General features: G+C 48.8%; 50 protein-coding genes (2 of these 50 only partly in view). 24 read left to right on the forward strand and 26 right to left on the reverse strand.

Features of this window, described 5'->3' with window-relative positions:
* Positions 1-54 carry the beginning of a LysR family transcriptional regulator gene (locus tag J3369_RS16765; RefSeq protein WP_349588984.1) on the reverse strand. The gene continues 852 nt to the left of window position 1, outside the view, so only the first 54 of its 906 coding nucleotides appear in the window; the start codon lies at positions 52-54; its stop codon lies off the left edge, out of view.
* A 145-nt stretch (positions 55-199) separates the two neighbouring features.
* Between J3369_RS16765 and J3369_RS16770 the strand changes: the two genes are divergently transcribed.
* Together J3369_RS16770 and J3369_RS16775 are read left to right on the forward strand one after the other, a co-directional pair.
* Positions 200-2086 (forward strand): bifunctional sugar phosphate isomerase/epimerase/4-hydroxyphenylpyruvate dioxygenase family protein, encoded by a 1887-nt coding sequence (locus J3369_RS16770; RefSeq protein WP_349588986.1) that lies wholly within the window; start codon positions 200-202, stop codon positions 2084-2086.
* A gap of 141 nt (positions 2087-2227) precedes the next feature.
* Entirely contained in the window at positions 2228-3100 is an 873-nt protein-coding gene (locus J3369_RS16775) for a 5'-methylthioadenosine/S-adenosylhomocysteine nucleosidase (protein ID WP_349588988.1), read from the forward strand.
* A gap of 52 nt (positions 3101-3152) precedes the next feature.
* Here J3369_RS16775 and J3369_RS16780 read toward each other — a convergent pair whose 3' ends face one another.
* The 3 genes from J3369_RS16780 to J3369_RS16790 all read right to left on the reverse strand — a co-directional run bounded on the left by J3369_RS16780 (position 3153) and on the right by J3369_RS16790 (position 6835).
* Positions 3153-4118, reverse strand: coding sequence for a carbohydrate kinase family protein (locus tag J3369_RS16780; protein ID WP_349588990.1), 966 nt, complete (start codon positions 4116-4118; stop codon positions 3153-3155).
* A gap of 40 nt (positions 4119-4158) precedes the next feature.
* Positions 4159-5499 (reverse strand): carbohydrate porin, encoded by a 1341-nt coding sequence (locus J3369_RS16785; RefSeq protein WP_349588992.1) that lies wholly within the window; start codon positions 5497-5499, stop codon positions 4159-4161.
* Positions 5500-5635: 136 nt separating this feature from the next.
* The gene (locus J3369_RS16790; protein ID WP_349588994.1) at positions 5636-6835 is read right to left on the reverse strand and encodes an ROK family transcriptional regulator; all 1200 of its coding nucleotides are present in this window, start codon (positions 6833-6835) and stop codon (positions 5636-5638) included.
* 199 nt (positions 6836-7034) lie between these two features.
* On the opposite strand from J3369_RS16790, the gene fucP reads away from it, so the two are divergent.
* From fucP to J3369_RS16805, 3 genes are all read left to right on the forward strand, one after another.
* Positions 7035-8366 carry an L-fucose:H+ symporter permease gene (fucP, locus tag J3369_RS16795; protein ID WP_119502441.1) on the forward strand — a complete coding sequence of 444 codons (1332 nt, stop codon included), beginning with the start codon at positions 7035-7037 and terminating at the stop codon, positions 8364-8366.
* A 144-nt stretch (positions 8367-8510) separates the two neighbouring features.
* Positions 8511-8777: a CopG family ribbon-helix-helix protein gene (locus J3369_RS16800; protein WP_349588996.1), complete on the forward strand. Its 267-nt coding sequence runs from the start codon at positions 8511-8513 to the stop codon at positions 8775-8777.
* Complete coding sequence (locus tag J3369_RS16805; protein WP_349588998.1) at positions 8774-9064, forward strand: type II toxin-antitoxin system RelE/ParE family toxin; 291 nt, start codon at positions 8774-8776, stop codon at positions 9062-9064. The genes J3369_RS16800 and J3369_RS16805 overlap by 4 nt, the downstream gene beginning before the upstream one ends.
* Positions 9065-9129: 65 nt before the next feature.
* Here J3369_RS16805 and leuA read toward each other — a convergent pair whose 3' ends face one another.
* Complete coding sequence (leuA, locus tag J3369_RS16810) at positions 9130-10785, reverse strand: 2-isopropylmalate synthase (RefSeq protein ID WP_349589001.1); 1656 nt, start codon at positions 10783-10785, stop codon at positions 9130-9132.
* A 155-nt stretch (positions 10786-10940) separates the two neighbouring features.
* Between leuA and J3369_RS16815 the strand changes: the two genes are divergently transcribed.
* Entirely contained in the window at positions 10941-11408 is a 468-nt protein-coding gene (locus J3369_RS16815; protein WP_349589003.1) for an Lrp/AsnC family transcriptional regulator, read from the forward strand.
* 27 nt (positions 11409-11435) lie between these two features.
* Here J3369_RS16815 and J3369_RS16820 read toward each other — a convergent pair whose 3' ends face one another.
* From J3369_RS16820 to J3369_RS16830, 3 genes are all read right to left on the reverse strand, one after another.
* Positions 11436-12143 (reverse strand): carboxymuconolactone decarboxylase family protein, encoded by a 708-nt coding sequence (locus tag J3369_RS16820; RefSeq protein ID WP_349589006.1) that lies wholly within the window; start codon positions 12141-12143, stop codon positions 11436-11438.
* An 85-nt stretch (positions 12144-12228) separates the two neighbouring features.
* Positions 12229-13134: a helix-turn-helix domain-containing protein gene (locus J3369_RS16825; RefSeq protein ID WP_349589009.1), complete on the reverse strand. Its 906-nt coding sequence runs from the start codon at positions 13132-13134 to the stop codon at positions 12229-12231.
* Between the two features lie 4 nt (positions 13135-13138).
* Positions 13139-14059: an MBL fold metallo-hydrolase gene (locus J3369_RS16830; RefSeq protein ID WP_349589012.1), complete on the reverse strand. Its 921-nt coding sequence runs from the start codon at positions 14057-14059 to the stop codon at positions 13139-13141.
* Positions 14060-14332: 273 nt separating this feature from the next.
* Here J3369_RS16830 and J3369_RS16835 point away from each other — a divergent pair, with 273 nt between their 5' ends.
* Genes J3369_RS16835 through J3369_RS16845 form a run of 3 tightly spaced genes read left to right on the forward strand, consistent with a single transcriptional unit; the run spans position 14333 to position 18139 of the window.
* On the forward strand, positions 14333-14998 hold the full coding sequence (locus tag J3369_RS16835) for a 2Fe-2S iron-sulfur cluster-binding protein (protein ID WP_349589014.1): 666 nt from the start codon (positions 14333-14335) through the stop codon (positions 14996-14998).
* Entirely contained in the window at positions 14985-15941 is a 957-nt protein-coding gene (locus J3369_RS16840; RefSeq protein WP_349589017.1) for an FAD binding domain-containing protein, read from the forward strand. The genes J3369_RS16835 and J3369_RS16840 overlap by 14 nt, the downstream gene beginning before the upstream one ends.
* Positions 15938-18139, forward strand: coding sequence for a molybdopterin cofactor-binding domain-containing protein (locus J3369_RS16845; protein WP_349589019.1), 2202 nt, complete (start codon positions 15938-15940; stop codon positions 18137-18139). The genes J3369_RS16840 and J3369_RS16845 overlap by 4 nt, the downstream gene beginning before the upstream one ends.
* 27 nt (positions 18140-18166) lie before the next feature.
* On the opposite strand, the gene J3369_RS16850 is transcribed toward J3369_RS16845, so the two are convergent.
* Positions 18167-18433 carry a LysR family transcriptional regulator gene (locus J3369_RS16850; protein WP_349589021.1) on the reverse strand — a complete coding sequence of 89 codons (267 nt, stop codon included), beginning with the start codon at positions 18431-18433 and terminating at the stop codon, positions 18167-18169.
* A 1-nt stretch (position 18434) separates the two neighbouring features.
* The gene (locus J3369_RS16855; protein WP_349589023.1) at positions 18435-19337 is read right to left on the reverse strand and encodes a LysR family transcriptional regulator; all 903 of its coding nucleotides are present in this window, start codon (positions 19335-19337) and stop codon (positions 18435-18437) included.
* Between the two features lie 216 nt (positions 19338-19553).
* Here J3369_RS16855 and J3369_RS16860 point away from each other — a divergent pair, with 216 nt between their 5' ends.
* The 3 genes from J3369_RS16860 to J3369_RS16870 are packed head-to-tail and all read left to right on the forward strand — an operon-like array spanning position 19554 to position 23362.
* A complete protein-coding gene (locus tag J3369_RS16860; protein WP_349589026.1) occupies positions 19554-20318 on the forward strand; it encodes an SDR family NAD(P)-dependent oxidoreductase in 765 nt (254 codons plus the stop codon).
* 43 nt (positions 20319-20361) lie between these two features.
* Positions 20362-20964, forward strand: a complete 603-nt coding sequence (locus J3369_RS16865) for an NAD(P)H-dependent oxidoreductase (protein ID WP_349589029.1) — start codon at positions 20362-20364, stop codon at positions 20962-20964.
* A 16-nt stretch (positions 20965-20980) separates the two neighbouring features.
* On the forward strand, positions 20981-23362 hold the full coding sequence (locus J3369_RS16870) for a membrane-bound PQQ-dependent dehydrogenase, glucose/quinate/shikimate family (protein ID WP_349589032.1): 2382 nt from the start codon (positions 20981-20983) through the stop codon (positions 23360-23362).
* Positions 23363-23448: 86 nt separating this feature from the next.
* Here the strand turns inward: J3369_RS16870 and J3369_RS16875 are convergent, their stop codons facing one another.
* Positions 23449-25710: a TonB-dependent receptor gene (locus tag J3369_RS16875; protein ID WP_349589033.1), complete on the reverse strand. Its 2262-nt coding sequence runs from the start codon at positions 25708-25710 to the stop codon at positions 23449-23451.
* A gap of 246 nt (positions 25711-25956) precedes the next feature.
* On the opposite strand from J3369_RS16875, the gene J3369_RS16880 reads away from it, so the two are divergent.
* The 6 genes from J3369_RS16880 (at position 25957) to J3369_RS16905 (ending at position 35139) form a co-directional block, all read left to right on the forward strand.
* On the forward strand, positions 25957-26973 hold the full coding sequence (locus J3369_RS16880) for a LacI family DNA-binding transcriptional regulator (protein WP_349589036.1): 1017 nt from the start codon (positions 25957-25959) through the stop codon (positions 26971-26973).
* Positions 26974-27126: 153 nt separating this feature from the next.
* Positions 27127-28371, forward strand: a complete 1245-nt coding sequence (locus J3369_RS16885; protein WP_349589038.1) for an MFS transporter — start codon at positions 27127-27129, stop codon at positions 28369-28371.
* 9 nt (positions 28372-28380) lie between these two features.
* Entirely contained in the window at positions 28381-29931 is a 1551-nt protein-coding gene (gene treF / locus J3369_RS16890; RefSeq protein WP_349589040.1) for an alpha,alpha-trehalase TreF, read from the forward strand.
* Between the two features lie 179 nt (positions 29932-30110).
* The gene (locus J3369_RS16895; protein ID WP_349589043.1) at positions 30111-30680 is read left to right on the forward strand and encodes a DUF2780 domain-containing protein; all 570 of its coding nucleotides are present in this window, start codon (positions 30111-30113) and stop codon (positions 30678-30680) included.
* 84 nt (positions 30681-30764) lie between these two features.
* On the forward strand, positions 30765-33950 hold the full coding sequence (locus J3369_RS16900) for a DUF748 domain-containing protein (protein WP_349589046.1): 3186 nt from the start codon (positions 30765-30767) through the stop codon (positions 33948-33950).
* Positions 33951-34077: 127 nt separating this feature from the next.
* Entirely contained in the window at positions 34078-35139 is a 1062-nt protein-coding gene (locus J3369_RS16905) for an NAD(P)H-dependent flavin oxidoreductase (RefSeq protein ID WP_349589049.1), read from the forward strand.
* A gap of 87 nt (positions 35140-35226) precedes the next feature.
* Here the strand turns inward: J3369_RS16905 and J3369_RS16910 are convergent, their stop codons facing one another.
* Both J3369_RS16910 and J3369_RS16915 read right to left on the reverse strand, forming a co-directional pair.
* Complete coding sequence (locus J3369_RS16910) at positions 35227-35628, reverse strand: type II toxin-antitoxin system death-on-curing family toxin (RefSeq protein ID WP_349589052.1); 402 nt, start codon at positions 35626-35628, stop codon at positions 35227-35229.
* Positions 35628-35798: an acetyltransferase gene (locus tag J3369_RS16915; RefSeq protein ID WP_105934978.1), complete on the reverse strand. Its 171-nt coding sequence runs from the start codon at positions 35796-35798 to the stop codon at positions 35628-35630. Before J3369_RS16915 ends, J3369_RS16910 begins: the two co-directional genes overlap by 1 nt.
* 179 nt (positions 35799-35977) lie before the next feature.
* Between J3369_RS16915 and J3369_RS16920 the strand changes: the two genes are divergently transcribed.
* Positions 35978-36586, forward strand: a complete 609-nt coding sequence (locus J3369_RS16920; RefSeq protein ID WP_349589055.1) for a tyrosine-type recombinase/integrase — start codon at positions 35978-35980, stop codon at positions 36584-36586.
* Positions 36587-36745: 159 nt separating this feature from the next.
* Positions 36746-37858 (forward strand): hypothetical protein, encoded by a 1113-nt coding sequence (locus J3369_RS16925; protein ID WP_349589057.1) that lies wholly within the window; start codon positions 36746-36748, stop codon positions 37856-37858.
* A gap of 298 nt (positions 37859-38156) precedes the next feature.
* Here J3369_RS16925 and J3369_RS16930 read toward each other — a convergent pair whose 3' ends face one another.
* The 5 genes from J3369_RS16930 to J3369_RS16950 are packed head-to-tail and all read right to left on the reverse strand — an operon-like array spanning position 38157 to position 44640.
* Positions 38157-39605, reverse strand: a complete 1449-nt coding sequence (locus J3369_RS16930; RefSeq protein ID WP_349589059.1) for an efflux transporter outer membrane subunit — start codon at positions 39603-39605, stop codon at positions 38157-38159.
* 13 nt (positions 39606-39618) lie between these two features.
* Complete coding sequence (locus J3369_RS16935; protein ID WP_349589061.1) at positions 39619-40737, reverse strand: ABC transporter permease; 1119 nt, start codon at positions 40735-40737, stop codon at positions 39619-39621.
* Positions 40738-40740: 3 nt separating this feature from the next.
* On the reverse strand, positions 40741-41886 hold the full coding sequence (locus tag J3369_RS16940) for an ABC transporter permease (RefSeq protein ID WP_349589064.1): 1146 nt from the start codon (positions 41884-41886) through the stop codon (positions 40741-40743).
* On the reverse strand, positions 41876-43648 hold the full coding sequence (locus J3369_RS16945; RefSeq protein ID WP_349589066.1) for an ATP-binding cassette domain-containing protein: 1773 nt from the start codon (positions 43646-43648) through the stop codon (positions 41876-41878). Before J3369_RS16945 ends, J3369_RS16940 begins: the two co-directional genes overlap by 11 nt.
* Before the next feature lie 2 nt (positions 43649-43650).
* Positions 43651-44640 (reverse strand): HlyD family secretion protein, encoded by a 990-nt coding sequence (locus tag J3369_RS16950; protein ID WP_349589069.1) that lies wholly within the window; start codon positions 44638-44640, stop codon positions 43651-43653.
* Between the two features lie 119 nt (positions 44641-44759).
* On the opposite strand from J3369_RS16950, the gene J3369_RS16955 reads away from it, so the two are divergent.
* Complete coding sequence (locus J3369_RS16955) at positions 44760-45389, forward strand: CerR family C-terminal domain-containing protein (RefSeq protein ID WP_349589072.1); 630 nt, start codon at positions 44760-44762, stop codon at positions 45387-45389.
* Positions 45390-45416: 27 nt separating this feature from the next.
* Here J3369_RS16955 and dld read toward each other — a convergent pair whose 3' ends face one another.
* The 3 genes from dld to cspE all read right to left on the reverse strand — a co-directional run bounded on the left by dld (position 45417) and on the right by cspE (position 48810).
* Positions 45417-47150 carry a D-lactate dehydrogenase gene (gene dld / locus J3369_RS16960; protein WP_349589075.1) on the reverse strand — a complete coding sequence of 578 codons (1734 nt, stop codon included), beginning with the start codon at positions 47148-47150 and terminating at the stop codon, positions 45417-45419.
* A 56-nt stretch (positions 47151-47206) separates the two neighbouring features.
* A complete protein-coding gene (locus tag J3369_RS16965) occupies positions 47207-48517 on the reverse strand; it encodes a DEAD/DEAH box helicase (RefSeq protein ID WP_349589078.1) in 1311 nt (436 codons plus the stop codon).
* 86 nt (positions 48518-48603) lie between these two features.
* Complete coding sequence (gene cspE, locus J3369_RS16970; RefSeq protein ID WP_303572635.1) at positions 48604-48810, reverse strand: transcription antiterminator/RNA stability regulator CspE; 207 nt, start codon at positions 48808-48810, stop codon at positions 48604-48606.
* A 390-nt stretch (positions 48811-49200) separates the two neighbouring features.
* On the opposite strand from cspE, the gene J3369_RS16975 reads away from it, so the two are divergent.
* Positions 49201-51288 carry a putative bifunctional diguanylate cyclase/phosphodiesterase gene (locus tag J3369_RS16975; RefSeq protein ID WP_349589081.1) on the forward strand — a complete coding sequence of 696 codons (2088 nt, stop codon included), beginning with the start codon at positions 49201-49203 and terminating at the stop codon, positions 51286-51288.
* Between the two features lie 12 nt (positions 51289-51300).
* On the opposite strand, the gene J3369_RS16980 is transcribed toward J3369_RS16975, so the two are convergent.
* The 3 genes from J3369_RS16980 to J3369_RS16990 form a co-directional block, all read right to left on the reverse strand.
* Positions 51301-51717, reverse strand: coding sequence for a hypothetical protein (locus J3369_RS16980; protein WP_349589084.1), 417 nt, complete (start codon positions 51715-51717; stop codon positions 51301-51303).
* Positions 51717-52919, reverse strand: coding sequence for a hypothetical protein (locus tag J3369_RS16985; RefSeq protein WP_349589086.1), 1203 nt, complete (start codon positions 52917-52919; stop codon positions 51717-51719). The genes J3369_RS16980 and J3369_RS16985 overlap by 1 nt, the downstream gene beginning before the upstream one ends.
* Positions 52920-52991: 72 nt before the next feature.
* Positions 52992-54032, reverse strand: a complete 1041-nt coding sequence (locus J3369_RS16990) for a PLP-dependent cysteine synthase family protein (RefSeq protein ID WP_349589089.1) — start codon at positions 54030-54032, stop codon at positions 52992-52994.
* Positions 54033-54281: 249 nt separating this feature from the next.
* Here J3369_RS16990 and J3369_RS16995 point away from each other — a divergent pair, with 249 nt between their 5' ends.
* A complete protein-coding gene (locus J3369_RS16995) occupies positions 54282-54524 on the forward strand; it encodes a TIGR03643 family protein (RefSeq protein WP_349589092.1) in 243 nt (80 codons plus the stop codon).
* A gap of 81 nt (positions 54525-54605) precedes the next feature.
* On the opposite strand, the gene J3369_RS17000 is transcribed toward J3369_RS16995, so the two are convergent.
* Positions 54606-55343: a 3-keto-disaccharide hydrolase gene (locus J3369_RS17000; protein ID WP_349589094.1), complete on the reverse strand. Its 738-nt coding sequence runs from the start codon at positions 55341-55343 to the stop codon at positions 54606-54608.
* 243 nt (positions 55344-55586) lie between these two features.
* Here J3369_RS17000 and J3369_RS17005 point away from each other — a divergent pair, with 243 nt between their 5' ends.
* Entirely contained in the window at positions 55587-56741 is a 1155-nt protein-coding gene (locus J3369_RS17005) for a DUF547 domain-containing protein (protein WP_349589097.1), read from the forward strand.
* A gap of 81 nt (positions 56742-56822) precedes the next feature.
* On the opposite strand, the gene asd is transcribed toward J3369_RS17005, so the two are convergent.
* On the reverse strand, positions 56823-57671 hold the 3' portion of the coding sequence (gene asd / locus J3369_RS17010) for an aspartate-semialdehyde dehydrogenase (RefSeq protein WP_349589100.1). The gene runs 273 nt beyond the window's last position; 849 of the gene's 1122 nt are visible here — the last part of the coding sequence; the start codon falls outside the window, past its right edge — the gene reads right to left on this strand; it ends in the stop codon at positions 56823-56825.

Genomic DNA, 57671 nt, shown 5'->3' on the forward strand with positions numbered 1-57671 from the left:
CTTGGCTATCATCACAGCTCTGAATACTTCTAACTGACGAAAATTCAAATTCACTTCGTCACTCCTTACAGGTTACTTAAGCGACACAGATTAACATGAAGTTATACGATACGGACAAGCAGATCTTTTACAAGCGCGAAAACCATTTTTAACATGAATACTGAAAAATTGTCTCTGTCTATGAAGTGCCGGATTATTTATGAAACACTCTATCGCCTCAGTATGCCTGTCAGGTAACCTGAAACAGAAAATTGAAGCTGCTGCCGCTGCCGGATTCCGCGGCATTGAAATTTTTGAAAACGATTTACTGCTGTACGATGCCTCTCCGGCCGTTGTCCGGCGAATAGCAGAAGACAACAATATCGATATTATTGCGCTGCAGCCTTTCAGGGATTTTGAGTGCATGCCCCGTCAGAGCATGAAGAAAAACTACGACCGGGCGGAAAGAAAATTCGATACCATGGCAGAGTTGAACACCGACACTTTGCTGATTTGCTCAAACGTGTCGCCGGCCTGTGTTGATAACCCTGCACTGGCCGCAGAACAGTTTAACCGTCTGGCCGACAGTGCCGCTTCCCGTGGCATCAGATTAGGCTACGAAGCGCTGGCCTGGGGCCGTTACACCGCCGATTTCACCGCGGCCTGGGATATTGTGAAACAAGCTGATCATCCTAACCTGGGCATTATTCTCGACAGTTTTCATATTTTCGCGCGGGGTCGTGACCTGTCTGCTATCGCAGAGATCCCCGGCGATAAAATCACGCTTGTGCAAATTGCCGATGCGCCCTGGCTCAAACTGGATGTACTGCAGTGGAGCCGGCACTTCCGTTGCTTCCCGGGACAAGGCCAGTTTCCGGTGGTGGAGTTTATGCAGGAAGTGGCGAAGACCGGCTACGACGGCTATGTTTCTCATGAAATTTTTAACGATGAATTCCGCTCAACTCCCACTCAGGACACAGCGCTCGACGGCAAACGTTCTTTACTCTGGCTGGAAAATGAAATGGCCGGACGGGCACCGGATATCGTAGCGCCGGAGATAGCCGAAAAAGCCATTGCACCGCCTCAGGCTTCAGTGACTGATGTGGAGTTCATTGAATTTGCCACTGCCGGCAGTGCGCGGGACACCTTTTTAGAGTTGATCAGCGCGCTGGGTTTTCAGCAAACCCACCAGCATAAAAGCAAGGATGTTGCCCTGTTCCGCTGCCAGAATGTGAACTTCATCCTGAATCAGGAGCCGGACAGTTTTGCTCAGAACCACTTTCTGGTTCACGGCACTTCTGTGTGCGCCGTGGGATACCGCACAGACAATGCGCAGAATATGGTTTCACGGGCCAGCTACTTTAAATACTCCCGTTTTGAAACCGAAGCACGCCCGCAGGAAATGCAGATCCCGGGCATCCGGGGTATGAATGGCGAGCTGGTGTATTTTGTGGAATCCCCCGACAAACACCGCCGTTTCTATGATGTAGACTTTATCCCGCTGGAAACCAGCGCCCCGGCCTGCCAGGCCCCTATGCGGGTTGACCATATCACCAGTGGTATTTCTGAGTCAGAATTTTTATCTACGTCGCTGTTTTACCGCGTGCTGTTTGGTTTGAATGTGGATCAACCGCAGGATCTTATTGACCCCTACGGCCTGATTGTCAGCCGCACAGCGACCAGCCAGAATAAGAAGATCCGCCTGCCCTTTAATATGTCGCGCAGCGGTAACTCTTCAACAGAACAATTCCGCCGCAGACACGGCGGCTCCGGCGTACAGCACATCGCTATTCATTGTGATGATATTCTCAGTTACATAGAACATGTGGACCAGAAGTACATTCTTGATATTCCGGAAAACTACTATGATGATCTTGAGGCGCGTTTCGACTTAACACCGGAACTGTCACAAAAGATGCGTCAGTACAATTTGCTGTATGACGAAAGTCCCACAGGTTACTTCCTGCATTGCTACACCATTGACGTTAACGGATTATTCTTTGAAATTGTCCAGCGTCATCAGTATGGCAACTATGGCGAAGCCAATGCCCATGTGCGTATTGCCGCCCAGACCCGTGCCAGAATGAAACAGGCCGCACCGGAATGAGTCAAGCATAACAGCGATAACGGGGCAGCCATCAGACTGCCCCTTATTCATCTAATGTAGCCATACTTCCGGACCTGAACTTGCTGACGCAATTTGCTGTAACATAGCGTTTATGACTTTCGAACCGGAAACCAGCTACCCATGAAAACTGCTTTTCTTTTTTTAATCTTTTGTTTGTTCAGCCGGATGATTTGCGCCGGCGAATTCAGCGCCGCGAATATAGAAATCACCACACCTTATCGAGCACCGGTAATGATTCAGGGGCCTATGCCCATTGAAGCTGAATATTTTGCCAGTCTTCTCACCGGCGTCACCATAGAGAAATCAGGCACCGCCACCTTCTATAAAGGTTTGCTGAATAATTACCCTGTTGTGGTCGCGCAAACCGGCAAAGGCCTTGAGAATACCGCTGCAGCCACTGCGGTGGGCATCACCCGGTATCATCCTGTAGCCATTATTAATCAGGGCACTTCAGGCGGTCACGATCCGGCTTTGCTGGTCGGTGATATTGTGCTCGGAAAACGTGCACTGAACGCAGGAAATTTTAAAACCCCATTCAGGGAAAAGGGTGAAGGCTCTGCGCCATTAAGCTGGAAGCCTATGGACTTACTGGCCTCTTCAGGCAGTGCCGGTGAGGGGGAGTCGGCAAAGAAATCAGAGAGGATCCGCTATTATATGGGTGACAGTAAACTGCTGGAATCCGCCCATGCAGTAAGCGGTCAATACAAACGGGGAAAAGTAACGGAAGGCACTATCGCCAGCGCAAATTTCTGGAATAACGAGTTAGACCGGATTGCCTGGCTCCATGAACACTTCGGTACCAGTACAGAGGAAATGGAAACCGCCGCAGCGGCACAGATTGCTCACGCGTATGATGTACCGTTTCTGGGAGTGCGGGTGTTATCAAACAACCTGACTAACGGCGGACACTACGATCCTTCAACGGCTAAGGACTGTCAGCAGTTTGTCCGTGACCTCGTTACCCATTACATCGCATCATTAGAGGCGAAATAAGCAGACTGTTTTTGAGCCGCAGATTGTTGCGGCTCTTTTCAGTAAAGCCGGATTATTTAAGTTCGATATCACTGCGCGAGGGCAACGCATCAAACGCACCGTACTTTGATACCGCATGGGCGCCGCAGCGGGTAGCAAAACGCAGAGAAGACATAATGCTTTCAAAGTTGCCTGCCCAGGCCACAAAAGACGCTTTATCCTGCACTACTTCTGCTAACGTGAATAAGAACCCGCCCACAAAGGCATCACCAGCTGCCGTGGTATCTACTGCACTGACAGGTGGCGTAGGATAAATACCGTTGGTGTCGTGACTGTAAAAAGCCACCGGATTTGCGCCATCCGTAACCAATACCAGCGACACACCGCTGTCCATCCAGTTCTGAATCTGCCCGTCGATATTCGACTCGCCATACAGCTCAATGAGTTCCTCTTTACTGGCCTTTATCACATCCACCTGTTTAGCCGTTTCATCAATAAAATACGGTGCCAGGGAAGGCTCTGCCCAGAATGCCGGACGTAAATTAATATCCAGACACAGAATGCTGCCTGCCGCTTTGAATCCGTCGATAGCAGACAAGGTGACTTTACGTAAATCCGGCGTGCTCACTGAGCCCGAGCAGAAACTGACAATGCGGGGTTTCTCAAATAATGCAGGCACCAGGTCCGCTTCTGAGATATCAGTATGGGCCGCATTGTCGATATAAAAATCGAAAGATCTTTCACCGTCAGCATCCAGGCCGACAAAAGCCAGAGCGGTTTTTCCTTTTTCAGAATACGTAGTGAAAGCAGTATTCACCTCAAGGGCTTCCAGTGTACGGTGCAGATAATGACCAAACTGATCTTTCCCCAGCTTACCGAACAGATAGCTTTCGCCACCCAGTTTGGCAACTGCAACAGCCACATTCGCAGGTGCGCCTCCGGCAAATTTTCTGAAGCTTTCCGTTGCGTCTGTAATTCCGGGCTGTCCCTTGTCAGACAGCATGTCGATTAAGGCTTCTCCCATGCATAACACTTGCATTTGCATTCTCCTTACTGATTGTGCAACAGATAAAACCGGCTTACTGGAAAAGCAAACCTGCGAGATTGATATCAAAGCGCAGCCCCAGCACCACGGCATCACTTAAGTCTTCCTGTCTGGCTTTGTCGCCAAACTGATCGGGATTAACGATGTAGTGGATGTTGGGCTGAATGCGGATGTTGTCGTTCACATGAATACCGTAACTCAGTTCCATCATCGCCTGCATACTGGCGGGACGGCCTGAACCTTCGTTAAGGTTGCGCAAAATAAACTGGTCTTCAATGGCGTCATGACTGTAATGTTGCTCTGTATACACAAAGGCGACCGTATCTTTATCGCGGCCCGGGAATGTCCCCCGCTTCACAAAACCGGCCTTAAAATAAAAATCTTCAATCAATTCACCGGAGGTGCCGGTCAGCACAGCACCAAACAAGGTGACGCTGCGCTGAGAGTTCAGATCGGGTCTCAACACGGTTTGTTCAAATCTTGCAAATACACCGGAACGACCATTGCGGGTGGCGTAATCATTTCCGCTCAATGCGGCATAATCACCGTTCTCGTCTTTTGACGGGTCGGTATAATCAGCACCGTCATACCAGCCCCCCACTTCATAGCGGCGCGGATAGTCATCATTGTCCCATGTCGTCTGATACCCCAGCGTGACAGGTAACACCACCCCGGTAGAATCTTCAACTCCCCAGTCCAGGCCATGATCGTCTGACGCCTGGTGAGGAGTATTTTCTTCGTAAACACCGGCATGGAAATAGGTTTTGTCGTTCAGCCAGAATTTAGCATGACCGCCCCAGCTGGACACCGGCCACCAGGTAAAGTTACTGGTACGGAACACGAATGTGGGATTGCCGCACGCAGAATTGGTCTGAAAATACTGACACAGCTCCGAACCCAGAAAACTGATATTGGCGACAGTGCGGCCGGCTTCAACCTGAAGTTGCCCGTCAAGAAAGTGTTTTTCTACGGTAAAACGGGCCAGACGGCTGTTCTGTCCGCCATAAATTTCCTGCACCGATGTACTGTTACCAATGTATTTTGGTGCAAGGTTTTGTCCGTGACGGTTAGTCACTGCCACATGGATTGTGGTGTCTTTCCAGTCAGATGCCTTCTCCATGTCGAAATCTGCACCCACAAAAAGCTGCCCTGCATAGGCGCTGCCCCGTTGTTGGCCGCCATTCACATTCGCTGCCGCTTCGCCGGTATAGCTGGCCTGGAAATTAACGTAATCAGGCATATCCTTGGCACTTACCTGCCCGGAGGCAAGAAGCAGAGCGATGGTTGCACCACAGGTTGAACCGGCCTGAGACACCTTTGTCATCAGCGGTTTACGGGAGGAAATTTCAGATATCAATGAAGGAAAAAAACGCATGCAGCATCCCCTGGCAAAGTGTGATTTCAATCCACAACACGATCACACCGTGTTAACAGTGACTTCAAGGAGACGCAATTTAATGCAGCTGAATTATTAAATCAACTATATTTATTTAATAATTATTGACGAATTGTTAAAGACTGTACTGCGCGAGTAAGGGCAAATTGGCGCTACCAAAGGACTGGGCATCCGCCCCGACCGAGCCTCCGCGTAAGGTTAACGAAGATAATCCCCGGAAGTCAGCCGACTGTAACAGCTGCCCGCAGCGACTGAGCAATTCTGCTTTGATGTTATCGGGAAGTGCCCCCTCAATAATCATCGCATCAAGGTCCAGGAAGGCATGGGCACTCATGGCACTGTGCACAATGCCGGTAGCCACAGAGTCCAGCCATTCGCTGATCCCGGGCACATCTTCAGGCCATACTTGTTGCCTTCCATGCAGGAATGCCGTGTCCTGCCCCGCCTCTTTCAGGGTTTTCTCCAGCAAGTATATTGATGCCACATCAAGAAGCTGGCCGCCGGCAAGACTGCCCGGATAAGGCAGGGAGCCCACCGCGCCGGCATTACCGTGACGACCGGTATGTAACTGCCGGTTCAGTACCATACCGCCGCCGATGAAGGTGCCGACAAAGCAATACAGGTAATCATTGAGATCCCGGTGTTCGCCAAACCAGAGTTCGGCAGCACAGGCTGCGGTGTCATCGTTGCACAGATAAACTGGCAAATCTGTGATCTTCTGAATGGCAGCAGGAACATCAAAGTCCTGCCACTCTGACAATGCCTCTTCCGGCGCGCCGGCCTGCTCGCTCCAGCGCCAGATTTCAAATGGCATGGCGACACCCACACCGCTCACACGCAGTTTCTCCCCGTCACTTAAGGTTGATAACATCGCCCGAATCCCCTTTTCTGCGAAGCGGATCATTGCATCCACGGCCGGATAGTCCCACTGCTCCCGAAGTGACGAGCGTACTTTGCCGCAAAAATCGATAAGGGTGATCTGAATACTCCGGCGACCAATTTTGATACCGACCCCGAAAGCCCCGTCTGCCTTAAGGGAGAAGGGTACGGAGGGTTGTCCGCGCTTGCCTCTTTGGGGTTCTCCCCGCAACAAAAGCCCGTCTTCTTCCAGCTTATTGATTATGACGGTGGCGGCCTGGGCTGACAGGCCTGTTTCATTGGCTATACGGGCTTTGGGCAATTCCTGATGCTGACGGATCAGCGTCAGAATGCGGCGTTCGTTCAGTGCCCGCAGACCAGACTGGCCTTTCAGCGGGGTGCTTTTTTGCCAGAATCCATGGGGTTCAACTTGCTGGCCGGAAGAATTTGCAGGCATATGAGACATCTTATTTTCATTAAATCAACAACGTATAGTAGTCCTTCCATTCCCTGCTGCCTAGTCCCCTGGCAAAATGCCTCCTGAAAGTCATCCCGGAGAAAGAAAAACAATTAAATAAATTATGTTGATTTATTGACACATAAAATTTTTGTTGTTTAAATCGCTTAACTAATTGTTTACATGCTGAGGAATGACCGTGCAAAAACGCGCGCCACTGGTTTCTAAAGAAACGCTTGTCCCATTCATTTTGCTCACCATCTGCTTTGCAGCCTGGGGCGTTGCCGCCAACATGACGGACCCGCTGGTAAAGGTATTCAGTAAAATATTTACCATGTCGTCATTACAGTCTGCACTGGTGCAGTTCGCCTATTACGGCGCTTACTTTTGTCTGGCAATTCCCGCAGCATTCATTAACAAACGTTTTTCCTACAAAACAGGTGTGTTAACAGGCCTTGGCTGTGCTGCCACCGGTGCGTTCCTGTTCTACCCCGCCAGCCAGACCATGACTTACGGTTTCTTTCTGGCGGCTCTGTTTGTTCTTGCCGGCGGCCTGTCGATTCTGGAAACCTCTGCTAACCCTTATGTTATGGCCATGGGATGCGAAAAAAGCGCAACCCGACGCTTAAACCTGGCCCAGGCGTTTAACCCAGTGGGCACAAACTTAGGGGTTTTCCTGGCGGCAACTCTTATCTTACCCAACCTTAATCAGGCTTCAGCGGAAGAGCGGGCGGCGATGTCGGTTGCAGAATTAAAATCGGTCATTGGCGCTGAGCTCGACGCCGTTATGCTGCCTTACGTAGGCATGGCCTGCGTACTGGTGCTGGTATGGATTGCCATTGCATGTATTAAAACGCCGGTGAACGAGTCCACAGAATCCCGCAGTGAAAATGTGCAGCTGGGCGCATCACTGAAACGTTTGCTGGGTAACCGTCACTATCGTTTAGGTGTGCTGGCTCAATTCTTTAATGTCGGCGCGCAAACCTGTGTATGGACTTTCACAATCCAGTACGCCATGAAAGCCGTGGGCGGTAACGAAGTAGATGGCGGACAAATTCTGCAGTACAGCATGATTGTGTTTCTGATTTCCCGGTTTGTCATGACCTGGCTGATGCAGTTCCTTTACCCTGCCCGCCTGCTGATGATCATGTCACTAGTTGCCGCTGGACTGTGTATCATCATGACTCAGTCACCGGATTTCATTGGCGTCATTTCACTGGTATCAATCTCTGCCTGTTTGTCTTTGATGTTCCCGACGATTTACGGCATCGCACTGGACGGACTGGGCGAAGACACCAAACTGGGCGCGGCTGGTCTGGTCATGGCCATCCTGGGCGGTGCAATTCTGCCACTGTTTCAGGCCGCACTTATCGATTCATCCGGCATCGTCGTGTCATATATCGTACCGGCCATCTGCTTCCTGCTGGTTGCCGGCTATGGATTGTTCGACATTAAGTCTCACCCTACACGGGTTGCCCATTCAGATGGTTCTGAAAAGGTTGCGTCAGAGGATCAGTTGATGGCGAAGTGATGGGCTGGGTAATTGATATAAAGTATTGAAAGGCGACATTTGTCGCCTTTTTTTGTGGGCGTTTTTTGTCAATGAATAATGTATGTGTGGACTGATTTTCACATGATGTACTACACTGTAATACAGAATCTTTGGAGGTAACGTATGAGTATTACGAGTGTCCGTCTCAATGACGATATAGAGAAGCCACTGGATTCTCTTGCGAAAAAGCTGGATCGAAGTAAAAGCTACCTTATCAATCAGGCGGTGAGGGAGTTCATTGCCAGACAAGCTGTTGATGACGCCCGATGGGAAGAAACACTTGAAGCAATAGAGTCAGTCAACAGGGGAGAGCTGATTGATGATTCAGAAGTAAATACATGGCTCAATAGCTGGGGTTCAGACAAACTGAAGAAAACGCCTTCAATATGAAACTTCAGTATACGCCGCAAGCGGTGGATGATTTGAAACGTTTACACGACTTCGTAGTATTAAAAAGCCCGTTAGCTGCAAGAAAAATTGCAATTGAAATTCAGGACGCAGCGGAAAGGCTAAAGCACTTTCCGGAAATAGGCTTACCGGTTCTGGCAAGCCCTTCACCAGAATGTTTCAGAGATCTCTATATTGGCAATTACACGATTCGCTACCAAATAAAATCGGCCGGGCTCATCTACATTCTGCGGATCTGGCATAACAAAGAAACCGAAAAAGATTCATAAGTAAGAAAGCGGACAAATGTTTTTCCTGTCCGCATCCCAACTAATTATGGCTTCATGTGCCGGCATCACATCAACCGGTTAACCCCTGACAACAGCGCTTTAATAGCGGCAGTGATGATATTGCTGTCGCTGGCACAGCCGAAGGTGGAATCTGCTCCCTGCAGTTTCACTTCAATATAGCAGACAGCTTTTACGCCTGCGCCCTCACCCACCGCGTGCTCGTGATAATCTGCTACCTCCACATTTTTATTCAGGAAAGTGCTGAGCGCATTGGCCGCTGCTTCAACCGGACCGTTACCACTGCCCTGTATAGTGTAAACTTCGTTATTCAGGGCAAACTGAATACTCACCGATTGCTCCCCGCTTGCCACCGACGTAATCGTGCTGCCGGTATAGGCGAAAGGCGTTGTGGCATCGAAATATTCCTGCTCAAAGACTTCTTTCATCCGTTTTGCCGACATTTCTTTACCGGTGCTGTCGTTTTCACGCTGCACGGTGCGGCTGAATTCGATTTGCAGTTTTCGCGGCAGTTGCAGATTCGCTTCCTGTTCCAGTAAGAAGGCCACACCACCTTTACCGGATTGGCTGTTTACACGGACAACCGCTTCAAATCCGCGCCCCACATCTGCCGGATCGATGGGTAAATAAGGCACACGCCAGCGACCGTCTTTACTCTGTACCGCCATCCCTTTTTTGATAGCATCCTGATGTGAACCGGAAAAAGCGGTGTAAACCAGTTCCCCGGCATAAGGATGACGGGGATGCACAGGCAACTGATTGCACTCTTCCACCAGCTTGCGAACCTGATCGATATCAGAGAAATCCAGTTCCGGTGACACGCCCTGGGAATACATGTTCATTGCCAGAGTCACAATATCCACATTGCCGGTGCGTTCGCCATTGCCGAACAGGCAGCCTTCGATACGGTCAGCTCCCGCCATTAACGCCAGTTCAGCTGCAGCCACAGCAGTCCCCCGATCGTTATGCGGGTGCACACTCAACACAATACATTCCCGCTGATTGAGGTTGCGGTGCATCCATTCAATCTGGTCGGCATAGGTATTCGGCGTATTCATTTCCACCGTCGCCGGTAAGTTGATAATGATTTTGTTCTCAATTGTCGGCTGCCAGATGTCCACCACCTCATCCACGACCTCTTTAACAAAGTCGATTTCGGTACTGGAAAACACCTCAGGAGAATACTGATAAGTCCAGTTGACTTCCGGTGCACCGGCGGTCAGTTCCTTCACCCGGCGGGTACCGGTCAGTGCGATGTCTTTCACCCCTGCTTTATCGGTGTTGTACACAATCTCACGGAAGTCCGGCGCAAGGGGATTGTACATGTGCAAAATAGCATTGCGGGCGCCCCGTAAGCTTTCAACAGTACGCTCAATCAATTCATAGCGGGCCTGAGTCAGCACTTCTATGGTGACGTCATCAGGAATATGGTTACCTTCGATCAGTAGCCTGACAAATTGAAAGTCGATATCTGATGCCGATGGAAAACCCACTTCGATTTGTTTAAAACCAACAGACACCAGTTTTTTAAAGAAACGCAATTTGGTTTCAATCGACATCGGGTCGATAAGCGCCTGATTGCCATCGCGGAGATCCGTACTCATCCAGACAGGCGCCTGTGTAATGGCATTGTTTGGCCACTGACGTTCAGGTAAAGATACGCCAATGAATCGCTGATATTTGGTGTGAGGATGAGTAAGCATGAAACGAAGACTCCGGGATGAATAACGGTTCACGTAGTGTACGCGATATCTGTTGGCAGAGGATTGCTTTCACTTGCTTACTTTACACCCGTAAAGCAATAATATAGCTCAAAACATTACCATAATGACTTTTAATGCCAGATGGGAGAGCGAAAGTGGAATTAGACAAGACTGACAAACAAATACTGGAAACGTTGCAAAAACACGGTCGTATCTCAAATCAGGAACTGGCTGAAGCTGTTAACCTTTCTCCTTCCCCCTGCCTGAGGCGGGTAAAGCAACTGGAAGACAGCGGCTTTATTGACGGCTATGTTGCGCTGGTTAATGCGCGAAAATTGGGACTGACCCTGGTATCGTTTATTCAGATCGTCATGGACAAGCACACCCCTGAGCGATTCGGGAAGTTCGATAATGCCATTGCCACCTTTCCTGAAGTACTTGAAAGCCATTTGATCACCGGCCAGTCTGCAGATTATTTGTTAAAAGTCATCGTAAAAGACATGGATGACTTCCAGCAGTTCCTGCTTAATAAACTCACCCGCGTAGAAGGTGTCAGCGGCGTGCATTCCTCTTTCGTGCTGAAATCCCCCAGGAAAAGTACCGCTGTGCCCGTGTACAGGTAAGACTGCGCCGGGGATTCGGAAGGGAGTTTAGTCAATGTTGATATTCCTCACCTCATTAATCGCATTAAAAACGGCCGGAAACCCTAACGCAGGAAGGCAGTGAACCAGCGCCCCAATCATCTCTGGCTTAGTGTTACCCACAATCAAATTGCCTCTTGCATGGGAGGCAAGTTGCTTTTCCGCACCAAGTGTAGCTAATGTGATGAGCGCAACCAGTTCACGGGTTTGGTTGTCGATGGCACTTCTTGTATAAAAGTCACCAAATAAAAGTTCGGTGAGATAAGCAGGCAACTTCTCATCATAGGGTTCAGGTAGATCTGCAAACGCGTTTTTAATTTCGTTGCCGTAAATGGGCACCTGTATGGCTAATCCCGCCTGGTACCTGCTTTCACTGCTATTCCTGGCCTGTGATGGCAAAGGCAGCACTATTCCCTTTTCATTGAATACTTCGTTAACTGCAACGAGGGCATTCTCTATTTTAGGGAATCCGGTAAAAGGTGCTGCCACATACAGCGATTCGCGAATCGTAACCGGCGCGATTCCATCATCAATTGCCAGACGCACTTGCCTCTTAAGTTGAGGGAACGACTGCTGAACGGCAAGTGCCGTTATCAGGCTAATGTGCTTTTGCAAAGGGGTAAGCACATCCTGCGCGCCCAAGTCGTTCTCAACAAAGTTATTCTGAATCGCCATGAATTCAGGATCGGTTTGTTCTGTTGTTCTCATTGTCATCATCGTATTCTCCATTGAGTGACACCCTGCCAAAAGCACCAGCGACACTATAAAACTCTGGAATTTCATAATATGACCTTCTCGATTATTACCGGTACTGTGTTGGCGACATGCCCACGTTGCGTTTAAAGAAGCGGGTAAAGTGCTGGGGATGACTGAAACCCAACTGATACGCCACCTGAGCTATGCTCAGGGAGGGGTTGGCCATTTTCTGCTTAGCAATGCTGGTTAACCACTTTTCAATAAACGCCTTTGCAGATATCCCGGTTTCAGACTTGATGGCATCACCAAAATAGTTCGGTGACAGATGCAGTCTACTGGCGAAATATTTCACCGTAGGAAGTCCGACAGATTCCGTTTTACCCTGCTCGACATACTGTTGAAGTTCGTTTTCGAACCTGACTAATAATTCAGTCGGTGGCTTATTAACACTGTCTTCAAGACGGGAGGCAGCGCGATTACACTGAGACAGGATCAGGCGGATGTAATTGGCAATAACTTCCCGGGTTAATCGGGGATTTGAATACTCCCCTTCCGGTGCTGTTGAGACCTCAGTCTGCAGCATACTGAAGAGCCGAATTAATTGTTCTCTGACTTCAGCGGTCACAGGCACTGCCGCATTACTTTCATAATGGAAAAGCCTGTTCTTATCTAAATGTAATGCCTGCCCGGCGACAAAATCAGGATGAATGGCGATTACCCAACCTTTAGGGCGGTAGAGTTCGGTCTGATGCTGAGAGAACACCTGACCCGGCGCAATGAATAAAAGAGAATCTCTGCAAAAATCGTAGCGACCTCTGCCATACTGAATGCCCTCACATTCACTTTCTTTCAGAAAGATCAGATACAAACCGCTCAAGTATTCATGAGGAATGAACGGCGTAGAGTAAGCCTGATTCAGAACTGAAACATGCTCGTGATACGTTGCCTGCCCCCGTTCTTCGTTAAACTGGCGGATAGAGTTAAGCTGCCCGATTGTGTTTGGCTTAGTCATACGATTACTTCTTGCCTGGCCAGACAAACGGCTCTCCCGGAGCCAGAACTTTAATGCGTTCAGGATTGGTAACCCTGGTCAGCAAAGCATTGGGGTCGCCATTAAACGGGCTGAAATCAGGGGCATTTACCGAGCCCCAATGATGCAGGAGTAATATTGCTTCTGGATAAGCGTTTGCCAGCTTCACAGCGCCTTCAAAGGTAAAATGCCACTCGCTGTCGGAAAAGTCGAAAAGGATAATGTCCGGCGCAGGAGCATACGTAAGTTGTTCCGGCATCAGTCGTGAGTCGCCGGTTGCCCAAATCGTCCCTTCCTCTGTTTGGATCCAGAACCCTGCGCTGTCTTCATCTTTGAACACTCTGTCTGCCGCATCCGGATAGGCATTTTGCCAGGCATGATCGGCAGGCATGACCTTTACATCCACATTACGATTAATCTTAAAACTATTGCCAATATCGTGCCCTGCACCATTAAATTCATGCTGTTGCATCAGGCTGCCAACATATCGGGTGGAATGCATCACTGTATTGGCGTCATTCAGCTTTGATAGGGTTGGAATACTGAAATGGTCGTTATCCGCATGGGTAACCAGAATGGCGTCGAGTGCCGGTACATTGTCAGAACGAATGGGAAAATCAATCATGACCTCCATGTCAAAGCCTTCCAACAATGGATCGACCATGAATGTCGTACCATGGGAATTTATCAGAAAACCGGCGAGACCCAGCCAGTAAAAAGTGGTGGTATCGGAATCACCAAAAGCCTCACGGGTAAGCGGCAGCGTAGCTTCAGGCTTCGCCTGCCCCGCTTCGCTATAAATCACATTTTGAAAAGCCTGGGTAGTGTCTGAAGTTGCCTGTGCAGAACTGGCTATCAGGGCGGTTATGGTAAAGATGGTTTTAGTTAATGGTGACTTAGCAAACATGAAAACAGCCTTTTTGAACTTTGGACCTGTAATCACTTTAGCACCCGGAATCCAGTTTAACGCCATCCTAATTACGGTATTTCCTACCATTTTTACTGCATTATAAAAAATACTAAAAGGTGTTTTTACGTGCCAGTTACCACTATTACGGTATTGCCTATCAGAACTACGGGCGTTCGGGTCAGAGTATTGCCAATTCGCAGACGGCTGGATTAACTATCAAATGTATTAGATCGCAAAGACCAAGGTTCTTAATCTTCTGAGGAGAAACCGATGCGTTCAGACCAACCAGCGAACCCGTCCAGGCGGGACTTTGTCAAATCGACGTCTACGGCAGGAATAGCAGCAGGCGTCAGCACTCAGTTTCCATCAACGGCAATGGCGCAATTATCATTACCCGATGTTCGTGAAAAAGCGTTTACGCAACAGGTAACACTAACAATCAATAGTCGAAATCATACGTTAGAAATTGATACACGAATGACCCTGCTGGATTTGTTACGGGAAAAATTAGCGCTCACCGGCACAAAAAAAGGATGCGACCACGGCCAGTGCGGCGCATGCACCGTGCTGGTAAACGGCACCCGCATTAATGCGTGCTTATCGCTGGCCGTGATGCACGGCAACGATAAAATCACAACCGTCGAGGGCCTCGGAACGCCTGACAATCTTCACCCACTTCAGGATGGCTTTGTAGAGCATGATGGCTATCAGTGCGGGTACTGCACATCAGGACAACTCTGTTCCGCTATTGGGATGCTTTCGGAAGCCCGACAAGGTATGCCAAGCCATGTAACGCCGGATCTGATCATTCCGGTTGCGCTTAGCCGTGATGAAATTAAAGAAAGAATGAGTGGCAACCTCTGTCGTTGCGGCGCTTATCAGAACATTTGCAATGCCATCGAAGATTATGCGGAGCGTAACCGTGAGACCGTTTAATTTCATCACAGCAGAATCACCGCAACACGCCTTATCGCTTGTAGCAGAGAACAAAAATGCGAAGTTTATAGCGGGCGGAACAAACCTGCTTGATCTGATGAAGCTTGAGATAGAGGCGCCTCCTCTGCTGGTAGATATATCAAAAACAGGTCTCGATAAGATAGAGAAGCGTGAAGACGGGCGTATCGCCATCGGTACGTCAGTCACGAACAGTGCCCTGGCTGCCGATATGAATATACGACGGGACTATCCAGTGTTGTCCCGTGCATTACTGGCCGGTGCATCCGGACAGTTACGAAACAAGGCAACGACAGGCGGAAACCTGCTACAACGTACCCGCTGCCCGTATTTTTACAACACAGCTCAGGCCTGTAATAAACGACTGCCTGGCAGCGGATGTTCGGCGAAAGGCGGATTCAGTCGTCAGTTAGCAGTGATAGATGTCAGCGATGCCTGTATTGCTTCCTTCCCAAGTGACATGGCAGTGGCGCTTCGGGTGCTTGATGCTGAGATCGAGTTGTGCAGCCTGACAGGCACCAGAATAATTCCAATTCGCGACTTTTATCATGGCGCGACTACCCAGCCTCATATCGAGACGGTTATCAGGCGCGATGAACTAATCACGAGGATCATTCTGCCCCGCCCCATTGGTGGTAGCCACTTCTACGAGAAAGTCCGCGATCGGGCCTCGTATGCATTTGCTCTGGTGTCCGCTGCTATGGTTTTCCTGCCCGATGGTTCAGCCAGGGTGGCTTTAGGCGGTGTAGCGCCTAAACCCTGGCGGGTGGAGTCTGCAGAGCAACTGCTTACTACTGATATTGATGAATATGTGCGTATTGCATTTTCAGGGGCCTCATCAACCCACGAGAATCAATTCAAAATTCCGCTTGCGAAGCAAATTTTAACAACACTGATAAACGAGCACAAAGAGGCGATGGCATGATCTTCGATAAAGCAGGTGAAAATGTTTTTGACCAGCAACGGGTGGTCGGAAAGCCACAGCGCAGAATTGATGGCCCGCTGAAAGTATCCGGAAGCGCTACTTATGCCTACGAACAGCAACTTAACCGGAAGCTGGTTTATGGCTATATCGTGGGTACTCAGATAGCGTTCGGAAAAATTTCCGGGATAGATGACCGAAAAGCGCGGAGTGCCGAAGGGGTAATCGACATTATCACCTATCAGAACGTGCCTGAAGTCGGCACCGGGGCTTTTCTCTCAGCGAAGGCCCTGGGCGGACCGCAAATTCAACATTATCATCAGGCCGTTGCCATAGTGGTGGCAACTACCTTCGAACAAGCCAGAGCAGCGGCTGCCGCTTTAGTTGTGCATTATAAACGAGAAAATGGTCAATATAGTCTTGAATCACTGGCAGCCAGCGCTCCCTTGTCGAAAAGTGGTGCTTTCAGGCCCGAGCCGGTGACGTCACTGGGTGACTTTGAAAGCGCGTTTCACCGCGCTGCCTTTAAGGTGGACGAGACTTACACCACTCCTGATCAGTCGCACGCCATGATGGAACCCCATGCGACGTTGGCATACTGGGAGAACGACTTATTGCATTGCTGGACAGGCGTGCAGCAATTAAATTGGGGCGTGCGAGATTTGGCTCTTGCACTGGGTGTACCGAAAGAAAAAATAAGAATGCGGGCACCATTCATTGGGGGAAGTTTTGGCGTAAAAGGCACGGTGATGTCAGATACCGTACTAGCCGCACTTGCCGCACAAAAAACCGGTCTGGCAGTGAAGGTGACTCTCCAGCGTCCTCTTGTAGCGAATAATACTGCGCACCGCCCGGCAACCATTCAGCGGGTCCAGTTAGGCGCAAATCCCGACGGTAAATTAATCGCGATTGGTCACAAAAGTGTATCGGGGAATATTCCGGGCGGTCGCCCGGAAGCCGCAGTGCTTTCAACCCGATATCTTTATCATGCCGATAACCGGCTAACTGAATTAAAACTCGCTGAACTCAATCTTCCCGAAGGCAGCGCAATGCGAGCGCCGGGAGAAGCTCCCGGGCAGATGGCATTAGAAATAGCCATGGATGAGCTTGCAGAAAAGCTCGGTATTGACCCTGTTGAACTGCGAATTATCAATGATACACAGTTCTCACCAGAACATCCGGATAAGCCCTTTTCCAAACGCAATCTGGCGCGATGTCTTAAACGGGGCGCTGAAGCATTCGGGTGGCAACATCGTTCAGCAAAATCCCGGCAACAGAAAACGGGACGATGGTTGAAAGGAATGGGCGTATCTTCAGCCATTCGCGGTGCGCCTGTGATGCCGTCTGCAGCACGGGTAACACTGCAATCAGACGGGCGTCTGAATGTTAAAACCGACATGACCGACATTGGCACAGGCACCTACACCATCCTTGCTCAGACCGCTGCAGACATGTTCGGACTCACAACGGCAGACATAGATGTACAACTGGGAGACTCTGCGTTCCCTGAATCACCGGGAAGCGGCGGTCAGTGGGGAGCGGCATCGTCAACTGCGGGTGTCTATGCCGCATGCGTAGCGCTACAGGAAAAGCTCGCTGATAAAATGGGCGTGTCACTCAACGATCTCTCCTTTTCCAACGGGCAGATAGTCGTGAACGGTAAGTCTGTCGCTTTGCAAACACTTATCCGTGAGGGAGAGATCAGCGCAGAAGCAAAAATGGAATACGCGGAAAGCCGAAAGCAGTTTGAACATCAAACCTTCGGCGCCCATTTTGTAGAAGTCGCAGTGAATGAACTGACCTTTGAAGTGAGAGTGAAGCGCATGTTGGCCGTGTGTGACGCGGGCAGAATTATTAATCCCAAAGCAGCAGAAAACCAGGTGCTGGGCGGGATGGTTATGGGGCTGGGTGCAGCACTCATGGAAGAATTAGTGGTTGATGAACGTCTCGGCTTTTTTGTAAACCACGATCTGGCAGGCTATGAAATTCCGGTACACGCCGATATTCCCGAGCAAAAAGTCATCTTTATCGACGATGTGGACGAATACGCCGGTCCGCTAAAAGCCAAAGGTGTAGGAGAACTTGGATTAACCGGCGTCGCCCCGGCTATTGCCAACGCAATATACAACGCCACAGGGATAAGGGTGAGAGATTATCCAATTACGTTGGATAAACTTTTAGCCAGTTCCAATTCCATTTGATAACAAAATCATCCTTAGAAAGACATTTCAGTCATGAGGAAATTTTCTTAGAATCGCGTCAATATTATCGATATGACTGCCCACACTATCTCTTAAAAGTAACCCGGCTTGTGTCACCGATACGCTCCGGGTTGTTCTTGTCAGTAACCGGATACCCAAATCATCTTCCAGGCTCTGTATTGAGTGACTAAGAGCCGAAGAAGAAATCCCAAGTTGTGCCGCTGCACGTTTAAAACTCCTTTCTTCTGCGACCACCAAAAAATACCGTACTGCGGTAAAGGATATTTTTTTCATGTTACGAGGGTTCCTTGCTGTAGCGCAGCGTATCTACAACCAAATTCATGGCTCTGGAGGGATGTCGCCTGTTCGGATAATACAAGTGCAGCCCTGGCCACAAGGGACACCAGTCTTTGAGAACAGATATTAACTCACCGGATGCAATCATTGGCTGAACCATGTCCTCCGGAAGAAAAGCAAGACCATATCCGGCTTTCACCGCTTCAAAAACGTCATAGGCATTATTAAAAATAATGCTGCCATTGACCGCAATTTGAATACTTTTCCCTTTCTTTTCAAACTCCCATTCATATAGCCCGCCATAAGTTGACGTTCGAAGATTGACGCATTGATGATCTGCAAGATCGTAAGGCGAGAAAGGAATTTTTTTATTTTCAAAATATTCCTTCGAACCCACCACGACATTTTGCATATCCGGACCAATACGAACAGAAATCATATCCAACGCAACCTCTTCGCCAAAACGAACGCCAGCGTCAAAATTGCGGGATACAATATCGACACTTTCGTATTCATTACTAATTTCAATCTGAAGCTTTGGGTAATGCTTAACAACGTCCTTTAGTTTTGGCCATATTATTGTTTTTATCGCATAATCAATGGCTGTAATCCTTACGACACCACTCACTTCCTCTTGCATGTCAGTGAGTTTTCTCATCGCAGTTTCAATGGCATCGTACTCACCGCTGAGTTGCTCAAAAAGCCATGAACCTTTTTCTGTCGGTTCCACCCCCCGACTTTTTCGGATAAACAAACTGACTCCCAACTTGTCTTCCAAACGCTTTATTTTTGCACTAAGTGTCGGTTGAGAAACCCGCAATTCTGCAGCAGCCTTCGTTAAAGAACCCGCTCGCAGAACAGCGATGAAGTCGTATAAATCGTTGTGTAAGTTCTGAGACACAAACCAATCCTATATCAAGCCAGTTTTAGCGATGAATATTATCAAACCAGATTAGTGAAAAATATCTATACCAGCATAAAGATTATCCTCCTACTCAATAACTCCAGCATTTTCTATGATTCACCAATCAAATACTTTTTCTTGCTTTAAGTTCTGTTCGCCCATTGCGACTCTTACAACAAGCAAAAATAAATTTCACAACGATAAGGAATCTCTATGCAATTTAACTTTCAGGACAAAGTTGCACTCGTTACTGGCGGTGCATCAGGAATAGGCCTGGCAACGGTGCAGGCATTTTTCAAAGCCGGAGCAAAAGTAGCAATTGTCGACCGCGATTTACGCAGTGCAGAGTTGGCAGCGCGTGAGTTGAGTAGCTCCTCTGACGAAGCGCTTGCCGTTCAATGTGACGTTGCAGTTCCCGAAGAAGTCGAAGAAATGGTGTCTAACGTTATCAAAACCTTCGGGAAAATAGACATTGCTTTTAATAACGCGGGCGTTCAAAACCAACTGGCTGAAACCGCCGATGCCACGGTTGAGGACTTCGACAGAGTAAATGGTGTGAATTTACGCGGAATGTGGTCCTGCATGAAATATGAATTACGTCAGATGCGCGAACAAGGTGAAGGGGTCATTGTTAACTGCTCATCTTTAGGCGGTCTGGTAGGTGGCGCTGAGCGAGGAACCTATCATGCAGCAAAGCATGGTGTGCTCGGGCTGACAAAGAGCGCAGCGCTGGAATATGCAGACAGAAATATAAGAGTGAACGCTATCTGTCCGGGACTTATCTGGACCCCAATGGCTGAACAGATGGCGGAATCAGGGCAAAGAGAAGCATTAGAGGGAATGATTTCTCAAATCCCCATGAAAAGACATGGAGATGCCAGCGAGATAGCCGATGTGGTTTTATGGTTAAGCAGCGATGCATCAAGCTATGTAACCGGTCAGTCTATTTCTGTGGATGGCGGGTTGATCATGCGCTAACGCGCAATCAGCTAATCTGAATCTTAATAAACAGGAGCCATTCATGCTACGCAACTATTTCATCCGTTGGTTACAAATCCTGGGGGTTCTCAGCGTTTGTATAACTAGTACCAGCGCTTTCGCTACCGATGTACCAGAAGCGCAAGTGAAAACGCTGGTAATTGTTTCACACCCCTATCCTGAACGCTCTGTGTTGACTCTGGGCCTGCAAGCAGCCGCGAAGAATGTTCGGAACGTAACTGTCAGAAATCTGGAAAGTATCTACGGATTTGATACTCGCTCAATCGACGCAGACGTCGAACGTTCGCTTATGCGTAGTCATGACCGGGTTGTTTTCGTATTCCCAACCCACTGGTTCAATATTTCTCCTATGTTGAAAGCATACCTGAATGATGTTTGGGGAAGTGTAGGTCCGGGATTATGGCAAGGAAAAGAAATGATGTTAGTCACCACTGCCGGAGGAGGCAGTGCAACTTATGGTGAGAACGGTCGGATTGGTATTGAATTGAAAGATGTTTTCGCACCGATGAAAGCGTCAGCTGCTCATGCTGGTATGACTTACCTGACACCTCTGACATTCCAGGCAGCCAGGAATTCGGAGTTAGCGACTTATCAGCAAAAACTGATTGAGCGATTGGTCGAATAGTTCGCGGAGAAATATAATGTCAATTCAAAAGAAAACCACAATAAACACCCTCTATACAAAATTAGTCTCGATCATCATTATTGCACTGGGTGTCGCCTTGCTGGCAGGCGGCGCTTATTTGATAGCTCTGGGCGGTAGTCCGTATTTCGCCGTTGCTGGTGTACTGTTGTCAGTTGCGGGGATATTACTATTGAAGAACAAGCGGTCAGGCGTTTGGGTCTTCATCGCGACCGTTTTCTTAACCGTAATCTGGGCGATTGCAGATAGCGGTTTCGCATTCTGGGCGCTCTTTTCACGGCTGTACGTACTGGCGTTGCTAGCGGCGTTAGTACTGCTTCTCCCGCTAAGCCAAACAACATCAAGAGTACTCCGCATTCCTGTAAACAGGTTCGTAGCGATCACTATTCTGGCAGGCTGCCTATTCACTTTTATCGCTATGTTTCAAAAACATGGAGTTATTCGAAATGACTTTGCCATGAGTGAGACAACGCATGCTGAAAGCAATTCCGGAACAGCAAATTCACACAATTGGTCACACTGGGGGAATACGCCCGCAGGAACCCGGTTCTCATCATCGAATCAGATCACCCCGGACAATGTGCACAACTTGAAACAAGCATGGACCTATCAGACCGGAGAAGTGCCTGATCCTACCGCCGGAGAAGGGTTTGTTGTTACTCCTCTCTATGTTGATGGGCTTGTTTATGGCTGCACGCAGTCCAATACCCTGTTTGCACTGGATGGCGATTCAGGCGAAGAAATCTGGAAAGTCGAAACCCATTCGCAGGGTAACAACCGCCCTCGTTGTCGTGGCGTGGGTTATTATGAAACGGCGTCGACTGCTGTCAATAATGGGCAAGTACAAGACAATACTCCACTTCAATGTCGCCAGCGCATCATCACGACTACTGTGGATGCCCGGCTTATTGCTGTGGATGCAAAGACGGGAGCCTACTGCAACGGTTTTGGAAAAGACGGTGTTGTCTCGCTGAAAGCAGGAATGGGTGAAATCAAACCGGGCTTTTACTTTCCTACAGCAGCGCCAACGATAGCTGGCGATTTAATTATTGTTGGTGGACTGGTGTGGGATAACCACGAAACCGGCGAACCATCAGGTGTTGTCAGAGCGTTTGATGTCAATAATGGAAAGCTGATTTGGGTTTGGGATGTGGGCAACCCGGCGCTTGCACTCTCTGACGTCACCAACACAAGTTATACCAGAGGAACCCCCAATGTATGGTCAACCCCTTCCTATGATGAAGAACTGGGACTCGTGTACCTGCCAACTGGTAACGCCACACCTGATTTCTGGGGCGGTCATAGAACACCGCAGGATGAAGCGTACTCCTCTTCCATCGTGGCACTGGAGTTGGCAACAGGCAAAGAGCGCTGGCGCTATCAAACCGTACATCATGATATCTGGGATTTTGATGTTCCCTCACAACCTGCGCTTTTTGATATTCCGGACGGTGCAGGCGAAACGATACCGGCTTTAATTCAGACAACCAAAATGGGCCAGATTTTTGTACTTAACCGCGAAACTGGGGAACCCGTCACTGAGGTTGTGGAGAAAAAAGTGCCTACTGGTTCAGTGGATGACGACTGGACTTCGCCTACCCAGCCCTACTCAGTTGGCATGCCGCTTATTGGTAACGGAAAAATAGAAGAAAGCGATATGTGGGGGCTAACATTACTTGACCAGCTTTCATGTCGTATCCAGTTTAAAAAGCTTCGCTACGAAGGTGATTATACGCCACCAAGCGAAGTACCGACTTTACACCTACCGGGCTGGTTTGGCGGCATGAACTGGGGGTCGGTTTCTGTTGTGGAAAACCAGAACCTGTTAATCGTTAATGACATTCGTGTAGGCGTAACCTCGCAGCTTATTCCTCGCAAAACGTTTGAGGAAATGTACGCAGGCGTTGGCAGTGAAGGGGTAAGCGGTCAGCAACTGGGCACTCCCTGGGGTATTAAACAAGGTCAGTTTATTTCCGCCCTGGGAATCCCCTGCCAGCAACCACCCTTTGGTACCCTGACAGCTATCGATATGACGACAAAAGACATTGTCTGGCAAGTTCCATTAGGTACAGTTGAAGACACTGGTCCCCTGGGCATAGTTACACACTTACCTATCCCAATAGGCATGCCAACACGTGGGGGCCCGATTTCTACAGAAACTGGCGTGATATTTATGGCCGGAACACAGGATTTTTATTTACGAGCAATAGACGTATTAACCGGTAAAGAACTGTGGAAAGGCAGACTGCCTGTGGGTGCTGAAACAACGCCAATGACTTACACATCAAAACAAACCGGCAAACAATTTGTGCTTATTTCTGCAGGAGGTACATCGGCCAGCGGTAAGCCCGGCGATTATGTGATTGCATATTCGTTGTGATCCCTCTCTTCCGCCGGATTAAAAACAAAAACGGCGCAGGTTTTCACACCTGCGCCGTTTTCAGTTGTCGCCTTTTATCACTTTAATTAATAGCGGTAGCTCACGCTGAATGTGGCATTACGGGGTAAAATGTAACGGCCGTTAGGGGATGACGGGTTGCGGGGGTCGCCCTCTGTCAGCCCTTCTTCGTCGGTGAGATTTTGCACGTTCAGTTGCAGCTCCAGATCTTCAGACAGGAACACGTTCCAGCCTAAATCAATTTGCTCATAACCTTCCAGCACAACGGTGTTGCCGTTATCACCAAAGCGGTCATCAACAGCAAAAATCGTTGCGTATACAGTAGATTCAACATCACCCAGCATAAAGTCGTAGCTTGGGGTCAAACGCACCTGCCAGCCCGGCTGACGTTGTGCTTCGTTACCCTGATTTGTCGGGCTCGCTGTGATTTCGGTTTCCTGCACAGTCGCATTGACTGTTACAGAGAAGCCGTTGTCAGCATAGTAAGCAACGTCTAACTCAACACCGTAAGCTTCGTTGGTCAGCACTTCTGCCGGCGCGCCGGGACGTGCAACAAAGGTATCCCCTTCTACTTCGTTGAAGAAACCTGTGGCATACAAGCTGAAGCTCTGGCTGGCCATTTTGTAGCCCAGCTCATACTGAGTAACTTGCTGGATCAGATCTTCGCCTGATGTGTACGCGCCATAGTTATCACGGAAATCATCGAAGTAAGGCATTTTGAAGCCTTCACTTGCACGGAAGAATACGCCTTTGTTCTTTTCAAACTGCCAGTTTGCACCCGCAGTCCATGCGATATCACTTTTGCTGTAATCAACCGCTTTGCTGACAACGCCGGTCAGGCCTTCGTCAACGGTGTACTGCACTTCGTGTTTTTCACTGCGCACACCCACATCAACGGTTAAATCTTCTGTCAGTTTGTAATCTACTGCCGCGTAGAATGCATCGGAAGAGCCGTCACCTGTTGCATTGATATCATAGTTCCAGCTACAGCTGTCGGCATTGTCGTTACAATCGATACCGGTGAGCATTTCACCGCCGTTGCCCACTACGTAGTAAGACTGATTACCGATGGACCACCAGTCGTCAGAAGAGAATGAACTGGTGAAGTAACCGAAGGTAAATTTACCCTGGTCGAAAGCCTTACCGAACGTCAGATCGTTAGACAAACCTTCAATCTCTTTCAATACAACCCAGCTACCGAACATTTGTACATCAGTATCGCCTGCGTACTCTGTGCCGGTTACCACTCCGGTTGCCGACTCACCGTTATCAGCAACAGTAGCCAGTTTCACTGCGCCACCTTCAGGCACTAAGCCGTACGTGTTGGCATCGCCTTTGGTGTAGCCGAATTTGTCAGCCAGGGTCCAGCCGTTGCCTAAATCCAGTTGCAGATTACCGCCGGTAACCGAGCCTTTCCAGCCACGACCTTTACCGAGGTCGACATTCATGACTTCACCATCAGTACCCACCTGAATTTGAGACTGACGGTTCAGCGTACCTAATTGTACGTAAGAGTTATCCACGCCCTGCGCATTCAAAGCACCTGGCAGATACCAGATACCGTGATCATCGGTCACGCGGGTAAACACTGAAAACTTACCGTTATCCAGTTCTTTCGTGATGTTCAGGGTGAATTGCTTGCCGTCTTCAGTGTCGAAACCCGTGTCACGGATCCCCGGCGAGGTATACACATAGCCGCCTGCCATGAAATAAAGATCTTCAGCCAGCTCACCACTTACCAGGCCGTCTACACGTTTCAGGTTGTAATCTGAACCTGTGTATTTGATAAGACCTTCGGTTTCTTCTGAGCCTTCTTTCAGTAAGAAGTTAGATGTCAGGCCGGGCTGGCCGTTTGACAACACCGAGTTAGGACCACCACGCAACGCGTCCATAAACGAAATGGTTTCATCCATTCTGAAAAGCGAGGAGTTCTCAAGGAAACTCAATGTTGGCGGTGTAAAAACAGGCACACCTTGCAATTGAAGGGTAACGAATGGGGCATCACCACCTCCCGGAAATCCCCGGACGAAAATGTTCGCACCAGACTGACCGCCTGATGATTCCGCCCAAACACCCGGTACGGCTTTGAAAATATCAGCTGTACTCTTAGGGGCAAGTCGTTTGATATCTTCTTCAGACATATTGGTGATTGCAAAACTGGTGTCTACTTTACGGGTAGGGGTGCCGCCGGGGACACCTGTTACAACAATACGTTCTACTTCGCTGTTACCGGTGTTTGTGTTTTCTGTCTCTTGCTGGGCAAACGCGGCTGAGGTAAAGCCGAGTGCGCCAACAACTGCTAAAAACAAAGGAGATAGAGAGGTTTTCATGCTCAGTGTCCTGTTAATTATCGTTATACGTACAGGGTGAATTTCGACACCCTGCCATCTTTCGGGAACAAAAATACGAAAAAATGCAATCGATTGCAAAGATAATTTTCAATAGTTGCGCATTTTTTTATCATTGCATTTACAAGAATCACATTTTGAGCGGTCTCCGGGGGTTTGCTGTGAGGTAGGCAATTTGCGTAAAAAAGGCTATAGTCCGGCCCATGTCCACCTGTTGTTAGTCGTGTTTTGAAATCTGAGCGTAACCTTACATTGTCTGATCTGGCCCGTATTGCAGGGGTTTCCACCTCCACCGCGTCGCGGGCGCTGAACAATAACCCGGTGATTAAACAATCCACCCGGGAGCGCATTCAGGCTCTGGCAAAAGAGCATAATTTCAGCATCAACGCTGCCGCCAGCCGGTTACGCACCCAACGCACCAATGTGGTTGCCGTTATTCTCAACCTCATAGAACACACAGAACAAAGCATCAATGACCCTTTCCTGCTCAAGGTTGTGGGCGATCTGAATCAGGCTTTGAATGACAAAGGCTACGAGTTACTGTTATCGAACTCATTCATGGCGACAGACGACTGGTATAACTACTTTATCAACAGCCGCCGGGCTGACGGCCTGATTGTGGTAGGCCAGGGGAAAAGCGAACAGAAAGCCATAGATGCAGCCAAAGCCGGTGCGCCGCTGGTAGTCTGGGGCGATCCTAACAGCCAGTCAGGCTACCCCATCATTGGCAGTAATAACCGGCTGGGCGGTAAATTAGCCACGCAACATCTTATTGAAAGTGGTCACAAGCGCCTTGTGTTTTTAGGCGATACCGGTCACGCAGAGATGGGTGAGCGCTACGCGGGTTATGTGGAAGCCCACAACGAAGCTGGTCTGGAGCACGATACAGCGCTTATCTTTCCTATCGATCTCACCAGTCAGGCGGCCTACAACAAGATCAATGAAACCATTTTACAGCACGGTCTTAATTTTGACGGCATTGTGGCGTGTAGTGATATGGTTGCTCTTGGTGCGCTCAAAGCACTGAAAGAGCGCTATATCGCTATCCCGGGCGAGGTAGGCATTGTTGGTTTTGATGATATTGCCATGGCAGAACTGCTTCATCCGGCGCTGACGACCATCCGCCAGAACACCCGTGAAGCCGCCAGTGTGATGGTGACACAACTGCTAAATCAGCTGAACGGCAAACCGGCCTTTTCAGAAGTTATCGATATTGAACTGATTGTTCGCAAGTCCGCATCATAAATTCTCTTTTAATTTAACCTGTTAGCGCTGAACATCTGCATCCCGGCTGACTGAATTTTGGATTAATATTGCCTTCAACCCAAATGCAAACGATTGCAAACAAAAAATTCACAAGCTAGACTATAATCGGTTTTATTAACGAGAATTAAACAAATGCCACGCCTGCTAACGATAACCGCCATTGCAGCAAGTTACTTTGTCTTCGCTATTCTGCTTAACAGCGTGGGTACTGTGATCTTGCAATCTATTAATACCTTCGGGATTTCCAAGCCTGAAGCTGCGACACTGGAAGGGTTTAAAGATTTAACCATCGCATTTGTTTCCTTCCTTGTGGCTTCATTTATTCCCCGGATTGGTTACAAGCTGGCAATGATGGCCGGATTGTTACTTGTGTCTGTGGCCTGCTTGCTGACCCCGGTCACCGGTGAATTTATTGCTGTCAAACTGCTGTTTGCCAGTATCGGCGCAGCGTTTGCACTGGTAAAAGTGTCGGTTTACGCCCTGGTAGGTTTGCTCTCTCACGATACCCGCTCCCACTCTTCTCTGCTGAATACTATCGAAGGCATATTTATGGTGGGCGTGCTGAGCGGATACTGGATTTTCAGTGCCTTTGTTGATCCGCTTAACCCCTCATCCGCAAGCTGGATGGAAGTGTACTACTGGCTGGCCGGGTTACTTGTCATCACATTTTTACTGGTGCTGTTTTCGCCCCTGCCGGCGCCGGATGCCGCTCATAAAGAGCAATCTGCAGCGGCGGCTTTCACTGGTATGATAAAACTTGCCTGGCAGCCCCTGGTGATCATTTTCGTATTTTCGATTTTCCTGTATGTATTGATTGAACAGGGGATCGGCAGCTGGTTACCCACCTTCAACAATGAAGTGCTGCACCTTCCGGTAGATATCAGCGTGCAGATCACCAGCTTATTCGCTTTGTCTATTGCACTGGGCCGCCTGTTAGCAGGCCAGGCACTGCGTTTCATCAACTGGTTTCCCTTTTTACTTGGCTGTGCGGTATTAATGGCAGTTCTGATTTTGATCACATTGCCGCTGGCTCAGGGTCATCAGAATGATGCGGTTTCATCACTGTTCGATGCGCCGGTTGCGGCTTTCATGCTTCCTCTCATCGGCTTACTGATGGCGCCCCTCTACCCCATTTTAAATTCAGTGATGCTGAGCGCGTTGGACACCCATAAACAAGCCGCTATGACCGGTCTTATTGTTGTCTTTTCTGCACTGGGCGGTACAACCGGCTCTCTGATCACCGGTTATCTGTTTGAACATGCCGGCGGTCAGCAGGCGTTCTATATGCTGCTTGTCCCTATAGCCGGCATCATTGCTTCAATTTTTCTGTTTCGTCAGATCTCATCCAAAGATCAGACGGCCATCGCTTCATGTTAAAGGATACCTATGGAAGTTTCAGCGTATCTTGCAAAAAGCCACCAGCTTTTCTCAAGTCAATTATTTCATCGTGTGCAAATGGCAGGACTGTTTGCTGACAGCAAAACCTTTGCAGATGCGGTACCCAAACAGCCTGTAGAGGCTGTGCTTGCGGCATTTGATACACAACAGCTCGCAAATGATGACGCGCTGCGTAAATTTGTACATGCACATTTTGATTTACCGGAGCAGGCGAAAGAACCGGATGTTCAATCGGATGATGTGAATACTTACATTGAGAAACTGTGGCCACAGCTTACCCGCCCCTGCAGCACGGTAACCGAAGGCTCTTTGTTACCCCTTCCCTGCCCGTACCTGGTGCCCGGTGGTCGTTTTCGTGAGATCTATTATTGGGACAGTTACTTCACTGCGCTGGGGCTGATGGAATCCGGCCATGTGGAACTGGTGCGCAATATGGTGAATAACTTCATCGCATTGCAGCAAAATGTGGGATTAATTCCCAATGGCAGCCGCACCTATTACAACAGCCGTTCTCAACCGCCAGTGCTGGCACTGATGGTCAGACAGCTTTCCCAGATAAGCAGTGACAATGCCGATTTAGATGCATTTTACTTGCAGGCACTAAAACGGGAACACGCCTTCTGGATGAACGGTTATGAAGACATCAGCGACGCTACCACTGCCATCCAGCGGGTGGTTCGCATGCCTGACGGTGAATTGCTGAACCGTTTTTGGGACGACAGTGCCACTCCCCGGCCGGAATCCTACCGTGAAGATGTTGAAGCGACAGCCAATATGAACAATGAAGAAGCCTGCGCATTCTATCGAAATATCCGCGCTGCATGCGAGTCGGGCTGGGATTTCAGTTCCCGCTGGCTGGGCAAGACAAACGACCTGCTCACCATTCAAACCACCGATATTGTGCCCGTAGATTTAAATTGCCTGATGGTCATCCTCGAACAGACCATTGCCTCACTCAGCCGGCAGGTTAACGGCGGGCAATGTCAGGAAGCGCAGTTGTGGGAAGAATTAGCAAAGGCCCGCGCATCGGCGGTCAACAAGTATTGCTGGCAGCAGGACGCCGGTGTGTATGTTGATTTCAATTACAAACTCAGTGTGCAATCAACGGTGCACGCTTTATCAACCGTTTTACCTTTGTTTGCCGGTATTGCAGACATACATCAGGCGGCTGCAGTAGCCGGTGCACTGGAGACGCGGTTTCTTAAAAATGGCGGACTGGTCACCTCTTTATGTGAAACCCGTCAGCAGTGGGATGCCCCGAACGGTTGGGCGCCGCTTCAGTGGTTTGCGGTACAGGGATTACAGTCATATGAACACAACAAGCTAGCCGGTGAAGTGATGTCCCGCTGGTTAAATACGGTGGATACCTACTACAAAGCCAACCATACGCTGATGGAGAAATACAATGTGGAAGATATTGCCACCTCTGCCAGCGGCGGCGAATACGAAGTACAACATGGCTTCGGCTGGACCAATGGTGTAACGCAGGTTTTTGCCAAAGCGCTGCGTACCGGCACGCCTGCCAGCCCTGCTTTGTAAAAGCATTTGCATTACCCCGCATTGCCCGTTAAGGTTGCCTCAACAATCAACGGGCAATGCTTCAGTGTTAACGTGATCCCTCATTAGTTAGCGTCTCTGAAGCCGGACCATGTGTCTGTCCCTCTGCTCCTGTCATACTTTTCACTATTACACCCTCACAGGGTGACTCCGGAGTTTTTATGAAAGTACAATCTGTTGCCGCTCTGGCTGCACTGGGATTTATGTTATCGGCCCCTGTTCATGCTGCATCATCATTGCAGGATTTAAAGAAGGTGCTCACGAAGCCCGAAACCACAGAATCCGCAACGGCCAGCGCATCTGAGTCAGTAGATTTATCAGGTTTAATCAGCTCAGTGAGCAGCAATTTAGGTGTAACTGAAGCGCAATCGGAAGGCGGACTGGCTTCTCTGTTTAATTATGTGAAAGGGAACCTGTCTGGTACGGATTACAGTGAACTTGCCGGCAACATTCCCGGTCTGGAAGGGTTATTATCCAGCGTACCGGAAACATCCGGTTCTTCATCTTCAAAGTCTGATGCACTATCCGGTCTGCTGAATAAGGCGTCTGAATACAGCAGCACGGCAAAATCCATCAACGATCTGAAGCAGCAGTTTGAAGCACTGGGTCTGACGCCGGAAATGATCAGCAGCTTTGTCTCTCAGGCCAGCAGCTATTTCAAGAGTGAAAATAACACCGAAACCCAGTCTATTTTCCAATCAGGACTGGATAATTTGCTCTCCGCCCTTTAGGGTAAAACCTCTCATTCATGCAGAGCAGACTGGCAACATCATGGTTGCTGTTCTGCCTGCCGGCTTCTCATTTAATAGTTAATCATGCATTCAAAGAACCGGATCTCTTCTTTCAGCCGTAAACCCCTGTGGCTTCGTCTCTCCGTTTACTTTCTGTTAATTTATATCACTTATGCGCTGCTAGCGGGCGTGGTATTACCTGCGGTGCTGAAGGCCACCGTGCCGGATAAACTCACTGACATGCTGGGGCGGGAAGTCACCGTTAAAGACATCTCAGTCAACCCGTTTTTATTGCGGGCTGAAGTCAGTGACTTCAGCATTAAAGAAGCTGAGCGCGACGAAAACTTCTTTGCCTTACAGGCACTGACCGTCGATCTGGGTTTCTGGCAAACGCTGACCAGCTTTACGCCCACTGTTGAAAATATTGCCTTGCGTGCACCCTACGTGCAATTACATCGCTTAACCGGCGGAGAAAATACACGGCTGAACGTCTCTGACATCATCGATACGCTGGCAAAGAATGCGCAACAGGAAGAGCCTGAAACAGCCCCGGAGGAACAGGCTGGTATTCCACACATCAGGCTGAATCACTTTACACTGCAAAACGGCCACATTTTACTTAGCGACGCAGTCACCGGTGCCAGGCTGGATTACCCTGAACTGGACATCACGCTTACCGGACTGGACACGCTGGCCACTATCACTGAACAGTCCGGCAAATCAGCAAACAGCCCCGAAGCAGAAAGCAGTGAGACAGATAACGCTTACGCCTTCCAGCTAAACACGGCAGAGGGCGGCAAAGTCAATCTTAAGGGTGATTTTCAGCTTTCACCGCTGGTGTTTAACAGCAATATCCGTTTGTCGGATATTGCACTGGCGCCCCTGTGGCCACTTTCAAACGACATAATAGATGTTGAACTGACAGACGGCCGTGTTGATCTCGCGCTGGCGTTCTCGTTATTTGAGGACAACGCGTCACTGAATGTAACCGTGAAAGACGGCAGCTTCGGATTACACTCTCTTACCCTTGCCCGTCAGGACGAGCCGAAGATTACCGTACCGGAACTTGCCGTAGACGGCATAGAGGCAAGCCTTGCGGATAAATCTGTCAGCGTTGATAAGATTGCTGTAGCAGACATGCAGGTAAATGCCCTGTTCGATGATGATGGGCTGGATTTACAGCGCTATCTTTTACCAGATACGGCGCCTTCAACGGGCAGCACACCGCCGGTAACGTCAACGCAGGCATCCGGTTCCGCCGGCAGTACCTCTGCTCACACGCCGGCCGGTGAAGAAGAATCAGGCTGGCATGTTGTATTAAATGCCTTTGAATTTACCGGCGGTGAAGTCGCACTGAACGAGAAAGCCATTGCTGACAATATGTTCTGGCGGGTTTTCAATATAAACCTGACAACAGGTCCGGTTGACAGTCAGTTTACCTCACCGGTTCATTACAACTTAGCCCTGTCCACCAGCGGTAATGCCGGAGCTTTTGCTACAGAAGCCACCGGTACGTTCCGGTCTGAAGGCGACATTGATGTAACGGCACAGCAGGTAAAAGGTGCACTGACGCTGGATGATTTCCTTCTCTCGCCGCTGCAACAATATATCTCGCCCTATGCGAATGTGATAATGGAAAGCGGACGCCTCAGCACGCAGTCCAGTTTTACTGCTGACGCATCAGGCACAGCAGACATTAACGCTTCTGTCAGCCTTGCTGACCTTGCCATTCTGGACACACAAAAGAGAGCGCCATTGCTTAAGTGGCAAGCTCTTGACGTCGCGAATCTTGCGTTCAGTACAACGGCGAATACATTGAGCATTGATAATGTGATGCTGCGTGAGCCGTTTGCAAAGCTGGTTATTGACGAAAACAAACACACCAATATCAGCGACATTATTGTGAGCCGCCCTCCGGCAACAGGAGACTCCGGCGCGGCAAGCGAACAGGCTGCGCAGGAAAACAAGGAAAGCGACACGCTGGAGAAGACAGCAGATGAAAAATCACAACTGGCCATTACGATTAATCAGATCAGCATTGAGAACGGTAACGCCTACTTTGCCGATAACTCGCTGACGCCCCGCTTCGCTTCGGGAATAGAATCGTTAAACGGCACCATCAGCCAGCTGGATTCTGCATCAGGGAAGGCTGCTGCCGTGGATATCGCAGGCAAAATCGATAACTATGCGCCGGTATCACTCAAAGGCAATATAGACCCGTTCAGCGACGCCCTAAACCTTGATTTGATGTTCTCGGTAAGCGGTGCTGAGTTAACTTCAGTGAACCCGTATTCCGGCACCTACATGGGGTATTACATTGATAAAGGGCTGTTGTCTCTGGATGTACAATATAAGCTTCAGGGTGATGCGCTGGAAGGCGATAACCATGTGGTCATCGACCAGCTTACGCTGGGTCAGAAAAGTGACTCTGAGCAAGCCTTAAGTCTTCCTCTCGGGCTTGCCGTTGCGCTTTTACAGGACCGCAACGGTGTCATTGATTTAGGCCTGGAAGTCTCCGGTGATGTTGACAGCCCTGATTTCAGTTTTGGCTCGATTATCTTGAACGCCATTGGCAACCTCATCACTAAAGCCGTAACCGCTCCCTTCTCTTTCCTTGCCAACTTAGTGGGCAGTGACGATACCCTCAATGAGGTAACATTTGCTGCCGGTAGCAGCGAGCTTGATGATGAAGCCACAGCCACGTTAACCACACTGGCTAAAGCGCTGAAAAAGCGTCCCGGCCTGCGATTGAATATTGAAGGAACAGTGAATGCAGTAGCCGACGCTGGCGAACTGGCAGAAAAAGCTCTGCAAGAACGTTTAATGACGTTGTCCGGTTCCGGCGCACTACCGGCGAACATGACTGCCAGCAGCTATCCCGTCGAAGGCCCGCTATCTGATGCGCTCAAACAGGCGTTTACTGAAACATTGGGGATCACGATAGACGAAGAGCGGGCTAAAATCATTGCTCAGCTTACGCCATCACAAAAAGAAAACGATGCCTCTGAGCAAACAGAACAGACACCTTCAGAGGTAGACGAAACCCAGGTTCAACGGGCATTGCATATTGCCATGTACAACTCCCTGCGCAGCAATATCGATATTTCCCCGGGCCAGCTGGCAGAACTGGCAAACTTGCGCGCAAAAGCGGTAAAACGTTATTTAATTAACGATGCCGCCATAGATGCCAACCGCCTGTTCCAGCTAAACAGCCGGCATCATTTGCAGGAAGATGTGAGTGGCGCAACGCTTACACTGGAAGCAGATTAAAGAGTGCAATAAAGAAGATTGGTAAACAATGTAACATCACCACGGTAATGATCGGCCAAGTAGAGGCGTGGCCGTTCCAGCCCCTTTATGTGAGAATATCATCTGTCAATTAGTCGCCGGGATGCATATGCAAAAGCAGAACAGGTTTTGTTCCGAAGTGGGTATTCAGTACCCAATTATTCAAGCTCCAATGGCCGGCGTGGCTACCCCACGCCTGGCTGCAGCGGTGTCGAATGCCGGAGGACTTGGCTCTTTAGGGATAGGTGCCAGCGACGCAGAAAGCGCAAAACAGCGCATCGAAGAAACGCGGGCACTCACTGACCAACCATTTAATGTAAATGTTTTCTGTCATGAGCCCGCCATCCGCAACCAACAAGCAGAAAATGCGTGGTTAACACATCTTTCGCCGCTTTTTGCAGAGCTGGACATGGCGCCTCCCGCAAAGCTAAATGAAATTTATAAATCATTTATAGAAGATGACGATGTCCTTGAGATGTTGCTTTCAACGAAGCCAGCTGTCGTAAGTTTTCATTTTGGTTTACCACCAGGCGAGACAATCAGCGCACTAAAAAAAGCGGGCATTTATACAATTGCCACTGCAACCAATCCGGACGAAGCACACTTAATCGAGAGAAGCGGCGTAGATGCGATAGTGGCTCAAGGCATTGAAGCGGGCGGACACCGTGGAGTGTTTAACGTAGACTCCAGAGATGAGAAGCTATCCACGTCCGTATTAACGGGAAAGCTTGCTCAGGCGTGTGATTTGCCGATCATTGCAGCCGGAGGTATTGTTGATGGTATGGGTATAAAAGCAGCGATGAGTTTAGGCGCAGACGCTGCACAACTTGGCACCGCTTTTATCCTTTGTCCTGAATCTGCCGCATCAGATGACTACAGAGCAGCATTAAAAAGCGACAGATCACTCAAGACACAACTTACCAGTTCCATTTCAGGTCGCCCTGCCCGGGGCATCGTTAACCGTCTTATAACTCACTGCCAGAGCCTTGAAGATGCAATTCCGGCATCTTACCCGTTAGCTTATGACGCCGCTAAAAAATTGCATAATGCCGCATCAATAAAAGGTATTAATGAATTTGCAGCATATTGGTCCGGACAGGGTGCTCCGATAAAGAGGGAGCTTCCGGCAGAAGATCTCATCAGGTTACTTGTAAAAGAAAGTGGCCTCTGATTTTAAAGGGGCGGCTTTGTAGTTACGTATTTTGGTCAGAAGCGGACATCAGCAATACCGTGAAGGACTGGTAAGCGTAGGTAAATTTCAAAGTTCTGAGTTTTGTTCGAAAATATATTGGGAATAAAGCAAGTCGGCAAAATCTGACTCATCAATTTTTCCGATGACTAAGTCTCTGATTGCATCTGCAAAGAGAGCATTGTCAGCGGTTAACTCAAAATCATTGAGCGACAAATACTCCAGCGCAACGGCCAGACCTGTTCGCTTGTTAGCATCAGGAAGTGAATGAGAAAGTGCAATTGATGCGGCATATTTTGCAGCGATTTCGAAAATGTCATCTAAACCTGAATAGGCAATAGCATTATCAATTCTGCCTAAGGCACCCTGAAGTTTGTTGATATCAGCAGCGCCCTTCATGCCTGGTTCGTTTTCGAGAATGAACACGTTAATCTCTATCACGCGTTCAAAGGGGAAGAAAATGAGATCCATTACATATCAGCGAGTTTTTCAAACGTACGCTTGTGTGTTCTTAAAACCAGCTTAGTTTCAGACTTCACAATTTGCTGACCAGACTCACCGGACAAATCAAGTTTCTTGCTGGCGGCGATTTTAGGGCGCTTAACAGCTTTCACGCCGTATATTTCAATCTTTGTATTCATAAACACCTCTAACAATATGACAGCTATTATACATCCGATTCAAAGATAAGAAAATCGGGCACACAGGTACAAATAAGTGGTCTTTAGTTTACAGCTTATTCGAGAGAAAAGAACGTCACAACTGCCTGTTTCAGGACTTCCGGCCCATACTACAAATTATTAATTATCGGGAGATTGCTATGACAGCCGCTAGCAAACCTTGGAACAAACACCGAATTATTGGGCAGAAGAGACCGCTTAAGATCTCTCACATATGGGGGATCCGAATCCGATTGGAAATGGAAGACAACAAACGCGATTTAGCATTATTCAACATGGCACTGGATAGTAAACTTCGCGGATGTGATTTGGTCAAGCTGCTCGTATCGGATGTCATGTCGGGTGGCGTGGTAATGCGACGCGCACTTGTGACACAGCAAAAAACAGGCTCTCCGGTTCAGTTCGAAATTACTGAGGGCACGAGAAAATCGGCTCTGGACTGGATCAATTTTAAGGGTCTCAATTACAGTAATTATTTGTTCCCATCAGCAAAAGTCCCTGGAGAACATATCTGCACCAGGCAATATAACCGTATATTCCACAGCTGGATTGAAAAACTAGGTCTCGATCCTACGCTTTACAGCACGCATACGATGCGAAGGACTAAGGCTTACCTGATTTATAAGAAAACGAAAAATCTACGCGTGGTTCAGTTGCTACTCGGTCATAAGAAGCTTGAGAGCACCGTGAGGTACCTTGGGATCGAAGTTGATGATGCTCTGGATATTGCTGAATCGCTTGATATTTGAAAACGTGATAATCAGAACCTCGCCCACGTAAGCCATTAGAAAGCTCTGCGGGAGCGCCTTTTGGTCAAAAGCGGTCGTTTTGCAAGGTGCACGACATGACCTTGTGCCCTATTATTGGGGTTAGCTTAACAAAGGACCTGATTTTAACGGAGGGGCTTCGTGTTCGAACCGCAAGATAGAATAATATCAATGGAAGTTCGCCAGACGGATATGAGACAGGGAGTTGATACGTTTGTTGTTAGCGCTGTATCAGTAGATGGCGTATCGAAATCGCATCAATTTCTGATGAGCCAAACAGATAAGCTTGAATTTTTTAGAACATTAGCTGCAAGTTTGGACATGGAGATTACATATAAACCTCATCTTCAACTTCCAATGTCGCCAGTCATAGAAGATCATCCAACATTTAATACACCTGCTGATGAACAGATTAAATGGAGATACATGAGCTACTCTAAGTTTATGAGTCTGATTTCTTCAGGAAGCCTGTGGTTTGCCAGAGCGGATATTCTTCAGGCAAGTGACCCAATGGAAGGGAGGGTGCCGGAAGCGCAAGTAGAGGCAAATAACGAATACTTGAGGTCGCTTGATTTTGCTCCAATGACTGATGGACAAGGTAATGAGGTTTTCAGTTCTCAGCTAAGGGGTGAACACAGTGTGGTCATGAATGCGAGGCGTGAATACTTCGAGCGTTATCACACTTTCATTAATTGCTGGCATATAGGTGACGTTGAAAACTTTGCTATGTGGCGTGTATACGGTGAAGATAAGAATTGCTTAGCAATTAAGTCCACCGTCGGTAATCTACGAATAGCTTTGGGAGAAAGTAATAATTACAGAATTTACGCTGGGGCAATGCACTATGTTGACTATTCTGACCCTGAAGTAGTTAAGGGACTTATGCCCAATGGCTTCGCGAAGTACCTTAACAAAAGCCTGTTCTATAAGTACGAGGAAGAGCTTCGACTAGTATTTTCGGATGACGGAGCAGTTTCAGATCTAATTCCAAATGATGTTAAATACCACGATGAGCCTGACGACAGTGAGATAAAGGATATACCTGCTGGTGTTAAAGTTCCCGTTGATGTCAATCAACTTATCAATGACGTTGTGCTTGGTCCTGATTGTGAGCCTTGGTTTATCGAAATGCTGCGAGAACTAAGTAAGCGGGAAAATACTGAAGGGCTGATGGAAAGGTTAGGAATGCTTAACATCAAGCTATCAGGTGTTAAGGATTACCAAATACCTAATCCTCCTGATATTAATTGGTAGTTTTATAGAGAGGGCGAAGGCGATAGACCAGTCTGCTTGGGTTAGGATGTACTAGCTCAGACCTGATCTGACAGTTACCCAGTTTTTCTGGTGCCAGCGTCAGATTAGATTTGAGCTAAATTCTTCTCAGCTAATTCAGTTAGGACGTGTGGTAACAATTGCTGGGATAGCGTCTTACATTTTGCACAATGCCTGCTATTCGCTCATTTCAGACACCCCCCCCCCATTAAGTCTTAGTCTGACCCGGACCTAAAGAAAATCAGCTCAGTGACGTGTTACTACAAACAAACATGCACACCTAAAGCGATGCGCCTCCCGTCGCTTTGTACACGCTAAGCTGGCTTAAGGTCACATTCAACTGAGATTGAACGTGACCAACCTTCGCATCTAACCATTGTTGTTGCGCCATCAGAACAGGCAATTCACTGGTCAGGCCGGCTTCTGCGTCTGTTTTTGTCAATGTAAGTCTTTGGGTTATGCGGGACAGCGCTTGCTGACTTTGCTCCAGTTGTCTTCCGGCGCTGTTAGCCTGCGCAATGGCACTGTCTACTTCTGTCCATGCCGATAATACTTGCTTTTGATACTGCACAATCGTCTGTTGTTGGGTAATTGATGTGATCTCAACCTGACGATGAAGTTGGTTCCGGTTGAAGAGTGGTAAGTAAAAGCCCGGGCCAATTTGCCAGGTTCGCGACGACCAGTCGGATACCGCACTACTGCTTAGCGCTTCAATGCCCACATTTCCTGTTAACTGGAATTGTGGGTACAGCGCCGCTTCTGCAATGCCTATTTCTGCGGTCGCCGCTCTTACTTTGGCTTCTGCGGCGCGAATGTCGGGGCGCTGCCTTAACACACTGGAAGGCACGTTGAGCGTAGAGAGCACATATTCATGAAACGCATCGTGTGGCGCTTCCAATAAAGGCGCCAAAGCACCCGGCTGTGCGCCCACCAACAGCGACAGCTGATTAGCTAACACGTGTACTTCACTGCGCTGACCGTCCAGCGTACCGTTTAATTGATGAATTTGTGCTTGCAACGCTAAACGTTCTGATTCATCTCCCAATCCTGCAGCAATCCAGGCCTCTTCTATAGACAATTGAGTATGCAGATTTGCCAGTTTTTGTTGTTGCAACATCAACACAGCTTGCTGGGCACGGAATTGTATATACCGACGCATTAATTCCGTTGTTAACGACAAACGTAAATCAGCCAGTTCGCTTGCTGCCAGTGTTTGCTGAGCATCTGCTGCATCAATCTGATTAGCTACTTTTCCCCACAGGTCAGGTTCCCAACTGGCATCAAAGCCCGTTGAGTAAACGGTAAAAGGTGATGCCAAAGCATCTATCAGGGTATCCTGTTGCTCTCCGGTGGCCGACAACTTGATAAACCGTGTCATACTGCCGTCTTCACTCAACCGCTGCCTTTTTACACTGCCTGAAAAGCCAGCCTCCGGCTCGCCACCGCTTCCGGCTACCTGCCGGTAAACACGGCTGCTGGCGAAATTCAGCGCAGCCACCTGTAAGCTCTGATTGTGCTTTTCTAACATACTGTGAAGCGTCATCAGCGTCTTATCGTCGTTTAGCCAACGCGACTCGGTTTGGTTTTGTGTTTGACCATCCATGCCTTGCAAAGTCGGCCACGTCATTGGTATCGCCACGTCAGGTTTTTCATACTCAGGCCCCAATTTCGTGCATCCCGACATGGCAAGTACACTGATGAGCGTGAAAGAAATAAGCGAAACTTTCATGTGATGAATGTCCTTATGAAGTCCGGTGTCTGAAAAGCCAACTGGCTACCGGCAGAGTAATGGTGGCGATAATAACCAGCGGGATCATCTCCTGATAAACGTCAGCAAACGTTGCCCCTTCAAGATAAACACGCCTGACAATATTGACCGAAAAACGCAGTGGATTAATGTAGGTAATATCCTGCATTAATTCAGGCATGTTGGTCAGCGGCGTGGCAAAACCCGACAACAGCATGAGCGGCATGAGTAAAACAAAGGTATACAGCATGGCTTGCTGCATATTCAGAGAAACAGCAGAGATAGACAGCCCGATCCCCACACTTGCCAGCGTAAATAAAAACAGTCCGATGTAGAGCGTCGACAACGCCCCCTGAAAGGGGATTTCAAACCAGTACCGGCTGATAAGCAGCACCAGCGAAGATTGAATAAGCCCTATACATACCGACGGCAGCGCTTTGCTGATTAAGATTTGCGAGGGTAAACTGGGCGTCACAAGTAACTGATCAAATGTGCCCTGCTCACGCTCTCTGGCAACGGAAAGCGCGGTGAGCATCATGGTTTGAATCATGCTCAGCGCGGCAATCATTCCCGGCAAAATAAGCCAGCGCGTTTCCATATTCGGGTTAAACCAGGCGCGGGTTTTCACCTGCACTGGCAGCTGTGCACCGAGATCTTTTTCCGCATTATAAGACATGGTAATGGCGTTAAAGCTGCCCAAGGCCGCGTTAGCTGTTGCAGAATTCCGGCCATCAACAATAAGTTGTATCTGGCTACTTTCCCCGCGGGATAATTTATCTTCAAAGTCAGCGGGAAAATACACCACCATCAGCGCCTTTTGATTACCGATAATGTCAGCAATTTCATTGCTTCCTGACAACGTAGCCACCTGATTGAACAGACCGGCACCTCGCAGTTTCTGCAGTACCTCATGGCTGGCCTGACTGTCACTTTGATCGAGCACGGCATAAGGCACCTCTTTCAAATCAAATGTGGCGGCATAGCCAAACAGCAGTGTTTGCATAATGATTGGCATGATCAAAATGACGCGGCTTGAGGGATCTTTTAAAACAGAGAGAAATTCTTTCTGACACAAATTGAAGATAAGAAAAAAATAGCGACGGACACTTCCCATAGTTTAATCCAGTGTCTTTTTAGTGAGAAAACGGGCAAGACTGAGTAACACCAGGGCGTACACTGTGAGCAGCCCCAAATCTTTAATAATTACGGGCCAGAAATTACCGGCCAGAAACACTGTTCGCAGCAGTTCAATAAAATACGTAGCGGGCAATAAACTGCCAATAACATGAACACCGGCGGGTAAATTACCTAAATCGAAAATAAAGCCGGAAAGCATCATTGCGGGCAGGAAGCTGGCGAGAATGGCAATCTGGCTTGCCAGAAACTGGTTGCGCGTCAGTGCCGAAATAAGTAGCCCGATCGCTAATGCCACCAGCATGTATATCACCGACCCTAATACCAATACCCAAAACGCGCCCTGAATGGGTACATGGAATAGAAAAGTCGACGCCAGCACACACAACACCAGGCCGATGATACCGACACCAAAGTAGGGAATAATTTTAGCCAGGATGATTTCGGTAGGCCGGACAGGGGTAACAAAAAGTGCTTCCAGTGTTCCCCGCTCCCACTCCCGGGCCATGACGAGCGCCGTGAGAAACGTGCCCACCAATGTCATGATAAGTACGATAAGCCCGGGCACGATAAACCATGTGCTGGTGTTGGCATCGTTGAACCAAAGCCTGGGTACAACAGTCACGCCTCCGGAATGCTGCGAGTTTGCACCAAGGCGGTCTTGCTGTTTTGTTGCCCACACCCCGGTGAGCGTAGAGAAATAACTACTTATCGAAGAGGCCCGCGTTGCGTCGCTGCCCAGCACGATAAGCTGAATGTCTGCATTTCCGGTTTTTAATTTACTGGTGAAAGTGTCATCAAGAATGGCAATGGCTTCAACGTCCCGCGCGCGCAATGCTTGTTCAGCTTGTTGCAACGAGGTCATTTCACTGGGTTTGAAATAAGGCGACAGCCTTACCGTTGAAACAAAGTCGTTGGTCTCGGGTGTAGGCTGGGTTGTCACCACGGCTAATCGAATATCTTTCACATCCAGCGTAACACCAAAGCCAAAGATAAAAATGAGTGCGATGGGTAAGCCAATACCAATCAGTAAATTACTTTTATCACGTAATAACTGCCGGGTTTCCTTTTTTACCAATGCCCACAGACGAACCGCAAAGGCGCGAACAGCACGGGACTTAGTTAACATCAGCCGCCTCCTTGTCTCGTTTTTGTCGACTTTGCGCAATGATACTGATGAACGTCTCTTCCATGCTCATCGCCGAATCGCCGTCTATGCTTGCGCGTATTTCCTCAGGCGAACCCATGGCGAGCTTTTTCCCTGCATCCTGAATCAAAATCTTATCGCAGTATTCAGCTTCTTCCATAAAGTGGGTGGTAATAATAATGGCTGTGCCGGTTTTTGACAGCGCCGTGATACGTCGCCAAAAAGCCCGGCGCGCTAATGGATCAGCCCCGCTGGTGGGCTCATCAAGAAATAAAATATCGGGCTGGTGCATAAGGCTGGCCGCCATGGCTAACCGCTGTTTGTAGCCTCCGGGTAATGATGCACTTTTTTGCTGCACATGAGAGGCTAAATCAAATTGAGAAATCACCCGTTCAATGGCTTGTTTTCGCTGCTTTCCCCACAGTCCGTATGCACCCGCAAAGAAGCGCAGGTTTTCATACACGGTTAAATTGCCATACAACGCGAATTTCTGTGACACATAACCAATGCGGGAACGTGCACCGGCAGCGGCAGTTCGTAAGTTTTTTCCTGCTACGTCCAGCGTGCCTGATGTGGCGGGTAACAATCCGCAGAGCATCCGAAAGGTTGTTGTTTTTCCCGCACCATTTGGTCCTAATAAACCAAAGATATCACCGGGATAAACTTCAAAAGACGTTTTGGCAACTGCCGTAAAGTCACCAAACTGTTTAACCAGCTCGTTAACAGACACGATAGGCTTATCGTGGGTTCGAGATTGCCCGGTATGTTGGTTTTGCTGCGCCAATGAGGATACATCCACTGCGGCGGGTTTAATATGAGTCTTCAAATGCATCATAAACGCATCTTCCAAGCGGGGAGGCACAGATTCTGACTGCGCGGCCTTTACCTGATGCGCGATGGCTTTCATATCTTTGTCTTGATGTAACACGCAGCGTACCCGCCCCCCTTGAGGGACGGCATCGATTACGTCCTCTTCGTTATCAAGCAGTGCACTTTGTAAATCCCGTGGCTTTTGGTTTGATGAGGGGGTCACCACAAAACAGCGATCCTGTGCATCCTGCTTCAACGTATCTGGCGCACCTTTAGCCAGAATAGTCCCGTCGTTCAGCAAGTACACCTGATGACACCGTTCTGCTTCATCTAAGTAAGAGGTACTGACCATCACGGTGAGCGACTCATCTTCCACCAGTTGGCTGATAATTTTCCACAATTCTTGCCGTGACAGGGGGTCAACGCCAACAGTGGGCTCGTCAAGCAGTAAAAGCGCGGGCGAGCGCACCAGCGTGCAGGCCAGACCGAGTTTTTGTTTCATGCCGCCCGATAAGTTTCCCGCCGGCCTTGAGGTGAAAGCAGAGAGATTCGTCATAGTCAGCAGGCGCTCGTACCGCGCCTCACGGGTTGCTTTATCCACGCCATGTAAGTCTGCGTACAAATCCAGATTTTCCTGTACGCTTAAATCTTCATACAAACCGAATCGCTGAGGCATGTAGCTAATTAAATTTTGCACCTGCTGTGCGTCTGTCGCCGTGTTATAGCCAAGCACACGTAAGCTGCCATCAGATGGAAGCATCAACCCTGCGACCAGGCGCAGCAGCGTGGTTTTTCCTGCACCATCGGGTCCAACCAGGGCGGTGAGCTCCCCTTTCTTTGCTTCGAGATCTATCTGTTTAAGGGCTACGGTTTGCCGGCCGTCCTCATTAAATTGTTTAACCAGCGCGCTGGCGCTCACCACCGGTTCACTCATGGTTAACGTCCGTCGTTAGTGAGCATCACAGTGGCAGGCATACCCAACTTAAGGGTATTGTCAGTATCATCAACCCTGACCCGAACCTCATAAACCAGTGAGGTGCGCAAATCCTCTGTTTGCACATTTTTCGGCGTAAATTCAGCGACAGAAGAAATAAAGCTGATAGTGCCTTTGATGGTTTGACTTAGCCCGTCAACATGAACATCAACGGCTTCACCTACCCTGGTGGTCGCCAACTGGGTTTCATTAATATAAACCCGTATCCACTTGGGTGACGTTAACGCCAACGTGATAACAGGGCGTTGAGGGGTGGCAAGGTCGCCGGGTTCCATCAGTCTTGCCCGCACTTCACCATCGCTGGGGGCGAGTAACACTGTGCGGCTAACCTGTTCAGCCAGTAAGGCTTTTTGTGAAGCCAGCACTTGTAACTGCGCTCTGGCCTGATCGATGTCTTCTTTTCTGGGCCCCTCTTCAACCAGTGCTAAACTGGCCTTCGCCTGTGCAAGTGCTGCCTGAAGCGCAACTACCTGATCCCTTGCCTCATCAATATCCTGTTGGCTTACGCCCTTTCCCTGTGTTTTGCTGTCAACTGATTGCAGTCTTTTAAGCCGGGCTGATGCAATATCCTTATTCGCTTGTTGCTGCGCCACCACCGCTTTTGCTTGTGCTATCTCCTGGGGTCTTGAGCCCGCCTGCAACTTTGCCACTAACGCTTCCTGAGCGGCAATTTGCGCATTGGCCTGCGTTAACTCAAGGTTTGGCACGGTGTCATCCAGCCTGGCAATAACCTGACCCGCTTTAACCACATCCCCCTCTTCGACATTTACTGCTGTTATCCGCTCAGACTGGGTGAACGATAAAGACACCTGACGGATATCGACATTCCCGAACAGTTTTGTTTGTTCAGCCGCGCGTTCTGGCCAAAATGCATAGACGGAAACTGCCGCCGCTACCGCGACGACAATGAGTACAGCGAGCTTTTTGTTCATAGAGGGATTCACTTGTTAAGCATCAACGTATAACACAATATGAAATTCAAATTTGAATTTCAACTAATTCGACGGTAAAGTGCCTGATAATTTACATAAGCGACCTGGTGATGAAATAAATGCAAAACCGAAAGGGCCGTGCCGATGGTGAAGAAACGAAAAAGCGTATCTTCGCTGCTGCCGCCGAATTATTCGCTCAACGGGGTTATCACAACACGTCAGCCAAAGATATTTGCAGTGCAGCAGGGGTGAATGCCGCGGCAATCAATTATCATTTTAATGGTAAAGATGGGCTGTATGAGCAGGTATTTTCTGCGGCGATAGAACACTTCCTGCACCTGGATTTTTTGCGGGCATTAAATGAGAGTCACGCAACAGCGCAAGACAAGTTGGACGAACTCATTGAGCATGTGGTAGCCAACATTCTGGAAGAGCGAAGCTGGCACGGAAAAGTGTGGGCACGGGAAATTGTCACGCCATCCCCCATGATTAATACGGTGTTAGTAAACGAAGCTCACACAAGAGCGAGCATCATTAAGAAGATGGTGATGGAGGCCAGCGATTTTAATGCACCCGACGATGACGTTACTCCTGTCTACGCCTTATTCACATTATTGGCACCTTGCATGATGCTGATGATAGTCAACCCGGAGTTGCCTACGCCGATCCAGCCTATCTTTTCACGCCCGCAAAGCGAACTTGTCGCTTACATTAAAGGCCTGGTGAGAAATCAGTATCCCGCTAAATAGCATACAGGCCCGCCGGGGTTGGCCACCCTAATCGTGACCACCACAACAGCTGTCGCTGTGCTCAGCCCAGTTTTTCAGTTTTGTGGTTTTACCGATCCCCGGGTTAAAGCTGTTGGTCGGGTCGAGCTTGCGATAGAACGACTTCAGCGCGTCTTTGGCAAAATACTCATGCCCCACGTTATGCTCTGCGGGGTACTCAGCATTCCGCGCATCGAAGGTCTGCAGTATTTTGTTTTTCAGCACTTTCGCATCCGCGCCTTTCTTCAACACGTAGTTCTGGTGCATAACGTGGCAGAACAGATGGCCGTAATAGAGTTTGGTATCAACCTGCTCATCGATTTCTGCCGGCAGCTCTTCAAACCAGTCGGGATCGTTACGGCGTAATGCCACATCGATTGTCATCATCGCACCCACATTTTTGCTGTTCATAATGTGGTAGCGGCCGATAGCCCCACCGGCAACAAACCGGTGCAGTATCGCTTTATCCGCTTCTTCTTCAGTACATTCGAAATAGCTGCCTTCATGGGTTTTAAAGAAATTATCCAGGTACGCACGGGCTTCATCTACCCCGTCGTTACTCATTTCTAAAATCCAGTGATGCTGATACTTATCACGATACACTTCCATGCGGGCCGGCAAATGGCCCGGGAACAGATAACTTAAGTACTGCATGGTGCGGTCTGACATTTTGTTTGGCAAAAAGCCCAGTTTGTCAGTGAAGGCATCGAACTTACGTTTAAAGGCAAACAGCTTAGGGATGAATTTCGCCCCCAGTTTGCTGATGACGATAAACATATCTTTACCGTACTTCTTCGATACGTCGTAGCAGTCGCGGTGCAGATATTCACCGGAGTCCGGCAGGTTTTTAAAGGTAGAAAGAATATCCCGGCGGATTTGGGTGAACATAGCGGCATCATTGGAGCCTACATAGAACACCTGCTTTTTGTCCGGAATCGGAAAGGTATCAAGGCGTACAGCGAATACTGCCAGTTTACCCGCACAGCCACTGGCTTCATGTAAGCGGCGGCCGTCATTGTTAAACCGTGAAGGCGTGTCCGAATTAACATCCCGCACCCGCTCATCGTACTCGTTGTCAGATGCTCTCAGCTCAGGGAAAGCCACATCGTCTGCTGCGTAGTTTTGCTGTTGCAGGTTGGTCAGAATTTCTTCCGGCGTATCGCCCAGTTTGATGCCCAGATTATTCACCAGCGACAGCTTGCCGCTCTCATCAATTTGGGCAAACAGGGACATTTCTGTATACGCCGGGCCACGTTTAACCAGCGCACCGCCGGAGTTATTGCAAATCCCGCCGACAATAGATGCGCCGATACAGGACGAGCCAATCACCGAATGAGGCTCACGGCCATAAGGCGCGAGCTTCTCTTCCAGACCAAACAGTGTGCTGCCCGCCAGACCGACAATTTGCTTACCTTCGTCGATCAGCTGTATATCATCAATACGCATGGTGCTGATGATCACCAGCGGACGGTCGTAATCTTTACCATCCGGCGTTGACCCGCCGGTTAAACCGGTATTGGCAGCCTGCATGATAACGGCCACATCCGCTTCCACACATAACGTCAGTACCCGCCAGATTTCCACTAATGTTGCCGGGCGAACCACGGCCAGTGCTTCACCGGAACCGAAACGAAATCCTTTACAATAAGGCTGTTTCTTTTCTTTATCGGTAAGTAAGTGGGCTTGTCCAACGACGTCGCCTAACGAGGAAATCAAAGACTGTGTATCGATTTGTCCGCTCATAGGTCTCTCTGGCAGGTTGTACTGACGAAATTTCAGGCCACGCACTATACACTAAATTAAGAAGCGTGCGAACCCGTTGACGCCCTCGCAGGCTTTCTGCGGGCTGGCCTGCGGCGGGATGGCGAAGCCTTGGCTTGCGGCTTTTTATCCCCGGCATTTGCCTCTTTTTGCTGTTTAGGCTTCTTCGGTTTCTTAGGTTTTTTGGGCGCTGACAAGGTAGTCTCTGCTAACTTAAGATCCGGCTCAAATCCGCTTAAGGTTTCCCGCGGCAGCAACTTCTGGATAAGGGTTTCAATATCCTTAAGTTGTTGTAATTCATCAGCACTGACCAGTGACCATGCCTGACCGCTGGCACCGGCACGACCTGTCCGGCCAATGCGGTGCACATAATCGGCTGCGGTATTAGGTAAATCCAGGTTCACCACCACCGGTAACTGGGCAATATCAATACCACGTGCTGCAATATCTGTTGCCACCAGCACATTGACTGTACCGTCTTTAAATTCGCTCAGTGCACGGGTTCGGGCGCCCTGGCTTTTGTTGCCGTGAATGGCAGCGCTTGGAATACCGGAATTGGTCAGGCGGGTAGCAATCCGGTTAGCACCATGCTTGGTACGGGAAAAGACCAGTGTCTGACGCCATTTCTGCTGCTTAATCAACGCAGTCAGCGCGCCAACCTTCTTCGATTTATCCACATTGACGAGGATCTGCTGAACCTCTTCCACGGTGGTGTTCGGAGGCGCAACGGAAATCTTAACTGCTGACTGAGTAATCGATTCTGCCAGAGCCGTCACGGTAGGCGAAAACGTGGCAGAGAAAAGCAGGTTCTGACGTTTGGCCGGCAACAGCTTCAGCACACGTTTGATGTCGTGAATAAAGCCCATATCCAGCATGCGGTCGGCTTCATCAAGCACAAGTACTTCAAGCTGATCAAATTTCACCGCGTTTTGCTGGTACAAATCCAACAGACGTCCCGGCGTGGCTACCAAAATATCAGTACCGCCACGCAAGCGTTTCATTTGCGGGTTGATACCGACTCCGCCAAATACCACGGTAGTTTTTAAATCCAAAAATTCATTGAAGCCACGGATATTGTCTTCTACCTGCGCGGCTAATTCCCGCGTTGGTGTCAGAATCAACGCTCTGACATTGTTACCACCTGGCTTTTGCCCTGAAGACAGTTTTTCCATTATCGGTAGTGCAAAGCCTGCTGTTTTACCTGTACCGGTTTGCGCGGCAGCCAGTACATCTTTACCGGACAGAATGACCGGAATAGCCTGGCTTTGAATAGGAGACGGAGACGCAAACCCAAGTGCGGAAACCGCTTTTAATAACGGTGCACTTAAGCCCAGTTCAGAAAACTGCATGAAAACCTCAAAGAATGGAAAAAATGACTTACAGAAAAAACGGGCGCTACCAGTGAGCGCCCGTTATAAATAGGATAAGCGTTTGCTTACAGTACTACTACGTCAGCAGCCTGTGGGCCTTTGTTGCCTTGTTCGACAGTGAACTGAACGTTTTGACCTTCGCTTAAAGAACGGAAACCGTCAGATTTGATCGCACGGAAGTGTACGAAAACGTCTTTACCGCCTTCCTGAGAAATAAAACCGAAACCTTTAGCTTCGTCAAACCATTTTACTGTACCAGTTACCTGAGACATAAATTACTCCAAAAAATAATAAGTTAAATTAAATACGCCTATTTACGTATGAGGTCTTTCAGGTTTGGAACAGGCGTAGATCAGTAGTTTTCCGGAAGTAATTCTGTGAAGACTTACAAAGAATATAAAGAAATAGCATTAACAAGTTTGAATAGGACCTTCAAAAGGCGCGGCGATGTTACCAGTTGTTCATCAAAATAGCCAGCTTATTTTTTAACCGGTTTTCAATGACAGAATTTTAATCTTCACCGGCCCGTTATTTTCTATATTTATGATTATAAAATCGCCATGCAGGAAATTGCACAAGCAACACCAATGCGCTTTATAAATCAGTGACTATACTCAGAACAGACCAAGCATATAAAACGTCACGCCATCCGGGGTTAATGTTTGAAAAGCCTTCGCACAGAAATTGCGGCAATAACGCTTATTTCTATTACCGTCATCAGCGCGCTGGTGATGTGGGTGTCGTTGCGTGTTTACGAAGGTCTTTACGAAGAATTTGTCTCTCAGGAGCTGCAGGCTCTGTCTGAGAACCTGGCCAATGACCTGCTGCCACACATGACCGCAGATGATGAGTTCCCGCTCATCAGTGTACTTCTGCGTTTAGATGAATATGACAATGTGGAATTTGCCCGCGTCTATAATACGCAAGGCGAGATAGTTAGTGCTTACATCGGCTCTGCACTAATTAAACACAGGCAACATGCAGGGAATGAAAGTTCAGCCGGGGATATTCTCCTGCACGAACTGGACTACGGACTTCATATTGAAGACAGCCATATCCGCGTGGTTAAAATAATTGGTGACCCGGCCCTGCCTCAGGGCAAACTTGTGATTTCCTATCTTATTGAGCAGTCACTTGCAGACAGTCAGAGAAAGTTCGTTGTTGCCATTGTGCCCTTTGTTATTTTCATTCTGCTCACCGCAGTGTTTCTTGTACTGGAGTTACAACGCCGCTCCCTGCAACCTTTATTTAAACTCATCGAGAAGATGCGCCGGGTAGAAGAAACCAAAGATTACGCCATAGAAGTAAGCATTGAAGGTAAGTCGGAAATCAAAGCCCTCACCCACGGCTTTAACAGCATGATGTCAGACATCAACAAACAAACCGAACTTAACCGGCAGAAAAATAAGTTACTTACCCGTCAGCAGGAACAAATGGAAAAGCTGGCGAACTTCGACCCCCTTACCGGATTGCCCAACCGGCAGTTTTTAATGAAGTGTCTGAACATCGAACTGGCCAGAGCCAAGCGGGAAGAAAAAGATGTGGCTCTGCTCTTTCTTGATCTCGACGGGTTCAAAATGGTGAACGATTCCTTCGGCCATGATGTGGGAGACAAATTACTTTGTAAAATTGCTGATGTGATCAGTGACAGCCTGAGATTGGATGATGTTGTCGGCCGGTTGGGCGGCGACGAATTCGTCATTATTCTTGGTGAATGCAGTTCGGTGGAACAGGTTGAAGAAGTCGCAGCACGGCTGGTTGAGGCTATCGGCAGTGATCAACAGGTTGATCAATGGAAACTGGAAACAGGCGCAAGCATCGGTATTGCGCTGGCGAAGGACTGCGACTTCAGCCTGACCACCTTAATGAGCAATGCGGATATTGCCATGTATCATTCCAAGCGAAACGGGCGGGGTCAGTTCACGCTTTTCACCCGCATGATGCAGGACGACAACCACCGTATGATCCGCATCTCTACCAGTATTCACACGGCGATAGAAAACAATGAATTTTTCCTTGTCTATCAACCCAAAGTGGATCAGAGCAGTAAGGTAGTGGGCTTTGAAGCATTGATCCGCTGGTATAACCCTCACCTTGGCATGGTGTCACCGGCAGAATTTATACCCATAGCCGAGCAGAGTAACAAAATATCAGTTATCACACTCTGGGTCATGGCGCAGGTATGCAAGGACGTAAAACACATTCTCAGACAATACGGAGAAACCACAACGATTTCCCTGAACCTGTCAGCCAATGATTTAAAGGACGAAACGGTCACCGCTTTTGTGCTGAAAAAAATCCGTGAACTGGGCGGACTGGCCGGTGCCATAGAGTTCGAAATTACGGAATCAGCCTACCTTAAAAGTTTTCAGGCGGGGAATGCGTTTTTTGACGATCTTCGCGCACTGGGATGCAAAATAGCACTTGATGACTTCGGTACAGGGTATTCTTCTTTAAGCTATCTCACCGAATTCAGCATTGATACGCTGAAAATCGACCGTCAGTTTGTCAGTCAGATTGGTGTATCACAACGTTCAGAACTTATCACCGTCACCATTCTTGAGATGGCACGTCACCTGAAACTGAAAGTGTGCGCCGAAGGCGTTGAAACCCTGGACCAGGCAACGTTTCTGATTGATCACGGATGCCACCTTCTACAAGGCTATTATTACGGCCGGCCAGAGCCGATTTGTGAAAATGATGAAGAGGACGGGTTAATTCCCGCCCTCGAAAGCCAGCATAGTTTGTAGCATAACCACTTTTCAGCCCGAGGTGTACAGCACTGTCAGTGTTTCCGGCAGCGTCACATCTGCAGGGAGATAGCCGACACTACCCTGATTTTCCAGCAAGTATTCCATCATAGCATCCACAGATTGCACCTGAACCGGTGCCTTATTTCTGCCGCTGAACCGCATTTGCGCCCAGTAAGACTGAATGCGTGACTCTGTGAGGCCCACTATTCGTGCATTAAAGATAAGCCTGGTTTGCGCGCCGGGGACAAGTGTCACCGGTTCAAGCCCGGACGAAGCTCCGCCCATAAACAGATTGCGCACTTCATGCTTTTGCATGTTGCCTGCCGGCTCTGCAAGATTTGCTACCACGATAATCTCATCACTGGCTTTTGCAGGCTGTGACGACATTAACAGCGCAAGGGTGAGAGTAAGATTCATCAACTTCATCAGAATACCCACTCCAGTCCGAACTGGTACAACACGGCCTGACGGTCAAAGTTTTCGGAGCCCGCTTTTAACTCGAACAAAGAGGTTTTGCCGGGCTCACCGTCTAAAAACGTTACTTCCGCTTTCAGAGCCATGCCCGGGCGGAAGTCCCATCGCCCGGTCAGAGTGACAGAATCCAGCACATCGGTGGGAAATCTTGCCTGCAGTTGCTCCACGCCGTAGTAGAGCATATCGAGCTGAGGGTCCAGGCCAACGGGAATGGTGTTGTTCAGTTCCCCCAAAATCTGATTGGATTTGGCGTAAGTCACGAGTAACTGGTAATCACCGAAATAGCGTCCCAGCGTGACATAGTAGTTTTCGATACCGGCCAGAATATTAATGGTGGATTCCACGTCTACATACTCTGCAGACATAAACCAGTCCAGGCTGTCGTAACTTATTCCTACAAGGTAGGCATCTACCCGTCCCATTAATGAAAAATAATCAGCTAAATCATCAAATCCGGCGGCTTTCAGTCCGCCGGTCAGTTCTCCGAGACCGGCAATATCCGCTTCCGCGTCGGCAGAAATAAACGTTGCACCGCGCAGTTGCCAGCCCCGGTAACTGATTTCGGCGATACCGCCGTACATCTCTTTCACCTCAATGTGAAAGCTCTCACCGCTGGCTTCAATGTCGTCAGAAAAAGAGCCGTAGTATCCTTCCAGTCCAAAATAGATATCGTCAATATTGAACTGATAGCGGGCGTTCCCTCCTTCGTAGCGGGGAAAGAACAGATAGCTGCCGTACAGCTGTCGGGGAGGAGATATCCAGGGATAGGCGTATCCCACGTCAAATACGTCAGAATACTGGAGATAAGGTGTACGCAACCGGCCTGCTTTGAATTGCCAGTTTGCATTGGGTTCATAGCTTAAGTAGAGCCATTCCAGCCCGGAACCGCGACTTTCATCACTGTGCAGAAGCACCTGCCCGGAGACCGATACCGTGCCGGTCAGGGCATAATCAGCCTGTAAGCCCAGCAATGACTTCTCTGAGAAACTGACTTTATTCTCATAGCCTTCAAAGTAAGCCTGATCAGTATCCAGATAGCCGGCCACCACGCGGGCGAACCCTGAAAATTCCACGGGGACGTCGTCACTGGCATTATTGCAGGGTGAGAACAACAATGCGGCAGTGAAGACACCTGTTAAACCTGACTGTTTCAACCTGTGAGATCACTTTATCCAAACTCATACCTGTTTTGAGTATTGTTCAAAGCGTCATTTTTACCAGCCGGTTTATGCAAATTTTTGCAACTGCTCAGTGTAAGCGCTGATGTCCCCGAACATTTTCTCTACCCATTGCAGATTGTGGTAAGTATCAAGATAACGCTCACCACTGTCACACATCAGCGTAACAATAGACCCCTGCTCTCCCCGGGATTGCATTCCTTCAGCCACCTGCAATGCGCCCCACAAATTAGTACCGGTAGAGGCGCCGGCGCGGATCCCTGCAATATCTGCCAGCCAGTGAATGGTGGCAATACTGGCTTTGTCTTCCACCTTCAGCATTTTGTCGATGACATCCGGCTGAAAGGACGCTTCTACTTTGGGCCTTCCTATACCTTCAATGGCACTCCCCCGCTGACTGGTTAACGTGCGGTCTCCGGACTGATAACTGTCGTAAAACACGGAATGCTCAGGATCCACAACAACCAGTTCGGTCGCCAGCCCCTTGTAACGGATATAACGGCCAATCGTCGCTGAGGTACCACCCGTACCGGCGCTCATGACCACGGTATGGGGCACACTGTGAGGTTCAGCCGATATCTGGCCGAAAATACTTTCAGCAATGTTGTTATTACCCCGCCAGTCAGTGGCACGCTCAGCGAACATGAACTGATCCATAAAATAGCCGTTACACTCCTGCGCCAGCCGGACGGCTTCATCGTGCATATGGGTGGGACATTCCACAAAATGACAACGCCCGCCGAAACGGGTAATCAGGTTAATTTTGCTTTGTGCCGTGCTGCGGGGCATCACTGCGATAAACGGAATACCCAGCATTCGGGCAAAATACGCTTCAGACACAGCTGTGCTGCCGGAGGATGCTTCTACGATAGTCGTGTTTTCACCAATCTTGCCGTTGCAAAGGGCATAGAGAAATAAGGAACGGGCCAGACGATGCTTTAAACTGCCGGTGGGATGGGTACTCTCATCTTTCAGATAGATATCAATACCCTTCAGATTAAGTCCTTCAAGCTTAATAAGGTGCGTATCAGCGGAGCGCTGAAAATCCGCATTAATTTTTCTGATCGCCTCTGCAACCCAGTTTTTCATAGTGAGGTCCGTTTATGGTTTGTATGAAGTCAGTATAAAAGCACCAGCAGGGAATCTTCCCGCATTTTTTAGCTGCAAGTCCGGCGAAAGAGAAAAATAATTGCAAACAGTGAACCTCAAAGAGAATAAAAATGCAAAGAAACACTCTCACCGCTGAGCCAGACATTAAATATCATTAAACCATACCGCAGACTTGTTCTGTACTGTCTGATATCCGCTATGCTAACTGCCCGTTAAACAGGAGCTCGTATGACACCGGCAGAATTGTCCCGCGTAGTAGAAATGGCGTGGGAAGACAGAACCCCGTTTGAAGCATTAGAGATACTATACGGACTCAATGAGTCCGCAGTAATAAAGCTCATGCGAAAGGAGATGAAACCATCATCCTTCCGCATGTGGCGGAAACGTATGCAGGGAAGACAAACTAAACATCTGAAGTTACGTCATCCTTGCATTGAGCGCGCTTACTGCCCGACACAGTACAAACGCTGATGGCTCTCAAAGCGTTACTGGCTTTAAACAGGCTGCCGCCTGAGCGCCGGAAGCCCGTTTCGCCGCTTCGTTGTAGCCAGCTTACAATTCTTTTATTTTGATATTCCGGAAAGCTACCGGCGAGGTCCACTCCTGCAGCACGATGTGCCCTTTGGTAGCCTTGCCGAAATCAGCAAAGCTTTTAAAATTGGACTGAGATACCCAGTCTTTCCATTTTTGACTGGCAAGGTCAACTTTCGCGGTTAAATTGCCATTCAGGTAAAAGGCCACTCCACCTTTATTTTGCTTGATAACCGACTGATTCCACTGCCCCTGCTCATGCACAGAAGTTTGTGTAAGCTGTGCGGAATAACCGTACAGGCAACCCGGATTTTTCGCCGGCTTTTTATTATCGATATGTTCAGGACCCAGGAGCTGATATTCAGGTCCGGTTTGCCAGGCTAGCTGATTTTCCGGGTTTTCCTGCACATTGATAAATACACCGCTGTTACCATCTACGGTTGTTTTCCATTCGAAAGCCAGTTCATAGTTTTCAAATTCAGCATCTGATGTCAGGTCGCCATGCTGAACACCGCTGGTACGCAGATCAACAGTAATAGTGCCGTCCTGCACTATCCATGAAGGCTTAGCATCAGGATGTTGAAATAAGTGCCATCCATCCAGTGTCTTGCCGTCAAACAGCAACTTCCAGCCCTCTTTGACTTCAGTTGCGGTCAGCACATTTTGCTGAGATGAAGATGTTGCAGCCATCGAACCGGCACTAAAGGCTGACAATGCACATACTGCCAGCAGCAATTTTTTATGTTGATTGATTTTCACAGACCATCCTTAACAAAATTCCCGGGGTTTACAGATAAGTGTGTCCCTAATCTGCTGAATGACACATTACAGTAACATCTTTGTTACTTCCATCGGCTCCCGGCCTTTTTCTTCCGGTGCCATGCTCAGTGCGGCAGACTTCCGGACATGCCTGGGATAACCGGCTCTCCCCGGTTTGCTTTCCCCTGTCCCGGGGCGTATAAAAGACAGTACATAAAGTGTTCAAGCAAAAGGATTATTGTGATGAAGAATGCCTGTTGCCTGTGCTTTGCATTCCTGTTCATCAGTTTGCTGAGTTACGCCGGAGAAGCCGGTGTACCGGAAGTGTTCAGAGGCCACGCAAAAGACAACAAGCTATATCTGCAATATGATGATCTGGACACATTTTTAAAAACATTTGTTTCTGTGACCGGCTGGTCTGAGAGGCAAAAAGCGGAGAACATAGATTCCAGAGTGGGGACACGCCTGAAAGTGCGCATTAATCCGCTGACGGTACTGGAGGGTAATAAATTCTACTTCACCGCCTTTGATAATGAACAGGTGGTTTCCACATTGGCAGATATGCAGGCCAGTCTGATGTCCCTGCCCGATGACATTCCTTTACCTCTTCTCAGTGCAGATGAGCAACTGGCATACTGGCTGAACCTCTATAACTTCACCATGCTCAATGAGATTGCTAAACGCTATCCGGTCTATAGCATGAGTCGCTACCTCAATCCTGACGAAGATAAGTATTTCCTTGATGACAAAGTCATGACAGTGGCAGGTATCCCTCTAAGCCTGAATGACATTAAAGACAAAATCCTGAAGGAAAAATATGACAGCAATCCGCTTATCCTGTATGGCCTGTTTCAGGGCAATATTGGCGGCCCCGGCATCCAGAAACGGGCATTCCGTAGTCGCGGAATATGGCGGACACTGAAAAAGTCTGCCACTGAATTTATTAATTCAAATCGTGGCACCTACTACGACGGCAAAGTTTCAGTGTTCTATGAGCGCAACCTGAACTGGTTTAATAACGATGAGGCGGCATTGAAAGCGCATATCCTGACGTATCTCGGCGGTGAAATGACTGAGGAGATCGATAAGGCAAAATCGCTGGATTTCGCCATGAAAGACTGGCAACTGGCAAGCGTAATGGGTGATCAGCGTAGTTACGGCGGGTCTGGTGCGACCAACAGTGCGGCTATGTTAGATTCAGTTGTAGTGAGCGGCAGCGCATTAGTTCCCACTCATATGATGGAGGAATGGGTTTCTAAAACGCCGGCGAGCACCCGTTTATCACCGTCTCAACTGGCGGTACTTGATGATCTGCGTACCCGGTTCGCTGTGGCCCGGGGCTCGGTATCTGTCACCGATCTCAACGAAGAAGAGGCGAAGTCAGACAAAGACCAGTAGCCAATGGTAAAAGGAATTCCGGACCAAACAAAAAGGGCGATGTTTTCACATCGCCCTTCCGTATTGTGCTTTTTTAACGTTTCATGCGTCCAGGATAATCCGCAGCATGCGACGCAGCGGTTCAGCCGCGCCCCACAATAACTGATCACCGACAGTGAAGGCAGAAATGTATTCCGGTCCCATTGTCAGTTTACGGATACGACCTACAGGAATCGATAAAGTACCGGTTACTTTTGCCGGCGTCAGCTCCTGCATGGTGATCTCACGGTCATTCGGGATCACTTTCACCCAGTCATTGTGCTTCGCCAGTAAACCTTCGATTTCTTCAACACTCAGGTCTTTTTTCAGCTTCAGAGTAATGGCCTGGCTATGACAGCGCATTGCACCAACACGAACACATAATCCGTCTACCGGCACCGGTGAGTTCTGAGTACCCAGGATCTTGTTGGCTTCAGCCTGCGCTTTCCATTCTTCACGGCTTTGACCTGACGGCAGTTGTGTATCGATATACGGGATAAGGCTGCCGGCCAGCGGCACACCGAACTGTTCTGTCGGGTTATCATCAGAGCGGATAAATTCAGCAACCTGACGGTCGATGTCGAGAATAGCTGTTGACGGGTCGTCGACCAACGCTTTCACATTACCGTACACAGCACCCATCTGGCTGAGCAATTCACGCATGTGCTTTGCACCTGACCCGGAAGCTGCCTGATAAGTCATAGGCGATGCCCACTCAACCAGATCTGCTTCAAACAAACCACCCAGCGCCATCAGCATGAGCGATACTGTGCAATTACCACCTACATAAGTTTTAACGCCGCCCTGCAGACCTTTATCAATTTCACCACGGTTTACCGGATCTAAAATGATCACCGCATCATCTTTCATCCGTAGTGCTGAGGCAGCATCAATCCAGTAGCCATTCCAGCC

The organism is Alteromonas sp. NFXS44, assembly GCF_040148705.1.
Taxonomy (GTDB): domain Bacteria; phylum Pseudomonadota; class Gammaproteobacteria; order Enterobacterales; family Alteromonadaceae; genus Alteromonas.

Bases quoted from the DNA above. Each gene is read 5' to 3' on its own strand.
- J3369_RS16910 (WP_349589052.1), bottom strand. From the start codon at position 35,628: ATGGATCTCATTTTCTTCCCCTTTGAACGCGTGATAGAGATTAACGTG.
- J3369_RS16820 (WP_349589006.1), bottom strand. From the start codon at position 12,143: ATGATGACAATGAGAACAACAGAACAAACCGATCCTGAATTCATGGCG.
- J3369_RS16945 (WP_349589066.1), bottom strand. From the start codon at position 43,648: ATGAGTGAACCGGTGGTGAGCGCCAGCGCGCTGGTTAAACAATTTAAT.
- J3369_RS16870 (WP_349589032.1), top strand. From the start codon at position 20,981: ATGTCAATTCAAAAGAAAACCACAATAAACACCCTCTATACAAAATTA.
- J3369_RS16775 (WP_349588988.1), top strand. From the start codon at position 2,228: ATGAAAACTGCTTTTCTTTTTTTAATCTTTTGTTTGTTCAGCCGGATG.
- J3369_RS16825 (WP_349589009.1), bottom strand. From the start codon at position 13,134: ATGACTAAGCCAAACACAATCGGGCAGCTTAACTCTATCCGCCAGTTT.
- cspE (WP_303572635.1), bottom strand. From the start codon at position 48,810: ATGTCTCAGGTAACTGGTACAGTAAAATGGTTTGACGAAGCTAAAGGT.
- J3369_RS16835 (WP_349589014.1), top strand. From the start codon at position 14,333: ATGCGTTCAGACCAACCAGCGAACCCGTCCAGGCGGGACTTTGTCAAA.
- J3369_RS16955 (WP_349589072.1), top strand. From the start codon at position 44,760: ATGCAAAACCGAAAGGGCCGTGCCGATGGTGAAGAAACGAAAAAGCGT.
- J3369_RS16950 (WP_349589069.1), bottom strand. From the start codon at position 44,640: ATGAACAAAAAGCTCGCTGTACTCATTGTCGTCGCGGTAGCGGCGGCA.
- J3369_RS16785 (WP_349588992.1), bottom strand. From the start codon at position 5,499: ATGCGTTTTTTTCCTTCATTGATATCTGAAATTTCCTCCCGTAAACCG.
- dld (WP_349589075.1), bottom strand. From the start codon at position 47,150: ATGAGCGGACAAATCGATACACAGTCTTTGATTTCCTCGTTAGGCGAC.
- J3369_RS16850 (WP_349589021.1), bottom strand. From the start codon at position 18,433: ATGAAAAAAATATCCTTTACCGCAGTACGGTATTTTTTGGTGGTCGCA.
- J3369_RS16995 (WP_349589092.1), top strand. From the start codon at position 54,282: ATGACACCGGCAGAATTGTCCCGCGTAGTAGAAATGGCGTGGGAAGAC.
- leuA (WP_349589001.1), bottom strand. From the start codon at position 10,785: ATGCTTACTCATCCTCACACCAAATATCAGCGATTCATTGGCGTATCT.
- J3369_RS16800 (WP_349588996.1), top strand. From the start codon at position 8,511: ATGAGTATTACGAGTGTCCGTCTCAATGACGATATAGAGAAGCCACTG.
- treF (WP_349589040.1), top strand. From the start codon at position 28,381: ATGGAAGTTTCAGCGTATCTTGCAAAAAGCCACCAGCTTTTCTCAAGT.
- J3369_RS16920 (WP_349589055.1), top strand. From the start codon at position 35,978: ATGACAGCCGCTAGCAAACCTTGGAACAAACACCGAATTATTGGGCAG.
- J3369_RS16940 (WP_349589064.1), bottom strand. From the start codon at position 41,886: ATGTTAACTAAGTCCCGTGCTGTTCGCGCCTTTGCGGTTCGTCTGTGG.
- J3369_RS16860 (WP_349589026.1), top strand. From the start codon at position 19,554: ATGCAATTTAACTTTCAGGACAAAGTTGCACTCGTTACTGGCGGTGCA.
- J3369_RS16965 (WP_349589078.1), bottom strand. From the start codon at position 48,517: ATGCAGTTTTCTGAACTGGGCTTAAGTGCACCGTTATTAAAAGCGGTT.
- J3369_RS16830 (WP_349589012.1), bottom strand. From the start codon at position 14,059: ATGTTTGCTAAGTCACCATTAACTAAAACCATCTTTACCATAACCGCC.
- J3369_RS16915 (WP_105934978.1), bottom strand. From the start codon at position 35,798: ATGAATACAAAGATTGAAATATACGGCGTGAAAGCTGTTAAGCGCCCT.
- J3369_RS16875 (WP_349589033.1), bottom strand. From the start codon at position 25,710: ATGAAAACCTCTCTATCTCCTTTGTTTTTAGCAGTTGTTGGCGCACTC.
- J3369_RS16885 (WP_349589038.1), top strand. From the start codon at position 27,127: ATGCCACGCCTGCTAACGATAACCGCCATTGCAGCAAGTTACTTTGTC.
- J3369_RS16865 (WP_349589029.1), top strand. From the start codon at position 20,362: ATGCTACGCAACTATTTCATCCGTTGGTTACAAATCCTGGGGGTTCTC.
- J3369_RS16780 (WP_349588990.1), bottom strand. From the start codon at position 4,118: ATGCAAGTGTTATGCATGGGAGAAGCCTTAATCGACATGCTGTCTGAC.
- J3369_RS16845 (WP_349589019.1), top strand. From the start codon at position 15,938: ATGATCTTCGATAAAGCAGGTGAAAATGTTTTTGACCAGCAACGGGTG.
- J3369_RS16770 (WP_349588986.1), top strand. From the start codon at position 200: ATGAAACACTCTATCGCCTCAGTATGCCTGTCAGGTAACCTGAAACAG.
- J3369_RS16905 (WP_349589049.1), top strand. From the start codon at position 34,078: ATGCAAAAGCAGAACAGGTTTTGTTCCGAAGTGGGTATTCAGTACCCA.
- J3369_RS16930 (WP_349589059.1), bottom strand. From the start codon at position 39,605: ATGAAAGTTTCGCTTATTTCTTTCACGCTCATCAGTGTACTTGCCATG.
- J3369_RS16790 (WP_349588994.1), bottom strand. From the start codon at position 6,835: ATGCCTGCAAATTCTTCCGGCCAGCAAGTTGAACCCCATGGATTCTGG.
- J3369_RS16805 (WP_349588998.1), top strand. From the start codon at position 8,774: ATGAAACTTCAGTATACGCCGCAAGCGGTGGATGATTTGAAACGTTTA.
- J3369_RS17005 (WP_349589097.1), top strand. From the start codon at position 55,587: ATGAAGAATGCCTGTTGCCTGTGCTTTGCATTCCTGTTCATCAGTTTG.
- J3369_RS16900 (WP_349589046.1), top strand. From the start codon at position 30,765: ATGCATTCAAAGAACCGGATCTCTTCTTTCAGCCGTAAACCCCTGTGG.
- J3369_RS16990 (WP_349589089.1), bottom strand. From the start codon at position 54,032: ATGAAAAACTGGGTTGCAGAGGCGATCAGAAAAATTAATGCGGATTTT.
- J3369_RS16935 (WP_349589061.1), bottom strand. From the start codon at position 40,737: ATGGGAAGTGTCCGTCGCTATTTTTTTCTTATCTTCAATTTGTGTCAG.
- J3369_RS16980 (WP_349589084.1), bottom strand. From the start codon at position 51,717: ATGAAGTTGATGAATCTTACTCTCACCCTTGCGCTGTTAATGTCGTCA.
- J3369_RS16895 (WP_349589043.1), top strand. From the start codon at position 30,111: ATGAAAGTACAATCTGTTGCCGCTCTGGCTGCACTGGGATTTATGTTA.